Genomic DNA, 50,674 nt, shown 5'->3' with positions numbered 1-50,674 from the left:
GCTATTTGAAGACTCTTGGGTTGAATTGGTGCTAAAAACGCCAGCCGATGATTTATATGGTAAAAACGAAATTTTGCATTTAACGGTGAATTACGGGTATGAGGTGACCGTGACCGGAACGCCGAGAATTCCGCTAGTCATCGGCACGGGCAGTGCGACCGAGGTTGTTTATGCCTCTTATTCGGGAGCACAGGGTGTAGCGTTAACCGAGCTTTCCTTTGCTTACGAAATTCCGGAAGGGCTTGAGGACGAGGACGGCATTGCCATTAACCCGCGGTTGGATCTCCAAGGCGGTGCGAGCATCAGGCGCGCGAGCGGTTCGGCAGCTTCGGTTGCGTTCGCGGAGCAAAACACGAGCGGACTTCGGATCGTGTCGATTCCGCCGGTTGTTGCTCTTGTCGCTGGAGCAAATAACGGTTCAGCGGCGGAAGTGACAGTGAATGCAACCGTAAAAGGGACTTCGGCGGGTAACACGCTAGCGAAGCTAGCCTGGCTGTCGGGAAGCCATAACATTGCTGATTATGCGGGCGGTGCCGGTACCGATATTTTGGCAGCGCAGAAATTCAGCGTCACCGCAAACGGCATCTACACTGTCTATGCCAGGGATGCGGCAGGCAATGAATCGGTGAAGGAGATTGTTATCACCGGGATCGGTGCCATATCTCCGGGGCCAGGAGGTAACGGCTCAGGAAATCCGGACACGGCTCCTGCAAACACGGCGAGCATTATGCTTGGCGGGGTTCGCACAGAGGTACGCATGACGACGGAAATAGCCGCTGATGGACAGCCTGTGAAGAGGCTGCACCTGACACCCGAGCAAGTGGCGAAGTCGGCTGCCGCTGGTCAAGCGGATTTGCTTATTACGGTGGAGGGGCTAGGTTCCGCGGTTAAGGTGAGTTTACCGGCTGCATCTATCCTCATGCTGCGTGAAACTCATCCGAACGCCATCGCAAGGATAAATGTGAACGGGAACAGCCTGCAGATTCCGCTCAGCGGAGCCAAAGAGATTAAAGGAGAAGGGATAGTGACGGCCACGATTGCGCAAGCTTCGGATACATCAGGGAACGCCATAAAGCAAGCAATCGCCAAGCAAGGCGCCGTTTCGTTACTTGAGCATCCGATCATGATCACGCTGGATGTTGATGGTAAGCCGATTAACGCTCAGCGCACAATCACCTTGCCTGCGGCGGTTGCCCAAGGCATAGCGACGGCAGTATGGATGGATGCGAATAACAAGCTGCATTTTGCGCCTTCTTTAATTGCTAGCAATGGGACTGTAACGATCCAATCGCCGCATGACGGCGTGTATGCGGTCATTCAATTGAATCGAACGTTTGCGGATTTACAAGGGCACTGGGCGCAAGGGGATATTGAGCTGCTGGCAAGCAAGCTGATTGTTGACGGTCAGCCAGATGGAAGCTTCGCTCCGAATCATACGATTACTAGAGCGGAATTTGCCGCGCTGCTCGTACGAGCGCTTGGGCTGCAAGAGGCAAACGCGGGCGAATTTTTTACGGACGTGAAGGAGTCGAGCTGGTACGCCGGAGCGGTAGGAGCGGCAGAGCAAGCGGGCTTGATCGGCGGCTTTGAGGACGGCTCCTTCCGGCCCAATGCGAGCATCACACGCGAGCAGATGGCTGTAATGATCGCAAGAGCATTGTCATTCGCCGGCAAAGCGCAGCAAGCTGAGAGTGCAGGCGCGTTGCAGCTATTCGCTGACGGAGCAGATATCTCAGACTGGGCCATCGTTGCGACGGAGCAGTTGGTCGAAATGGAGATCATCCAGGGGTTGACCGACACGACGTTTGTACCCAAAGCGAATGCCTCCCGGGCGCAAAGCGCTGTAATACTGAAACGCATGCTTCAATATTTGCAATATATCAATTTGTAACGAAAAACAACCTTCGCCATCCATAGGATAACGAAGGTTGTTTTTGATTATCTTCTGAAGCTGACGTTTACTGTTGCTGTGCTCTCATCAATGCCCGATCTTTTTCTTTCAATCGCGGGCATTCGTAACAGTAGCCAAATTCGCTATCCAAACTATAAGCGAGGCAGCAGGCTGTTTTCACTAGCACTTTATGTGATGGGTTGTTAGGGTGCTGAGTGAAGTTCAGTTTAATATCAAAAGGGTTTTTGCGAAGTCCGAACGCTTGGCCCTTAACGCCATGAGTAAGCATTTTAAAATGATAAATGATGCTTGTTCGGCGATCTTCATCCGGCGCTGCGGCTAGGTCTTCTTCCATTTGAGCGTACAGTGCATTAACGATCTGTCCCCATAGCGGAATGGCGTTCAACTGAGCAAGCCTGGACAAAATTTGAATGAAGGGCGTTACATTATCCGCATAAAAGGTATCGAGCGTTTTCTTGCACCAACGATCACGGTCTATTATCGGAATGCTGCTAAACCGAGCTTCGTTGATTTGAAAGGAAAAGAGGGGATAGTGCTCCCCTGCATATAATTGAACGGATAAATTAGATAATGACAAATCCAAGAGCTGTTCATCGCCGCAAGAGAGCATATGCTGCATTGCGCCGCATACTCCCGCATACCAACTCATAAAAAAAGCTGCCGCAGCCGAGCGTTCTCTAGCTTTGATAAGCGGGCCGTAGGTGTGGATTAAGAGCCCCATATTATCTGCTATTAATAGATCGGAAGCCGGGAGGGTGAGCACAGTGTTTTCGAGCTTAGCCAACGTAAGGGCAAATCTCTCTTCCAATTGCCGAAAATCAACCGTGCCCACTGCATGCCCTCCCATTATTTTTATTTGTTTTCAAAAGCGTGAATGACGTCGTCAATGGCATGAATATCTGCAAGGGGAGACATGCCCAGACTAAACCATTCCTTGCCGCCCATCATATAAACCTGGTTTTTCTTTACGGCCGTCATGTTTTTCCACAACGAGCTGCTCATCATTTCCTCGTATCTGCTCTTTACTTCTTCGCTGGACTCATCATCTAGCTGCAGAATGATATGGTCAGGATTATATTCCGGTATTTTTTCAAGTGAAATCGAAAGGCTTAGCTCGCTCTGCGGAAATTCTTTAACCGGAGTTAAGCCTAACGTCTTATGAATGAATTTGCCCCGATCGATATTTTCTCCATAAATAACGATTTCCTTCGCCATAATCATCAAATACATGACGGTCTCGTCGCCAACAAGCGAATCAAGCTTCGTTTTGGCTTCGCCTTCTTTGGTTTGCAAATCTTGAATGACCTTTTCAGCCTGATCTACCTTGCCAAAAACCCCGCCAATATCGAGCAGCTCATCACGCCAATTGTCCCGCTGTGGAAGAAGCACAGTTGGCGCGATTTTGGAAAGCTGATCATAATCCTTATCGGACCACCATGTAGGGGCAATTATTAAATCCGGCTCGGAGGCCAGAATAGCTTCGAAATTAGGCGTTTGGGCAATTCCCATCTTCAGCGTATCCTGAAAAGGTTCCTTCAGATAGGCTGGGAAATCCTGATGATAGTTTTGTACGGCAATAGGCGTAACGCCAAGCGCGTACAATAACTCCGGGTAGACGACAGAAAGTCCGATGACCCTCTTGGGATCAGTGGGGATACTGATGTCTCCCTTCAAAGTTGTAATTACACGCTGTGTATCGGTTGCTTCTGTGTTTGTGTTACCAGCATTACCAGCTGTAGTTCCCGCCGTATTCGGCTCGGTTTTATCAGCTCCACAGGCAGTACTTAACATAACTAACAATGCGAAAGCGATTCCTGCAATCCAACGTCCACGCTGCTTCATTCTCCGGTGACCCTCCTGAAAATCTAATTTATCAATGACAATCCTCTATTAAAATTGATTATCATTATCACATATCAGGAGTATAGATGAATTTGCAGCTTTGGAATAGTGACGATAACGACAAATTTTTATGCACGATCCCGCCAAAGCTTCAATGCTTCATCGAGCATAAGCTCATGGATGAAAGCTGAATATTCTACCCAAGGATACGAAGGGAGGAAATCTACACGGCTGTTCCGGACGGCCTTCAGGCTGCGCCATAGCTCAGAGTTCATGAGTGTGCGCCAGCTCGCTTGAGATAGGCTATCCTCGTCCACGATGAGCAATAGACGATCCGCATCAAAATCCGCTAACTGAGCCGGGGTCAACTGCTGATCCTCCTTCAATCGATCGACGCCGCGCGGCGGGGTCAGCTGCAGGTCGTCATAAAACACGGTGCCCAAGCTCCTGCTGCCCAACGCATGGTATCGTTCTCCGGTAATTCTCAGTATGAGGAGACTGTCATTCTTGAATGCAGGTTTCACCTGTTCGCTTACAAAGAGAGCTTTTCGATCATAGGCCTCAAGCCACGCTTCCGCAGCGGCTGTCTTGTCCAGAAACTGCGCAACTAAGCGCAAATGGATACGCCAATCGTTATCCTTCCATGGCACAAAATACGCGGGTGCGATTTCCTTGAGCATGGCCTGTTCATCCACAGGTACAAGATTATCGACGCCAATGATGAAATCAGGGATAGCAAGCCGAATCTCTTCCCGCTTTATTAACGCTTTCGAGCTTAGCGGCAGGAGTGCGTTCATATGGTACTTTCGTGTGTAATAATCGGTCCAAGGGTGATCGGCTGGTGCGGCGGAAGGATTAACTTGAAGCGCAATCAGTTGTCCGATGTTGGAGGCATTGTAAGCAACTATTTTTTGCCTGCTGTTCTTCATAAATGCCGCTGGAGGAACGCCCGATATTTGTTTGAATTTGCGTCGAAAATAAATATCGTCATGATAACCTACATGACGCGCAATATCCCGTAGACGATTTTGCCCGCCTATCCTCATAAGCTGCTGTGCCTGCTTAATTCGGAAAATTGCCAAATAGTCGATCGCGCCGCAGCCATGCCTCTTTTTAAATAACCGCATAAAATGACGAGTGCTCATTCCAGCTACTTTGGCCAAATGATCGATTGTCAGCTCTTGCTGATAATGCTGCTCCATATAACCTTTTACGTATTCAAGCGCCGCTTCGGAATCGTTTTCTTGTGCATGAAGAGCATTTTGCAAAATGGTATGCAGCATCTCTTGAAAGAGAATTTGGCCTCGAAACCGATTTAAATGATTATCGTCCAGCTGGCATTGGCAAATGCTTTCGCACAAAGCATTAATGGAAACCGGAGATGTAACGACTACTTCCCCTTTTACCGGAAACGGACTATTCCGATTGATGATCTGCATCGTACGGACTGACGATCCGTCATCCTCCATCACATCGAATCGCATATGATAAAACCCGCGTTCATCAAAGGAATGCGCAGCTGCTTCCACGAGTTGTCCGGGCAAACAAACGTACGCGCTGCCTTGTCGGAGCTCGGTGAATTTCCCGTCGATGGTCAGCCAGCCTTGACCGCTTGCTGCAACAAGAATCATGTGGGACTCCATAAATTGAAGGCGCAGCTCCCATTGATTTCGTTGGTTCTGGATATGTTCCATTTTCCGAAGCTTGAAGCACATGCCTTCGAGTGAAGCGTATTCGGTATTTTTAATGTTCTTCTCTCTATCAGACAAGCAAGCTCACCGCCCTTATGACTAGCTAAGGAACATTTTAGCCCACAATGATTCTCGCTGCAATCGATGTCGGGCGCACACCATTGGTGCACAGCATTTTATCTATACGTGAGTTATATGCCGTGCTATAGTCAGCTTTAATGCATACAAATATTATCCAATAACATTTCGATAGAAAACCAAAACGTTAGATGAATCCACAGCAAAGGAAGAAAAAAATGGAACTCATAGCCTTTGTTTCAGGATATAACGCTGATTCGAAAAAACTAATTTGTTTTAACTGGAATGGGAAACATAGCAGTGACTTTGAGGATTACAATCAATCGTTCAGAAGAACAATATTGAACTATATTTTTGAAATAGATCCGACAGATATCCCAATGGAGCTGTTAAGGGATTTATTTTTAGCGGAAGCATTTTGGGCGAGAGAGGCGTGGTGCGTCTATCAGAACTTTTATGTAATCGGAGAAAAGCTGATTAGGTATGGGGGCATACCATATATTGATGATTTTTTAGAAGGTGCTTTCACTAGCTTTGACACGTATTGCTCGAGTAGAATGATGGAATTGTTCGATTATGATTTTTCCCATTTAATTAATGAACTAAAAACACGAAAAAAGAAAGCAAAAGATTCGGAGTCTAGACAGCGTTACAAAAATGCAATTGAACTATTTAAGACTTATATGAAAGGTAATCCGAAGGAAGGCATTATTAGTCTAACGGGAAGCGTAGAAGTTAAGGACGTTAAGGAAATTAAACATAACCTATTTTTCAGGCTGTTAAATAGGTTTAAGTAAGGACATATCGACAGTTGTACACGGCAGAGCATGGAAGGGGATGACCCTTTGTGCTCTGTTTTATGCGTTTGTCGTAGAGAGCATTGGGTTGCATAGAAAAAACTATAATTTTCAATTTGATACCTTGAATCACACAGTACTGTGTGATAACATAAACGCAGAAGGGGCGGCGATTTAATGGATATGTCGGAATGGACGACTCAGGCACGCCGGGGAATATTGGAGTATTGCGTACTCCTGTTGATTGGCGGGAAGCCTTGCTATGGTTATGAATTGGTCACGCTGCTAAACCAATGGGAGCCGCTTGCCATAACAGAAGGAACGCTTTATCCGCTTTTGCGGCGGCTAGTTAAAGACAAACATCTGGAATCGTTCTGGCAGGAGTCTGAATCGGGACCGCCGCGCAAGTATTACAGCTTGACCACAAGCGGGCAGCAATTACTGCATACGATGTCATATGAATGGAATAAGATTGCTGGGGCCGTAAATCAAATCGAATTGTCTAGGGGTGAGGAGCATTGATAAGTGCACAAGGAAAAGCTTACTTGGATCAGTTATACAACAACCTTCGGAAATTGCCGGAAGAGGATAGGCTCGATGCTGTTCGTGAAATTGAAAGCCATATCACGGATGGCATTCGGAGCGGTGAAGCGGAAGGCGCGATTTTGGCTAAGCTTGGTGCCCCCCGGCAGCTCGCGAAAGCATACCGCAGCGAATTTATCGTGCAGATGAAACCAAGATCCATCAAAGATATTTTGGCCATGATAAGTTTTTACTGTACAACTGGATTGCTTAGTGTTTTTGTCGTGCCGATCTTAGCAACGATTGCTTATGGCTTCGGCTTTTGCACGGTGCTTACGTTATTAGGTGGCATTATTCGTACTTTCGGTGTCACATGGATCAGCATGGACCTGGGGCCCAACTACTCTGTTCCAACTGCATGGAGCATGCTCTATGCGCTTGTCGTTGGTGGAATAATCGGCAGCATCGCATACGTTAGCTGGAAATATTTAAAAATTTACCTTGCCTATCTTTCCAGCCGTTATCACAGTATGCTGGAGACAAGAATTCGATAACGGAATGCCGTTAGCTTCCATCTTGACCTATATTCATTACGGGGTGATTTTATGGAATGGCCAGAAACGATCAGAGTATGGAACCAAACGCCGATCAAAGTACTGGACATTCGACATTTTGTGATGAAGCCGGGAGAGGTGCTGCAGTCCTATCGTTTTCCTTCCAGCGCTTTTCTGTTCACTAACCAAGGAGAGGCTGGGGTGATGCTTGATGGGGTTGAGGTTTCGTCAGCTCAGTTTCAAGTACTCCACGGGGGAAAGGGCGCAAATGTTAATATTCGCTGTTTAAATCGCAGGTTGGACTATTATTTGGTCTTATACAAGCCAATTGATAGCTCAATCAGTCCATCCGCGCATAGGCGAGGGGAGCGGCATTTGCCATTTGGGAGACGGTATGCTTTTGAAGCAAAAAATCCATTGGCTTTGCTTTCTCTTCTTGAGCGTATGCACCAGCATTGGACCTGCGGCGATGAACTGGACAAGCTTCAAGCAACAGGGCTGTTCTATCGATTTGTACATGAGCAGTTTCGTCAGCTGCAAATAGCAGAGACCGAGGACTCAGCACCAGATTTGGCAGCACAGATCGCGCAATATATGCACGAAAATTATTCCAAGACGATTTCCATGGAGACGATGGCTAGTCTCTTTCATTATAGTACGCATTATCTCTCCAGGGTATTTAAGCGCAAGTATGGATGCAGTCCGATCGAATATCTCATTCAGACTCGCATGAAACGAGCTCAATTTTTGCTGTCGGAGACGGATGCCTCTATTCGCGACATTGCCGAGAGTGTAGGGTATAAGGATATTTATTACTTTAGCCGGCTTTTTAAGAAATTGACCGGGGCAACTCCAGCGCAATTTAAAATGCATAGACCTGGGCTAAAAGGTTCAATTCGTACGAATATTATGCCCGAATCGTTCATTGCTCCCCAAGCAGGAGAAGGCTATATTGTTAATAAAGATAATCATTATCAACAAGAAGCTTGGAGAGTGAATGAAATGAATATTAGTTTTAAACCTGCTTTTGCAGTGGCGCTCTTGTTTAGCCTTTCTCTGCTGCTTGCTGCTTGCGGCGGTGCGGGTACGGAAACAAAGGAAGCTGCCCAAGGCAATAATCAGCCAAAGAATGAGACTGTCACTGATGTAAAAGCAGAGACAAGAACGTATAAGGATGACCTAGGGCGACAGGTGGAAATTCCGGCGCAACCAAAGAAGGCTGTCATTATTACATACGGAGGGTATTTGCTTCCACTCGGCATAAAACCGCTTGGCGTTGATCAGGCTGTACGCGATCATTATCCGGATGAAATGGCCGAAGTCGAAAGCATTGGCGAAGGGGTAGGCAACGTTGAGGCGATCTCCGCTTTGGAGCCGGACATCATCATACTGCCCGACTATTTTGATACAGAGGTCTATGCGACCTATGAGAAAATTGCCCCAACGGTAGCCGTGGCATGGGGCGGGGATCCCGATGTAATCAATACGCTGCGTACGATTGGCGATATTATGGACCGTAAGCAGGAAGCGGAAGCTTGGATTGCCAAGTTCGAGGAGAAGCTGCAGCGAATTCGCGATCAAATCGATATTCATATCGATCCAGGGGCTACCGCAATCACCTTTATTCTTTATAAGGGAGAAGTGCTTTTGGGAGGCGTAGGCGGTACGTTGGGGAAACTGATCTACAAGGATTATGGCTTCCAAATGCCGGAGCAATTCAAAAAATATGCGGATGGCGGCGGCGTTTTATCGATGGAAGAGCTCGCAAATCGGCCAGCCGACTATTTTTTCACTCAAATGACGGATGAGGAAATGGTTCATATGACGGAGCTGTTCAAGGAACCCCTCTATCAAGCTATTCCTGCTGTGAAAAACAATCGTATCATTAACGTTTCCCGTGACAAATGGAATTATGGTCCAATTCTGGCGGAGGAAGCTGTAGATGCGTTGATCGAACAGGTAGCCCTTTCGCAGAAATAAGAAGTTAGAGGTTGCTGGCGAGGCACGCAAAGTAAAAATAAAAAATGGACAACCAAAAGCTAAACTAGCAGATGGTTGTCCATTTTTTTAATGTAACTACTTCGCAGCCGTTACGCGAACCTGCTCATTTTTTTGGAGCAATAAGGAAAAAGAAAGCGGGCTTTTTTTGTCAGATTTTAATCTAGGTATCATTGGAACCATTGTGATAGGCCTCCTTTACTACTTTTATAGTAACAATAGCATATGGAAGAAAGTAGGGTCAATTGTAATATTTATCTTTTTTTGCAGATAGAAGAAAGATACGTTTTTACCTCTTGGAAATTTCCTCTATACCGGTATTCCCGTTCATGTGCGCCTTCTTGTTCGCTAACTTTAGTTGCAAATTTGGCGTACAGCCGATTAAGGTAGCTATGGCTTGCCAATACGTTGAATTCCATCCAAAGCACCTGCGGATTATCGTTTGCGATATGCTGGGCAAGGTGGTAAAAGCCATCTAGAAACAACCTGCTGCTGCGATATTTTTCGTCGACGATAACGGAGTCAACAAAAGCGATTTCCCCGTTAGGATCATGCTCGTAACCTGTCGTTACATAGCGAAAATTCACCCAGCCTATGGGCTTATTGCTAGAATCGAGGGTTAGCATAATGCTTGATTCCGGCAGTGTGTGCAAAATATTTATAAGCGCATCAGGCAGTGTAATATGATTGCGAAAATCATGCCGGTTTTTGATGAAAAACAGGGCATATCGGGCAAAATCGGCATCTGTCCTGCATATCAAGTGCTGTGCAAGCATGTAGCTAACTCCTTTGTAATTAATAATAGCGTTCATGCGGATAGGCCATGGCGAAGGCGTAGAAGCTTTTGAAATCGGCTTGATATTGTGTGTTTATTCCGTAGTCGGTATGCGTTGCTGACATTTTCATCGCAAATCGGGCACTTATTTTCTCTAATCCGGTGCGATCCGTTGCCCAAAACCGGAGCTCGAGCGGGGGCTCTTTTAATTGCGCAAGATGTTGCGCCAGAAACTGAAGCACCTGCAAAAATAGCCGGCTACGGCGATATTTTTCTAATAGAAACAGAACTTGAATCTGCACGATATGAATATCCTCGTAATGCTGCTCTCCCGTTCCGTGTATGTATCCGACTGCCCCAATCACATTTTGTTCATCATCTAACACTAAAATCGCTTCCCGTTCCATAAAGATAGGGCTTGAGAGATAGCTGAGAGACACGGGAAAGGAGTAACCCAGCTTCAAAAGCTCGTAATTTTGCAGAAGAAACTCGATATATTTCTCTTGATAGTTAGCCGTTGCGCAGACCGAGAAATGATAGTTCATTTTGCAGTGACCATCCCTTATTTTGGTTGTATCGTGAGTATACCATTAACTGGGCGATGTGTGACCTTGTAAAACCGATTTGATAATCATCTATTGTTTTTAGAGTAAAATCTATATTTCCATAGGTATTTAATTCCTTGTCGTCTTGCTAGAATACATTTGTAAGCGTTGTCATTTTATAAGATTTAAGGAGGATGGATATGCGTAGTAAGTTAAGCCTAATGTTAGCTTTTATACTTTTGTTCGGATTGTTATTGCCGCTTGGAAGGTACGGGAACACCGCGCAGGCGGCATCAGCTGCCGTGCTTCAGAACGGATTTGAGGATGGCCTTGTTGGGAGCTGGAAGCCTTTTAACTGCAGCGGGGGGACAGCGCAAGCGGCGGTTTCTTCAGACCAAGCGGCAACAGGCAGCAAGTCCTTGCAGTTATCCGCTCGAAGCAGCGTAAGCTGCAGCCCGAGCATTGAGCTGAACGCTTTGCTTAAGGAAGGGCACAGCTATGATATTTCGTTTAAGGCAAGGCTGGGTGCAGGCTCCGACCAAGCGCATGTCACGATGCGGATGACGGGTCAAAGCAACAACTATGCTTGGATTATTAGTAACCAAGCGATTAACGATCAAGAGTGGACCACCTTTTCGAATACCTCGTATACAAGGCCGGCGGGCACTGCCTCGCTGACGATGTATTTGGAGACGGCAGCGTCAACTGCCGACGTCTTCATCGACGATGTGCTGATCGTTGATAATACGCCTTCGGGTGGAACGGATGAACCGGGAACGCCTCCGGTAGGGCCATCGGAATTTGGCTACAAATTTGATGGCGGCACAGCAGAAGGCTGGGGACCTAGGGGAGACGGCGTTGTTGTAGCGGTATCCGGCGAACAGAAAAGATCAGGCGAGTATAGCTTGAAAACGACAGGACGATCGAGTGATTGGCATGGGCCAACGGTAAGCGTGTTTAATAAGCTGACGAAAAACGCGAAGTACGAGGTTAGCGCTTTTGTCAAACTTGTGGATGCGCCAACATCGTCCCATTCCTTTAAAATTTCAGCGGAGCTGGACGCAAGCGGCTCCAAAAGCTGGGTGAGCGTTGCTTCGGCGGCGGTATCGACGGCAGATTGGGTAGAGCTCAAGGGTACGTTTAGCTTCAACTCGAATCTTACGGATTTAAGCTTTTATATTGAAAGCGCGAACGTAATGGATTCCTACTATATTGACGATGTGCTCGTGAAAATGACGGAGCTTCCGGTAACGATCCCGCCGGTTCAAACGGATCTTGCAAAGCTGCGGGAGGTTTACGATAGTTATTTCAAAATCGGGGCGGCCTTGGAGCCGAACCAGCTGGAAGGAAAGAGCAGAGAGCTTCTGGATCTGCACTTTAACTCCGTCGTGGCAGAGAATGCGATGAAACCAGGCTCGATTAATTCGGTAAAAGGAACCTATAACTTTGAGAGCGCGGACAGGCTTGCTAAGTTCGCCCGAGATTATAAAGTGAACATGCGCTTCCATACGCTCGTGTGGCATTCGCAAGCGGCAGACTGGATGTTCTTGGCTGATGATGGCTCAGCGTTAACGCCTAGCGCGGAGAATAAAGAGCTCGTCCTTCAGCGGCTTAAGGATTATCTAGGGGTAGTCGTACCCAGATATGCAGACATTGCGACGGATTGGGACGTTGTAAATGAGGTCATTGACGAAGGCAGACCAAATGGGATGCGCGACAGCCTATGGTATCAGCTAACGGGCGAGGACTTTATTAAAGTGGCATTTACCGAAACGCGCAGATTGCTCGATGAGATGTATGCGCAGGACCCGGTGAAATATGCAATTGCCAAAGATTCTAAGCTAATTATCAATGACTACGGGACACATAATCCGCAAAAAGCGAAGTTTCTTCTTAATCTGGTTACAAGATTAAAGGAACAAGGCGTGCCGATTGATGGCATTGGCCACCAGACTCACATTAATATTAGCGGGCCTTCCATACAGCAGATTTCGGACTCCATCAAAATGTTCGGCGAGGCTGGCTTCGATAACCAATTAACGGAGTTTGACGTTTCTGCTTATACGAATAACACGGATGCCTACCAAACTGTGCCTCAGGAACTGCTTGCGAAGCAAGGCTACCGTTATAAAGAATTGTTCGATGAATTGAAGAGATTGGATGATATGGGCAGGACGGCTGGCAATCCAGAGGGTTGGATAAGCAATGTCACCTTTTGGGGAATTGCCGATGACCATACATGGCTTCATAATCGCCCAGTTACCCGTCAAGATGCTCCATTTGCTTTTGATAATAATTTTCAAGCCAAGCCCGCTTATTGGGGGATGGTTGACCCATCGAAGCTAACGGCGATTAATAAAACAGCAAATGCTGTTCATGGAAGCCCGAGCCTAAGCGGCTTGAATGATCTCCTTTGGAACACAGTGCCGGTCATTCCACTGGAGAAAAGCGGCGTCTTGGAAGCTGGAATGAAGGTTTTATGGGATGAGGAGCAGTTGTACGTGAGAGTCGACGTGTCCGACAAATCAAAGCTAGCCGGTGATAAGGTTGATTTGTTCGTGAAGGAAGGCGGCCAAATAAAAGCGGTACAAATATCGCGGGGAGCAGCCGGCTCCGTGGAAACGGAGAAAGGCTATACCATCGTTGCGGCAATTCCGCTTGGCGGCAGCACGGCTGGCGGCAAGGTTTCTTTCGATATCCGCGTGACGGATTCCGGAGCGGATGACGGTACGGAGCATGGCAAAAATGGCAGCATCATTTCTTGGAGCGATCTGGGCAACAGCCAAGATACGAATAGCAATAACTATGGCGAGCTGACGCTTATTCCGGGAACGCTCATAGCCAGCGCGAATTATGGAACACCTATTCTTGATGGGGAGATGGACGCCATATGGGCTAGTGCGAATAAGCTTGCTACTGCCGTTAAAGTAGAAGGCGGCGAGGGCTCCAAGGCTGAATTTTACACGATGTGGGATGATACTCATCTTTACGTATATGCATGGGTAACGGATAAGAAGCTGTCCGCAGCCAGTCCAAACCCTTGGGAGCATGATTCCATTGAAGTATTCGTGGATCAAAATAACGGAAAAACGAGCTCTTATGAAGCAGATGACGGCCAATATCGGATTAATTACGAAAATGTCCGTACAGTTGGAGGCCATGCCTCGCATGACAACTATCATTCTGTAACCAAAAACGTATATGGATCGGATGATCTCGCTACGGGATACATTGTCGAGGCTGCCATACAGCTGGATATGATTACGCCTGGTAACGGAACCGTGATCGGATTCGACCTCCAAGTCAATAATGATGATAACGGGGCGGGCAAAAGAGACAGCGTATGGATGTGGAATGATCCGACGGGCAAGTCATATGAGAACACCTCAAGGCTAGGCGTGGTTGTATTGGCAGGCAAGCCTGGCAGCGGAGCTGTTGAAAGCGGCAGCTCAGGAAATGTTTCGCCGGCTCCGTTGAAGCCCGGCGAGCTCAATGTGACTGTAGATGCGAATGGATATGCGAAAGCCTCCATTACGGATGCCGACTTGAACAAGGCGTTTGCGGAGTCCAAATTCGGTTTGCTGAAATTGCATGCGAACGGTACGGATAAGGCGAAGCAAATCTCGGTTGCGCTTTCGGCTGCTCAAGTTCAAGCTGCAAAACAAGCAGGCATCAAGACGATCGAAATTAATGCGGGACTTGCAGTCGCTCAAATGCCGGTTGCGCTGCTTGAAGGTGCTGGCAGTTCGGATAACGTTGTACTTAACATCAGTAAGGTTGCTGCGGAGACATTGTCTGATGAGGTTCGTGCGCAAGTAGGCGCGAGTTCCGTATACGACTTCAAGCTAACGATTGGCGGTAAAGCAATCAGCCAGTTTGGCGATGGTTTGTCCGCAGCTCTATCGCTACCTTACACGTTGCAAAACGGCGAAAATACGAATCAAATTGTAGTTTTGTACCTTGCGGATGATGGGAAACATGAGGTTATTAAAAATGGGAATTATAACTCATTAACAGGTAGGGTTGAGTTTAAAACGACGCACTTCAGCCAATACGCTGCCGTTTCCGTTGATGTGAGGTTTAACGACGTGGCATCCATCGCTTGGGCTAATGACAGCATTCTCGGCCTTGCGGCACGCGGCATCGTTAAAGGTGTATCGGAAGATGCTTTTGCACCGAGTCGTGCGGTAACGAGAGCAGAGTTTGTTCAAATGCTGATGCAAACGCTTGATCTTGGGCAAGCAAACGCGAGCAGTTCGTTCCTGGATGCAAAGGAAGGCGCTTGGTATTACGATGCCGTTGCTTCCGCTCAGCAATTAGGCATTGTAACGGGATTGGCAGATGGCTCATTCGGAATAAATGACAAAATCAGCCGTCAGGATATGGCGGCAATGGCGTATAGAGCTATTCAGAAAATCGGCATTTCTTTAGAAGGTGTGAATGATGAAGCTGCGTTTAATGACCATGCGGCAATTGCGGATTATGCCAAAGAGGCTGTGACATCACTGCAGAAAGCAGGCATCGTAAGTGGCATGGGCAACGGAAGCTTTGCTCCAAATGATTCAGCAAGCAGAGCCCAAGCGGCGGTTATTATGTATCAGCTTTTGCAAAAGTTCATGAATTAATTGCAGCTTTATCGGTTGTATGGGGGCACTCTTACCCATGCTTCATGCTCTGCCTGTTTAATCTCGTCTGCATGAAGGGTAATAGTTGTTAGCTTGCTGCAGGCGGCTCTATGGACTAGAAGCTTGCGATTCATTCCGAGAGGAGGGCAACATGATGCCATGGACAAAAGAGGATTACCCGGAATCGCTCAAAAACTTTATGGCTCCCGTTCGCAACAAAGCGATTGAAATTGCGAATGCTTTGCTGGAGGATGGCTATGAAGAGGGTAGAGCGATAGCGATTGCAACGTCCCAGGCGAAGGAGTGGGGCGAGAACCGAGACAAGCAAATCCGCAAGAAGAACGCGTAGGCTAGCTAAGCTGCGTCAAAAATCGTCTTCAATCTGTCGATTCTTACGAGTCGTCTGGAGTGAAGGCGATTTTTTGTTGCTTTTACAGGCAAATGGAGCGAATTCCAAAATGAAAGCGGTGCTATTAAATAGAAGGGGAAGATAGAAAAACATTCATTTTATGTCAGGTATGTGTGATGTGTACGGTGAAATGCAGATATATATTCCGAGTTAATCGCTTTCATTTCCGAGATAAAATAATATAACGATAAATGATGTCATTGATATTGACACCGTTACGTTGAGCGTTTATCATTAATACCAGCAGTGGAGAAACTAAATTGGTAAATCGATGAAACGACGGTTTTCAACGGTATTTAATGTGATTAATACGTCTTATCAGTGGAAAATATATGTATTTAATTCAGTGGAGAAAATAATGGGAGAGACGTCCGTGAAAAAGCATGATCAGGATTTTATGAAGAGGCAAAATCGCCTTACCGTCTTTGAGATCATTAAAAACCAACATCCCATATCCCGCGCTTCTATTGCCAAACAGACGGGAATGAGCCCGACTACAGTCAGTAGAATTGTCGGTGAATTGACGGAGCAGGGTTATCTTTTGAACTCCGATCAAGTATCGGCGGGCCTAGGCAGGAAGTCCACGCTCCTCGGCATGGTTAATGCTTCGGTGTTATCGGTTGGCGTTGATCTGGATCGCAGCTTAATGAGCATTGGTATCGTGGATTTGCAAGGCAAGCTTGTTTGCGGCAGCAAGTACCCGCGTGTGCCGGACGAGAGCCCGGAAACGACGCTTTTGCGCATAAGTGAAGCGATCGAACAATTGCTGCAAGAGCAGGAGCTTGACCGTACGCGCATCGTTGGCATCGGTATCGGGCTTCCCGGCATCGTGAACAATGAAGAGGGCATCGTCGTATTCTCCGTTCAGCTTGGCTGGAAAAATGTGAAGCTGGCCGAGAGACTGAAGGAGCTGACCGGCTTTGAAATTGCGGTTGACAATGAGCTCAAGGTGCGGGCGCTTGCCGAGCATTTGAAAGGGGCTGCGCTCGGTTCTAGACGTACCGCGCTGCTCGGCTTTGGTCATGGCGTTGGCTCCGCGATTATTCTCGAAGGCGAGATTTATCGAGGGGTTATGAATAGTGCCGGTGAAATTGGCCATACGACAGTAGATCCAAGCGGGATGATGTGCGAATGCGGCAAAGCAGGCTGCCTGCAGACCTACATCAACATTAGTTCGTTGTTATCGGAAGCCAATCGCATTCGCCCAGTAGGCACGATCGAAGAATTATTTGAAGCAAAGCGTGCGGGGGAGCACTGGGCCGTTCATCTGATCGATCGCGCGCTTATGTATATGGCCATCACGATCAACAACGTCGTATGCATGTACAATCCTGACAGCGTGATTTTAAGCGGCGAGCTGGTTGATAAGTTCCCTGATATTCACGATGAGGTCGAGAAGATCTATCTCTCGCGTTTCTTATGGGAACCGCTCCGCGATTCATTCGCATTCCATCGTTCGATGCTGAACGAGCGGGGCGTCATGATCGGATCGGGACTGTTGTCACAAAATCGTTTTTTCGCATTGGAATAACTTTATTCGAACGGGGAGGTCGCAAGGATGGGCTTTACAACACTAGTAGAAGAATATCGCGGCGGCGTACTTGAAAATGTACATTACGGTGCCGTTAGCGTGGTCGATGAGAAAGGAAACATCCTGTATAAAGCAGGCAATCCGGAGCATATGACGTATCTCCGCTCTGCCGCGAAGCCGTTCCAGGCGCTGCCGGTGATGAAGCGAAGAATCGATGAGGTATACGGATTGACGAGCAAGGAGGCTTCGCTTTTCACCGCTTCGCACCGGGGAGAGGCTTTCCACATCGAAGCGCTGGAATCCATGTTTCAGAAAATGGGGCTAAAGGAAGAAGGTCTTCATTGCTGCGCTACGTATCCGCTTAACGAGGATGCGAAAGCAGACCGTCACCGGGCTAACGAGCCGAAGCGCAAAATTTTCCACAACTGCTCAGGCAAGCATGCGGGATTGTTGGGCCTCAGCAAGCATATGGGCTGGGATGAACAAACCTATTACGATCCCAATCACCCTGTGCAGCAAGAGATTATGGAGATGACGGCTTACATTGCCGAGGTGCCAAAAGAGTCCATTCCGCAAGGCATTGACGGCTGCGGATTGCCGATCTTCGCGCTTCCGCTTCACAAGATTGCTTATTCCTACCTGAAGCTTGCCTGTCCCGACTTGATCGAGGATATCGATATACGAAATGCTGCTGCCGCCACCGCAAAGCTGATGAATGATAATCCCGATATGATCGCCGATACGAAGTTTGTCTGTTCGGCATTGCTGAAGGATGACAACCTGACGGCTAAAGGCGGGGCTAAAGGCGTATACGGCATTGGACTCCGCAAGGAGAGAATCGGCATCTCGCTGAAAGTATCCGACGGTTCCGAGCAGGTTTGGCCTTGCATTATCGCATCGATACTAGAGCGTATCGGCTACAGCAATCAAGATACGATTGACCGTCTGTATGCGCTTGTGCCTAATGAGATTGTGAATGACGGCGGAACGCCGGTTGGCGAACGTCGAGCTGTTTTCCAGTGGCAAGTCTGATTTAAAGGCAAGAATAATCTCCAAGTCGAGTACTACCGGTTTAGGAGCTGTTCTAATACATCATTTCTATAGGGGAGTGTAGAAGATGAAAGCAAAAGGAAAAGTAAGTTCGATGTTCATGCTGTTGCTCATCCTAGCTGTAGTTGCTGCAGGCTGCGGCAAAGCGAACAATAACGGAGGCACAGGCAACACTGGCGGCGACGCGACGAGCAAGCCGGAAGCAACGAATACGGCAACGAAGAACGATAAGGATATCGTTATTGCCATTAATGCTAACTTTATTACGCTTGACCCGCACAATGCGAGTGACACCCATTCGATCAGCGGCGGCAGAACAATGTATGAAGGCTTGATGGGCTTTGATGAAAATATGCAGCTCATTCCTGTGCTTGCTACAAGCCACGAAATAAGCGCAGACGGACTCGTGTACACGTTCCACTTGAAGGAAAATGTTAAATTCCATGATGGCACTGACTTCAACGCAGAGGCTGTTAAGGTGAATATCGCCCGTATTCAAGATGAGAAAAACAACCTAAGATTGCGCAAAAGCTTCGCTAAAGTTGCTAAAGTAGAGACTCCCGATGCGAAGACAGTAGTCATTACACTTAGCGAGCCTTATAACGCATTTCTAAATAAAGTAGCTATGGCGGGAATCATTAGCCCGAAAGCGCTCGAGGAGAGCGGGGCTGATATTGCGAAGAAGCCAGTAGGTACAGGTCCTTTCAAATTCAAAGAGTGGGTTCAAGGCGATCGTTTGGTCGTGGAGAAAAATGCTGAGTACTGGCAGCAAGGGCTGCCGAAAGTGGACAGCATCACATTCAGACCGGTACCAGAGAACGGTTCGCGAATTGCGATGTTGAAAACAGGCGAGGCTGATTTCATCTATCCGATGCCAACGGAGCAAGTGAAAGAAGTTGAAGGACAAGAAGGCATGACGATCGATACGATTGATTCGACCATCGTTCGTTATGTGACACTGAACACGATGAAGAAGCCTTACGATGATGTGAAAGTGCGTCAAGCGATCAACTATGCAATCAACAAAGAAGCTTACATTAAAGTTGTAAAATCGGGCCTTGGTGCAAAGCTTGATTCCACCATGTCTTCGAAGACACAGTACTATTCACAGCAATCGGGCTACGACTACGATTTAGACAAAGCAAAGCAGCTGCTTGCTGAAGCAGGCTACCCGGATGGTTTCGAAGCTGAAATCTGGGGCGAGAATGAATCCGAAACGATCAAAGGGATGCAATTCATTCAACAACAGCTAGCGCTTGTAGGCATTAAGCTGGAAGTGAAGTCGATGGAGGGCGGTACGCTTTCCGATCAAATCAACTCCGCTAAAACGCCTGAAGAAGCAAAAATCCAAATGTGGTATGTAAGCTGGTCCCCATCTTCAGGTGATGCAGATGGTGCGACAAGAGGTTTGTTCAGCAGCGAGATGTTCCCGCCTGCAGGCTCCAATACGGCTTATTACAAAAATGACAATGTAGACAAATGGATCGCGGAAGCGAATAAATCAACTGATCCAGAAGAAGCAAAAGGCATTTACGCTAATATCCAAAAAACAATTTGGGAAGAAGCGCCATGGGCATTCATGGGCGTTGACCAAATTATCTCAGGCAAAAGATCATACCTCGAAGGCGTTAAAGTTTATCCGGACGGTTCCATCAATGTCCTGAATGCAGAAGTGAAATAATAAGCTTGCATGACAAACGTTAGGCTTAGTACCACATGAAATGAACGGGGCCGCTTCTATAGATTAACGGGAAGCGGCCCTATTATATCATCTGTCGAAACTGAAGGAGGCTTATAAGTTGGGTAGATATGCTTTGCAAAGACTCCTCGGGGTTATTCCGTTGCTGTTTGTTGTATCCGTGCTTGTCTTTATGTTTATTCACTTAATTCCCGGAGATCCGGCGAGGCTTATTGCGGGCAAGGACGCTACGCTTGAAGAAATTCAAGGCATTCAGGAGCAGCTTGGCCTTAATCTTCCGCTATGGAAGCAATACATTAACTATATGGGTGATCTGCTTAGCGGCAATCTGGGCAATTCGATTCGTTCGGGCATGCCGGTTACCGATATGCTGGAGAGCAGAATTATGCCTACCTTATGGCTGACATTCCTCAGTATGGCGTGGGCGCTTGTTATCGGTCTTCTGATTGGCGTTGTATCTGCGGTATACCGCAACAAATGGCCGGATTACGCAGGTACATTGACAGCCATTTCGGGTATGTCCATTCCCGGCTTCTGGCTTGGGCTCGTTCTTATTCAAATTTTCTCGGTAGAGCTTGGTTGGTTTCCAACGGGCGGCGTTGATTCTTGGAAATCTTATATTTTACCTTCCATTACCCTTGGGGCCGGTATTATGTCTATGCTAGCCAGGTATTCGCGATCCTCGATGCTGGAGACGATGCGAGAGGATTATATCCGTACGGGCCGTGCCAAAGGCTTGCGTGAGTCCGTCGTTATCGGCAGACATGCGCTTCGGAATTCACTAATTCAGGTTGTAACTGTAGCAGGTCTTCAATTCGGTTTTCTGCTTGGCGGTTCGGTTATGGTCGAGACGGTGTTCAGTATTCCGGGACTCGGCAGGTTGCTGGTTGATTCTATTCTTTTCCGTGATTATACGGTCATTCAAGCCTTGCTGCTGCTTTTCGCCACGCAATTTATTCTAATCAACTTAATTGTAGATTTGCTGTATGGCGTACTCAATCCAAAAATTAGGTATTCATCGTAGTTTGAACGATGAAGACATGTAAGGATACGTTTGGTTATTCATGCGACAGATGATGTTGCTTACAGTGTTTATTTAGCGTTAGGAGGAATATCATGAGCAACAATTCGGCGGTAATGGGAAGCGGCTCACCGTTATCGGATGAGGTGCAGGCCCCGGCTAAAACGAAGGGGCGATTTGGAGAGTTTATTCGCAAGTTTTGCAAACAACGGATGGCTGTCGTGGCTGCCTGCTTTATTATATTGCTATTTATCGTCGGCATCTTTGGGCCGTTCCTGGCGCCTTACAATCCTGATGAACCTAACTATGATGCCTTGATGACGGGGCCTTCCGCTGCTCACTGGGCGGGTACGGATGAATATGGACGTGACATTTTGAGCCGGCTCATCGATGGAACGCGGTTGACGTTAGCCGTCAGCCTTAGTGCCGTAACGATTGCGGCGGTGCTCGGTACCATCCTTGGCCTGCTAAGCGGATTTTTCGGCGGTTGGTGGGACCGGATTATTATGCGGGGCAGCGACGTTTTGTTCTCATTCCCTGATCTGCTGCTTGCTATTGGTATCGTCGCTATTCTCGGCCCTGGACTATCGAACGTCGTAATCGCGGTTGCCGTATTCGGCACGCCTTCGTTTGCGCGAATTATTCGAAGCGTGACGTTGTCCGCGAAGGAGACGTTGTTCGTTGAGGCTGCTCGCTCGATGGGAGCGAAAAATAACCGGATTATTTGGCGGCATATTTTTCCCGAAACGATTTCCAGCATTATCGTAAATGTATCGATGAAAATCGGCGGCGCTATTTTGGCGGCCGCATCACTCAGCTTCCTCGGAATGGGCGCAAAGACAACGGAGCCCGATTGGGGCGCCATGTTAAGTATGGGGCGCGATTATTTGAGTATTGCACCGCATATCGTTTATTTTCCGGGCATAGCTATCTTTTTGACTGTGCTTGCTTTTAACCTGGTCGGGGACGGACTGCGCGATGCTCTTGATCCCAAGATGAAAAACTAAGGAGGGACAAGACATGACTCAACATTTGCTGGAAGTACAAGGGTTGAAAACGGAGTTCAAACGGGGCGGCGGCAGCATAACGGCGGTCGCAGGCGTTGATTTTCATATAAAGAAAGGCGAAGTGCTTGGTCTTGTCGGCGAATCCGGCTGTGGGAAAAGCGTAACTTCCTTGTCGATTATGCGCCTGCTTAAGGACACGCCGGGCAAAATCGCCGGAGGGGCTGTCCGTTTCGAAGGAACGGATTTAACGGGCCTTTCAGAGAAGGACATGCGCCGTATTCGGGGAAACGAGATGGCGATGATTTTCCAAGAGCCGATGACATCGCTTAATCCTGTGCTGCGGATCGGCTTGCAGCTGGCAGAACCGATTATGCTGCATTTGGGCTACAATCGCAAGAAGGCACGCGAGCATGCGATTCATATGCTGAAGCTGGTTGGCATTCCTCGCGCGGAGGAGCTGGTAGATGACTATCCGCATCAGCTGTCAGGCGGAATGAGGCAGCGGGTGATGATTGCCATGGCTATGTCCTGCAATCCGAAGCTGCTTATCGCAGATGAACCGACGACGGCGCTCGATGTGACGATACAAGCGCAAATTCTTGATCTAATGAAACGGCTGAAGGAAGAACAGGATATGGGCATGCTGCTCATAACGCATGATCTCGGCGTTGTAGCTGAGCTATGCGACCGGGTTGTCGTTATGTACGCGGGCCGCGTGGTGGAGGAAGCTTCCGTCCATGAGCTGTTCGCAAATCCCCAGCACCCTTATACGAAGGGCTTGATCCAATCGGTTCCGAAGCTGAGGCAAAATGTACGCCGCCTTGATTCCATTAAAGGCAATGTTCCCGACCTTTCGCAAATGCCGCAAGGCTGTAAGTTCGCGCCGCGCTGCTCCTTCGTCATGGAGAGCTGCAAGGTGAGTGAACCGGAATTACTTCCGGTAGAGGGGCTTGCGGATCGCAAGAGCCGCTGCCTGCTTACGCAGCAGGAGAATACGGAAGGAGTGGGACGCGCATGAAAGAGACGCCGTTAATTGAAGTAAAAGGTTTGAAGAAGTCTTTTGCGGTAAAAAAGGGCTTTCTCGGAACGACTAAATATTTGCGGGCGGTTGATGGCATTTCATTCGCTATACGCAAAGGCGAAACGTTCAGCCTCGTTGGCGAGAGCGGCTGCGGCAAGTCGACTACAGGCAGGCTGGTGACACGGTTGCTTACGCCAAACGATGGCGAAGTGTGGTTTAAGGGCCAGAACATCAGCCATATTTCCGACAACCAAATGCGTCCGCTTCGCAAGGATATGCAGATGGTATTCCAAGACCCTTACGCTTCGCTTAACCCGCGGATGAAGGTGAAAGATTTGGTTGCCGAGCCGTTGCTTATTCATACGAAGCTCTCACCCAAGGAGCGGGATAAGCTGGCAAACGAGCTGCTTGAAACGGTTGGGCTTAGCAGCTTTCATGCGGAGCGTTACGCGCATGAATTCAGCGGCGGGCAGCGGCAGCGGATCGGCATTGCCCGGGCGTTGTCCGTTCGTCCGAGCTTAATTGTGGCGGATGAGCCGGTGTCGGCGCTGGACGTGTCCATTCAGTCCCAAGTGCTGAATTTGCTTCAGGATTTGCAAGAGGAGTATGGGCTGACGTATTTGTTCATCTCGCATGACCTTAGCGTTGTTGAGCATATCAGCGACCGCATAGGCGTTATGTATCTAGGTTCGCTGGTGGAGACGGCGGATAAGGACACGCTGTATGACAAGCCTCTGCATCCTTATACGCAAGCGCTGCTCTCTTCGGTTCCTGTGCCGGATCCAAGCCTTAAGAAGGAGCGCATTATTTTGAAGGGGGATCTTCCAAGCCCCGTTGATCCGCCATCCGGCTGTCGGTTTCATACGAGATGTCCTTCCTGCATGGAAATCTGCAAGCAGCATGTGCCGGTATTCCGGGAGGTTGAGCCCGGCCATGAGGTTGCATGCCATTTATTCGATGAAGAGATGTTGAAATTGGAGCGTTAATTGAACTTGTGTATACACTTTAAGGCAAAGAAGGGACAGCGATGAATATTGTAATCGATTCCGCCGATTCGGCGGATATTCTCGTCTATCTGGCTTTTGAAGAGGAGGCTTTTCCGCTCAAGCTGGGGGAAGCGCATAAACGGAGCGGCAGTGCGACATGGTTGTACAGCCGAACGGAAGAAGAGCTTGACGTGCTTGCAGTAGGAATGGGCAAGCGACGTGATTTGACGCTGGAGAAGATCCGCCGGGCAGGCGGGTCTGCGGCCCGTATGGCGCAGCGTGAAGGGAAAAGCCGTGCTTTGCTTGTCCGTATAGCCAATGAAGAAGGCAGTGCGGCCGATGGCGATAGGGAAGTGGCTGCCGCCGATTGGCTGCAAGCGTGGGCAGAAGGCTGGCTGCTCGGTTTATACCGTTTCCAAACCTACAGGGAAGCGACGAAAATTAACGATTCTGTTGAGTTATTGCTTTCTTCGTCAGATTGGGCGGAGCTGAAAGCGGTAGAAATGGACGCTGTGCTTGTTAATGCGCGAATCCGTGCAGATGGCGCTATGCTTGCTCGGGACCGGGTGAATGAATCGCCGGATACGCTGAATCCAGATACATTTGCAAAGTGGATGGAAGGGTATTTCGACCGCGATGATAGCCCGGTAAAGGTTCGTGTTTACCGCGGACAGGAGCTTGTTGACCTTCAGATGAACGGTCTCCTGGCGGTAGGCGCAGGAAGCAAGCATGCGCCGGCGCTTGTTGAAATCCGCTATGAAGGAAATCCGAGGCTGCCGATGCTGGCTTTGGTCGGCAAGGGCGTTACGTTCGATATGGGCGGCATGAACGTGAAGACGGCCAGCGATATTAGCGATGCCCGCATGGATATGGGCGGTGCCGCTGCTGTCGTTGGCGCGATGGACATCTTGCTCCGCAAGAAGGCTAATGTGAATGTGACCGCACTAATACCGGTCGTTGACAACGTGCCGGACGCGGAGGCGATCTTGCCATCGTCGGTTGTTCGCTTCCCGAACGGGTTGACTGTGCAAGTGGCTAATACCGATGGCGAAGGCAGGCTCATTCTCGCGGATGCACTCATTCATGCTGCGAATATCGGAGCAGCGGAAGCGATTGATATTGCAACATTGACTGGGAATGTCGGGGCTGCGCTAGGTCTTGGCATCGCCGGCATTTGGGGCGATGCAGACATGACGCAAAGCCTCGTCGAGATTGGCGAGCGCAACGGGGAGAGGCTCTGGCCGATGCCGCTTATGGATGAATACGAAGCGGACCTCAAGAGCCATTACGCTGATCTTCGTAATGTCAGCACCTCTCCGTTTGCAGGTGCCATTACGGCGGCGCTCTTTATTCGCCGCTTCGTAGCTGAATCCATGAAATGGATTCATATCGATATGGCGGGTACGGTTCAATACAAGCAAGACATGAGTTACTCGGAAGCGGGAGCGACCGGATACGGGGCGCGGCTTCTTGCCGATTATGCGATGAAGAAGGAACAGCAATAAAAGAATGGATGGAGAGGGGGCTTCGTTATGATTTTGGAAGTCATCGCGACGTGTATTGATGATGCGCTAACCGCAGAAGCGAATGGCGCTGACCGCCTCGAGCTGATTACCGCAATTACAGAAGGCGGCTTGACGCCGGGAATCGGATTAATTCAGCAGGTTGCAAAAGCGGTGAGCATACCTGTTTTTGTTATGGTTCGTCCGCATAGCCGCACATTTGTCTATTCGGAAAACGACATTTTAACGATGGCGGCGGAGACGAGAGCTATTGCAGAAAGTGGTGCGGCAGGCATTGTTGTTGGAGCGCTAACGCCGGAAGGACGCATCGATGAGCGGGCGCTGGAAACCTTGCTGCCATTAACGAATGGGCTGCAAGTAACATTCCACCGCGCGTTTGACGAGTTGGAAGACCAAATTGCCGGTTTGCGTACGCTAAGCCATTACCCGCAAATTAAACGGGTGCTCACCTCTGCTGGACCGGGTCCAGCGATCGATGCTGTTCCGGCCATGCGCAGTCTTGTCGAGGCATCGCAAAGCGGGTCTTTAAAAATATTAGCTGGAAGCGGTTTAAAACCGCAAGGCATCAAAACGTTTATCGAGCAGACCGGAGTGACGGAAGTGCATTTTGGCTCAGCTGTCCGCTGCGGCAATGACTCTCTGTCTCCAATTGATCCAGTGGTCTTGCGGGCGCTTGCTGACAGTCTGCACGGCGTCGACTGATACTAGAAAGTGAAAAGGTGATTGGCCATGCATAAGTCTCAAAGCTATGTAGTCGGAATCGACTTGGGTGGAACGAAGATTGCGGCAGCGCTGTTTGACTCGAACGGTACGCTGCTGGGACGGGAGCAGATGGAGACAGCCGGTGCCCGAACTGCCGAAGAGGTGGTTCAGCGGATGATCGGAATGATTCGCTCCGTCTCCGAAGGACGGCCATTAATCGGCGTCGGATTAGCATCTCCCGGAGCGGTGAACAGCCGGGACGGTATCGTAATTAATGGCACTAACCTTCCCGAGTGGGACAACGTCCCGTTAAAGAAGTGGATGGAAGCGGAGCTTGGCATTCAGGTGCAGGTAGTTAATGATGCTAATGCTGCAGCCTGGGGCGAATATGTTCGAGGCGCGGGCAAAGGTGCAGAAAATATGGTTTACGTTACGTTCAGCACCGGCATTGGAGCGGGAATCGTCTTAGACGGCAAGCTGCTGCTAGGATCACATTCCTTCGCGGGTGAGCTGGGCCACAATATGATTGACCCGAGCGGACCGATATGCAGCTGCGGAAGATACGGCTGCTGGGAAGTGTTCGCGTCAGGCACAGCAATCCGCGATACGGCGTTGAGATATATGGAGGATAGAGCGTCGCTCATTACCGAGCTGGCAAGCGCTAGCGAAGGTAGGGTGACGTCTCAGCATGTTTTTCAAGCAATGAAATTAAACGATCCGGTAGCTGTTGAAGTTATTGACCGGACGATTCATTATATGGCGCAAGGATTGGCAAATGCCGTTCATACGTTCAATCCCGATCGTATCGTGATCGGCGGCGGCGTAAGCAAAGCGGGGGATCTATTGTTTCCTGCGCTGCGGAAAAAGACAGATGAGCTTGTGATGGCGCCGTACAGAGGAACGTACAGCCTCATATCTGCCGGCCTAAAAGACGATGTCGGCCTCATCGGCGCTGCGGCATTATTTCATACATTCGAAGCAGAATAGCGAATTTATGATCCATTTTATAAACGGAGGGATTCAGGAATGGGAACGAGGGAACAAAGAACGGAATGGTTTTTGCAGGACAGATTCGGTTTGTTTATTCATTGGGGACTTTATTCGATTCCAGCCAGAGGCGAATGGATACGCGGCAACGAACGGATGAGCAAAGAGCATTATATGACCTATTTCGATGAGTTTGACGCTTCCCGTTATGATCCGAAGGCATGGGCGAAAGCGGCTAAGGCTGCCGGACAGAAGTACGCTGTGCTGACGACCAAGCATCATGACGGTTTTTGCTTGTTCGACAGTAACCTAACAGACTTCAAAGCGACGAACACGCCAGCCGGGCGCGACCTCGTTCGTGAGTATGTGGATGCGTTCCGCGCTGAGGGAATCGCCGTCGGTTTATACTACTCCATTATCGATTGGGATCATGACGATTATCCGGGCTACGGGGATAAGGCGCATCCCGACCGCAGCAATGAAGCGGCGAAGGATAAGCCGATTGACTTTGATCGATACCTCTCGTATATGCACGGACAAGTGAAGGAGCTGCTTACCAATTACGGCAAAATCGACATCATGTGGTTCGACTTCTCCTATGACAACATGACCGGCGAGAAATGGAAAGCGACAGAGCTTGTTCGGATGATTCGCTCCATTCAGCCGGATATTATTATCGACAATCGCTTGGGCGGCAACATCCGGGCGGCTGAGCCGGAAGAATACGCGGGTGACTTCTTCTCGCCGGAACAAATTATACCGCCTGGCGGCATCGTTGACGTGAACGGCCAATCAATCCCTTGGGAAGCATGCATTACGCTTAACGACAACTGGGGTTATTGCTCCGAAGATAAAAATTACAAATCAACGAAGCAGGTTATCCGCACCATGGTGGAATGCATCAGTAAAAATGGCAACCTGCTGCTTAATGTGGGACCGGATGCGAAAGGTGAAATGACAAGGGAGTCGCTTGTTGTATTAAGCGAGGTCGGCGAATGGATGCGTTTGAATGGAGACAGCATTTACGGCTGCGGCCATTCGACACTGCCGAAGCCGGAGTGGGGCCGTTACACGCAAAAGGGCAACAAGCTATATGCCCATGTCTATGACAGAGGCATCGGCCCTATCTTTTTCCAAGGCTTGAAGGGAAAAATCAAGAAGGCCAGATTGCTGCGGGACGGCACCGAGCTCAAAATCGAGGTACCGTGGATGGCGGAGGAATATTCGGATATTGAAGGCGGAGCATTTATTACGCTAAAGGGCGCCGTGCTGCCTGATGAGATGGATACCGTTATTGAACTCGAATTATTCTAATCATGTGCGCAATTAGCAGGGCTGTAACAGGAGGCATTGGCCTTCCGTTACAGCCTTTTTGTCATCTTGTGGACGGTGCAGCTGTTGACGCAGAAATAACAACCCGGCTTATCCATTCGTAATCTAGTAAAATATACACACCTAAATCTATCAATCTCCATATAATAATAGCAATTCTTAATATAAGGGAGATGGTAGGTATGACTAAGCGAGGAGGATGCAAAAGCTCTGGGAAGAGAAGTCATGGGAAGCCAGTAAACCAGAGTCATGGAAACAAACAAACAGAGAACCATAGTCAGGGCAATAACGGATCAAAGGAAAAAAGCTGCGGCAAAAATGAACGTGTGCTTAGCATGCTGCTCAAGCTTGGCGTAGGTTCTACGAATATTCGAATTTTTTTTGGCGGTAAAGTACGTTCCGGCATTTATCTAGGCATTGTCGATGATTGTGTGGTTATCAATATCAAAGGCTCCGTAAACTATATTAGTGTTTCTTCTATCATTGCCGTTGAGGTTGGGTTCACCAAGAAGAAGAAAAAGAAAAAAAGATCAAGCTGCAGAAAGTCTATTTGTTTTTAATGAGCAAAGGAGGACACGCCTCCTTTGCTTTTTTTTATGGCATAAATGATCATTCAGGCAGATGTCGTAACACGGGGCAGAGCATCCGCTTTCTCCTGCTCGGTTTTCGTCTTTCTTCTCTTATAGAACGATAAGACGGCTGATGTAACGGCTATCGAAATCGCAGAATACAACCCGCTCGTAAGCGAAAATATGGACAAGCTGGTAAGCACGACTAGAAGATCAAATCCGAAGTTAGTAATCCCGGGATTGATGCCGTGCTCCCTGTGCAAATAAACCGCCAGTATCGTCGCGCCTCCGAGTGAAGCGCCGTTACGGAACAAGGCGGTGATGCCTGCCCCGATAAATACGCCTCCAACGATTGCCCCGATGAGCGATGGAATCGCAAAGGCAGGCAATAAGCCATTTAAGGCGCTAAACAAGGAAAGAAGCGCGATCGCCAGCACGGTTTTGAAAGTAAAGGATTTACCCATGTAAAAGTAGGAGAAAATAAAAAATGGAAGGTTGAGCAGCACGAACAAATAGTGGAATGGGACTTGCAGCAAGGGCGATAAGCTTAGTGAGAGTCCTGCTGTGCCTCCGGTAACGATACCCGAATGCTTCAGAATGACCAATCCGCCGGTAGTAACGAAGCAGCCTATTGCAAAATGGAGCCATTTGCGCATATTTTCCTTCACTTTGTTGTCTGATTTCCTTATCATCCCGCATGCACCGCCTGCTTAAGTTTGTTAATATAAGGATACAAAACAGCGTGATTCGTATATATGATAAACGGAATGAAATTGATGTGAAATTATGTAACATTGAATCAAATGAACGCGTTTTTGCTGCAAAATGAAGGGGGGCCTGCGAGGATGGATCAATTGGATCGAGCGCTTCTCCGATTGCTGCAGGAGGATGGGCGAATGACCGTAAGCGAGCTGTCCAAACGACTGGCTTTGAGCCGTCCCAGCATATCCGAGCGTCTGCTGCGTCTCCAAGAGAGAGGTATTATTACTGGCTTCGGCGCCCGAGTATCGGCGGCAGCGGTAGGAAGAAACATTCAGCTGATTATCCAAATGAGCGAATTAAAAGTATTTCCGATGGAGTTTGAAAAGCGGATTATGAATGATGAGGATATTATAGAATGCCACCGGGTAACGGGAACGGTCAGTTATATTTTGAAGGCGGCAGTAACGGGGATGGATGCGCTTAGCGAGCTCGTGGAGCGGCTCATGCCATTCGGCAATGTCAACACGTCGGTCATTCTCTCTTCTCCGGTAATGAACCGGACCATATTGCCAAAAGAATGAACGTAAAAGGGGACATATAGGATGGAACAAACGAAATCATTAATCGAAGCATATAATCAAGCCAGCTATCCGTTGATCGGCCATGGCAGGCGGAACGTGAAGGTGCTGAAAGAAGCGCTCGAGCAATGGGAGGATGAGCAGGATAGCGATATGTACGGCAAGGGAGAGCTGATCGAGGATTTTGAAATGCGAATGGCACGCCTGCTTGGCAAGGAGTCGGCAGTTTTCTTCCCTAGCGGCACGATGGCACAGCAAATTGCGCTCCGAATATGGTGCGATGAGAAAGGAAATAAGAAAGTAGGCTATCATCCCTTAAGCCATTTGGAAATCCATGAGAAAGACGGGATGAAAGAGCTGCATCATCTTGAGCCCCTATTGCTGGCGGATAAAGAAAGGCCAGTCCTTCTGAAGGATCTGCTTGGCATGAGGGAAGACATCGCCTGCTTGCTGCTGGAATTGCCTCAGAGGGAAATTGGCGGACAATTGCCTGCATACGCGGAGCTTGAAGCCATGTCGGCATTTTGCCGAGAAAGAGGCATTAGGCTTCATCTTGACGGCGCTAGGCTGTTCGAGATCCTTCCCTATTATGAAAAGTCAGTGGAGGAGGTCTGCGCGCTCTTTGACAGCGTGTATATCTCATTTTATAAAGGAATTGGCGGCATTGCCGGAGCCATTTTGGCCGGAGATCGCGATTTTACGGAACAATCGAAGATTTGGAAAAGACGTCACGGCGGCGATCTGATCAGCCTTTATCCTTATATTATCTCCGCAGACTACTATATGGAGCGGCGGCTGCCGCATATGGAGAAGTACTATAGGGAAGCGCAGGAGCTTGCTGAATTATACAATGGATGCCAAACGATGAAAACGATCCCGGAGACGCCCGTTTCCAATATGTTTCATGTACACTCGGAAGCGAGCAAGGAACAGCTTGAACCGATTTTCATCGCTATTGCTTTAGAAACAGGTGTCGGCTTGGCACAATCGGTACGCGATAGAGAGGATGGCGGCTCCTACTTTGAGGTTAATACTGGCGATAGGTATGGTTTGGCTCCCAAAGGAGCGGTGTTAGAGGCCTTTAGATTACTGGACATTAAACTGCATAAGTAGGGCTGGGATTCGGGGCATTGCTTGCCAGAGGATGACATTGGAGAGAGAGGACCTACATATGAAAATTACTCAAATAAATAATAGGATCAATGATTTATCTGAACGGGAAGCCCAATCATTAATCATGCACATCATGCTCATGATAGACGGAGTGGAGAATGAGCATTATCCAAAAGAGAAGCTTTACGAGGATTTATTAGAGATGTATAAAGCCGTTTTAACGCCAAAAAAGCAGCAGCAATGGGAGCCTAGCGATAGCTGCAATCAAGTGCATATGGCGTTTGGCGATTCTTTTGCGGGCAGCTTGAAATTGGCTATTAAGAAGCTTGGGAGGGCGGATAGCGATAAAGTGATCACTTTTCGCGACCGCTACTCCATTGGACCGATATGGCAGCTGCACGAAGCGACAGGACGGATGAAGAGACAGCAATGGTTTTTTGACCATATTAACAATAATGATGAAGAGGAGGACTTCGAAGAAGAGCATCAGAGCTTGATGCGGCAAATCTCGCTCATTCCGCCTGGGGCTTCCGTAACGATATGGAGCAGCATGAATGCAGGTGAGCAGGTAGGATTGCGTTATGCCGCGTACTTATTGAGAAATATGTTGAATCCCATAGCCACCATCCCTGTTTCGGATGTAAGCAGTCGGTTGTTTAACCGCCCAGACCTGAGCGTTCCGTATAATCACTCTGGGGAAATACCATCAGACAAGCTGCAGGTTATCCTCGGCGATGACAGTGTGAGCATACGATTGAACGGCGATTCGAGAAAGGTTTTAGAGAACGAATGGCTGGAGCTTGCCCAGCAGCCTGAGGTGCTTCGCATATGCATAGACGGAAATGTTCTTCCTGTAGGCGAGGATTATTTTGATGCGTATTTGATGGAGACAGTGGAGAAGCTGCATAGTGGAAGAGGCGACCGGGATTTCATAAAATCAGCTAGGGTCGTTGGCGAAGCGTTAGGCTATTGCGAGCAGTACGTGGGAGATGAATATTTTGAATACCGGGTTCGTGAATTGATCTATAGCGGCCGTCTCAAAATCAAGGGAGTTCCGCGTGCTATGCGCTATTACAGCGTAAAGAGCAACGTTGACTGAGAAGAGGTGACATATGGCAAGCGAAAATAGTTGCGCTCAATAAAAAAATCCCCTTTAGTCAGCAGCGGGTCGTTCACTGCCTGTCTAAAGGGGATTTATTATTTCTAAAGCTTAGTCACAATAATTCCAGCTATAACCAAACCGAGGCCTACGAACGTTTTCCAGCTTGGAACTTCTGAGAAGAAGAAGAAGGAAACGACAAGCAGGGCGGCAATATCAAGGAATTTGGAGCTGGAAACGACCAGTGTATTGCTGCCTAAATATTTATAACCATATTTGAAACCTAGTCCAAGCAATACGTTGGCGAGAAACAAAATGGGAATCATATAGACTTGGAACTTTAACGTGTCTCCTATTGAAGCGCCGATAAATTTTGTTTGAAAGGCGAAGACTCCGTTAATAAGGAGAAATCCCAGAAACAAAATGATAATCGCATAAAACATTTGCTTATCTCCTTCTTAGCCTACTCGGTTACGATACCGTAGACGAGTACAGGAGGGGTTACCTCACTGCCAATGCGAATATTGTCGTAAATGATGCTCAGCACATCATCCACATTTTCGCGATTCGAGTGAATCGTAACGAGCGATTCGCCTGCTTTTACTGCATCCCCGATTTTTTTGTTCAGCATGAGTCCTACAGCCAAATCAATTTCGGATTCCTTAGTCGCGCGTCCAGCTCCAAGCAGCATAGCTGCCGTGCCGATCTCATCCGCTACAATCTCAGTTACAACGCCGTCTGCTTTAGCAGGCACTTCGATGAGATAAGCGGCTTGCGGCAATTTCTCTGGGTGATCTACGACAGACGGATCGCCGCCTTGATTGGCAATGAAGGCTTTGAATTTTTCCAGCGCTTTGCCGTTGCGGATAACTTCCTTCAACAGCTCTTCGGCTTCTTCTAGCGAGCTGGCTTTATTCGCCAAAAACACCATTTGGCTGCCTAGCGCAAGACAAAGCTCCTCCAAATCCTTAGGTCCTTTTCCTTGCAGCGTGTCGATTGCTTCTTTTACTTCCAGCGCGTTGCCGATTGCAAGGCCGAGCGGCTGGCTCATATCCGAGATAACCGCCATCGTCTTGCGGCCGACGTTGTTGCCGATGCTAACCATAGCGTGTGCAAGCTCTTTGGCATCCTCTACCGTTTTCATGAATGCGCCGGCGCCAGTCTTCACGTCCAGCACGATTGCATCCGAGCCGGCTGCAATTTTTTTACTCATAATGGAGCTTGCGATGAGCGGGATCGAGTTAACCGTTGCCGTAACATCGCGCAGGGCATAGAGCTTCTTATCGGCTGGCGTCAGGTTGCCGGATTGGCCGATGACCGCAATTTTATCCTTATTCACCAATTGTACGAATTCATCCTTATCGATCTCTACATGGAATCCAGCGATGGCTTCCAGCTTATCGATTGTACCGCCGGTATGTCCAAGGCCGCGGCCGGACATTTTGGCAACCGGAATATCGAGCGCCGCCACAAGAGGAGCAAGCACTAATGTAGTCGTATCGCCAACACCGCCTGTGGAGTGTTTATCAACCTTTACGCCTTCAATCGCGGAGAGGTCAATCGTATCGCCGGAATTCATGATTGCCATCGTCAAATCAGCGCGCTCGCGTTCTGTCATATCCTTGAAGAAGATCGCCATAGCCAAAGCGCTAACTTGATAGTCCGGAATTTCATCCTTCGTATAACCATCGATAATAAAGTTGATTTCCTCTGTTGTTAGCTCTTCACCGTCACGTTTTTTCTCAATCAGATCAACCATTCTCATATGTTTCTCTCCTCGCCTAATATCTATTTATGATTCCGTATTTATATGGAAATAACCGTTTCGAGTGCAACTTCCATCATATCGTTAAAGGTGCTTTGACGCTCTGCGGAGGTTGTTTCTTCACCTGTCAGCAGATGATCGCTCACCGTTAAAATAGTTAAAGCATTAGCGCCGTATTTCGCAGCAAGCGTATAAAGGGCAGTCGTTTCCATTTCCACGCCTAGAACGCCATGATCCATCAGCTTTTGCACAATGGCTTTATCATCCCGATAGAAGGAGTCGGAGCAGAAAATATTGCCCACATGCAGCTTTAAGCCTTTTTCGATACCGCGCTCGTAAGCAGCCTTTAGCAAAGAGAAGCTGCCGATTGGCGAGAAATCATAGCCGCCAAAAACATGGCGGTTAACGCTGGAATCCGTACAAGCTGCTTGTGCCAAAATAACTTCGCGAACGTGCACGCTTTCTTGCATAGCGCCGCAAGTGCCAACGCGAACCAAGTTTTTTACGCCGTAATCACGAATCAATTCATTCACATAAATACTGATAGAAGGGACGCCCATTCCTGTTCCCTGCACGGATATGCGCTGACCTTTATAAGTACCTGTAAAGCCCAGCATGCCTCTGACCTCGTTGTAGCAGATGACATCCTCCAAATACGTTTCAGCGATATACTTGGCTCTCAGCGGATCTCCTGGCAATAAAATCGTTTCTGCAATCTGGCCTTGCTCGGCTCCAATATGAATGCTCATAGTCATGCTCCTTCAACTTTGTTATTTTAGTTCTCCCAAAAAGCTAGTGCCGTGCGCCGGCATCGCCACTCCGAAGTTGTCTGCGATCGTCGCTCCAATGTCCGCGAAGGTCTCCCTCAATGGAAGGGCATGTCCGCCATGCTTAAAACGCGGGGAATAAACCAATAAAGGCACGTATTCGCGCGTGTGATCCGTTCCGTGATAGGTCGGGTCATTACCGTGATCCGCAGTGATTATAAGCAAATCCTGCTCGGTCATTTTCGCAAAAACCTCCGGCAGACGGGTGTCGTACTCCTCCAACGCTTGTCCGTACCCTTTAGGATCGCGGCGATGCCCATAGAGCGCATCAAAGTCGACAAGGTTCAAGAAGCTAATACCCGTAAACGATTCATCCAGCACTGAAATGAATTGATCCATGCCATCCGAATTGGATACGGTGCGCACGGCCTTTGTAACGCCTTCTCCATCATATATATCGGATATTTTACCGAGTGCGATTACGTCGAAGCTGGCATTTTTTAGTTCATTCATCACAGTAGACCCAAATGGTTTCAGCGCGTAGTCATGACGATTGGATGTCCGCTTAAAATGTCCCGGCTCTCCGACGAAGGGACGAGCGATGATTCTCCCCAGCATGTAGGGATCCTCCAGCGTAATTTCACGGCAGAACTCGCAGATTTCATAGAGTTCCTTCAATGGTACCACATCTTCATGGGCAGCGATCTGCAATACGGAATCCGCAGAGGTATAGACGATCAATGCGCCTGTCCGCATATGCTCTTCGCCAAGCTCGTCAATAATTTCCGTGCCGCTGGCTGGTTTGTTGCCAATTACCTTACGGCCTGTTTTCTCTTCAATCCGGTTAATTAGCTCCGGCGGAAAACCATCCGCGAACACGCGGAAAGGTACGGCGATATGAAGCCCCATGATCTCCCAGTGACCGGTCATTGTATCCTTGCCGTTCGACGCTTCCTGCATCTTCGTATAATAGGCAAGAGGCTTGTCTGCAACCGGAATCCCTTTAATTTCCTTGATGTTGGATAATCCGAGGACGCCCATGTGAGGCATCTTCAAGCCTCCAAGCTCACTCGCAATATGGCCAAGCGTATCAACATCGACGTCTCCGAAGCTTGCCGCATCAGGCGATTCGCCAATGCCGACCGAGTCCAGAACGATCAGGTGAATTCTTTGAAATTTGTTCATTGTATTAGGCTCCTTCCGTTATTTAATAAACAGTCCTGCGATGATGGCAGACAAGACGCTAACCAAAGTGGCCCCGTAAAGCAATTTTAATCCGAAACGTGCAACGGCGTTGCCTTGTTTCTCGTGCAGTCCTTTTACGGCGCCGGCGATAATGCCGATTGACGAGAAGTTGGCAAATGAAACGAGGAACACGGATACGATACCGACAGCGCGAGCGGACAAATCAGGATATTTTGCAAGCTCAAGCATCGCTACAAACTCGTTGGACACCATTTTTGTCGCCATGATGCTTCCTGCATCGACAGCGTCTTTCCATGGAATACCCATTATAAAAGCGATCGGGGCAAAAATATAGCCTAATATTTGTTGGAACGAAATGCCGATAATGCCGCTGAATAGCCCGTTGACCAAAGCGATCATCGCGATAAAACCGATCAGCATCGCAGCGACTATGATAGCGACCTTGAAGCCGTCTAAAATATATTCGCCGAGCACTTCGAAAAACGTTTGTTTCTCTTCTTCCTGAACCTCCAGAATATCGTCCTCAGGCTCAACCTTATAAGGATTGAGGATGGAAGCAATGATAAATCCGCCAAACAAATTAAGGACGAGCGCGGTTACCACGTATTTAGGGTCGAGTATTTGCATGTATGAGCCAACGATCGACATCGAAACGGTGGACATCGCCGAGGCGCAAAGCGTATATAAACGCTGCTTAGGCAGCAATCCGATTTGTTTTTTGACCGAAATGAACACTTCGGATTGTCCCAATATAGCGGACGCAACCGCATTATAGGATTCCAGTTTTCCCATTCCGTTTATTTTGCTCAAGACAAGACCGATATATTTGATGATAAACGGCAGCACCTTGATATATTGCAAAATACCGATGAGCGCCGAGATAAACACGATTGGCAGCAGCGCGCTAAAGAAGAACGAGAATTGTCCTTCGTTAAGAAGACCGCCAAACACAAAATCGATTCCCTCATGCGCAAAGCCTAGCAATTTCTCGAACATGCCGGAGAAGCCTTTAATCAGAATTTCTCCTATGGCTGTATTTAATAATGCATAGGCCAAAACCACCTGAAGGAGGACCATGATGATTAGCGGTTTGTACTTGATGTTCTTTTTGTTATTGCTGGCAACGTAAGAAAGCCCAAGAACAACAAGCAAGCCCAATATAGCGATTAAAAATTTCATTGTTCATTCTCCTAGTAAGTTAGTATAGTACGTCATGCTGCATTACTATAAAGCGCTTACAACTGAGCCGCCGCTTACTTTTTCATGTCAGTCGCTTGAAAAGCACCCGGAAGGAGTTGTGCCATCGTCCACTCTTCGGTATTGCCATGGAGATTCGTCAAATAAATCTTTGTATTCTCATCGCAAAATTCTGCTAATACCTGCCGGCATGCTCCGCACGGAGAGACAGGACCCTCGGTGTCTGCTACTACGGCGATTGCTTCAATAACGTGATCGCCTTCCGATACCGCTTTGAAAATAGCTGTCCGCTCTGCGCAATTCGTTAATCCGAACGAAGCATTCTCAATGTTGCAGCCCTTGTAAATACGCTTGTTGCTAGTCAATAACGCAGCGCCGACAGCAAAATGCGAGTAGGGAATATGAGCATGCTTACGCGCGTCAATCGCTTCTTGAATCAATTGCTCCTTCATCTTTCTTTCCCCCTGGAAAGCTGCTCCGTTAAGGAGCAGCACAATTTATTTTAGTAAGAAGAGGTCGATTGCTCGCCTTCCATAATCTTCACGCCTGAGCTGGCACCGATTCTGGAAGCGCCTGCTGCGATCATTTTTTCCATATCCTCAAGGCTGCGAATGCCGCCGGAAGCTTTAACGCCAAGCTTGTCCCCAACCGTTTTTCTCATAAGCGCAACGTCCTCGGCAGTTGCTCCGCCAGTGGAGAAGCCCGTTGATGTTTTCACGAAATCCGCTCCAGCTTTAGCTGACAACTGGGAAGCGCGGACCTTCTCTTCATCCGTAAGAAGCGATGCTTCGATAATAACTTTCACAAGCGCTTTGCCGGCTGCTGTATCAACAACGGCTTTAATATCTTTTTCCACCAATGCATCATTGCCATCTTTTAAGGCGCTTATGTTAATAACCATATCAACCTCAGTCGCTCCGTTTGCAATGGCATTCGCAGCTTCAAAAGCTTTAGTCTCAGTAGTTGACGCTCCAAGCGGAAATCCGATTACGGTACAAACCTTAACCGTGCTGCCTGCCAACTGCTCAGCAGAATAAGCTACCCAAGTTGGGTTCACGCAAACGGAAGCAAAACTATATTTTTTCGCTTCTTCCGTTAATTTTGTAATTTCAGCTTTTGTTGCATCAGCGCGCAAAAGCGTATGATCGATCATTCCGGACAAATTTAACATAGCCAGTTCACCTTCCCCTTATACGATTCCTCAAATGCAAGATTATAATATCATGGTCATGAACATATGTAAACCAATTGATGAACAAATGTTCAAACCTATTTTTGGCTCGCGTAGCTAATAAAGTCTTTCGTTAAAGTGATGACAAAGTTTTGAAGCAGGGAATTGCTGAGAGGTCTTAATATACCCCAAAGGTTAGCGGATCTTGCATGCAAGTTTGGCATATATGCTCTTCGTTGGAAGGAAATCGGGGTTGCTGGCGGATGAGGGGTTGACCATGCATGAGTTGAGTTTGTGCAAATTTCCCGTTTTGTTTGTCCATTGCTCTTGCGTGTGTTCCAATTCTACAATGAGTAGTGAGAATGAATCTCAAATACTTGTGCAGGAGGATATACTGTTGACGGAACAACTGCAACTCTATGATGTAACGATTATTGGCGGCGGCCCTGCGGGGATGTATGCTGCTTTCTATAGCGGAATGAGGGATTTGAAAACAAAGCTGATCGATGCGAACGAGAAGCTTGGCGGGCGGATGTTAATCTATCCCGAGAAGATGATTTGGGATGTTGGAGGCGTTACGCCGGTATTATGCGAGAAGCTGATCACTCAGCTGGAACAGCAGGCACAAACCTTTGAACCGACTATTTTTCTGGGCCAGCAAATACGCGATTTGGAGAAACAGGATGACGGCACCTATCTATTAGAGACGGTTACAGGAGAGAAGCATTGGACGCGTACCGTTATTTTGGCGATAGGCCGGGGCATTTTGAAGATGGCTAAGCTGGAGCTTGAGGGAGCGGAACGGTATGAGGTATCTAATTTACACTATACCGTACAGGAGCTTGAGCCGTTTCGAGGAAAGCGGGTGCTTATATCCGGAGGAGGGAATTCGGCTGTTGATTGGGCGAATGAGCTGGAGCCGATTGCGGAGCACGTTACGGTCGTGCATCGGCGCGACCAATTTGGCGGACACGAGAAAAACATTGCCAAGATGAACGATTCCTCCGTTGACGTGCGGACGCCTTACGAAGTTAGCCAGCTTTACAGCAGCAATGGCGAGATGATCGATCGCGTAACGCTGACTCATCTGGAAACAGGCGTATCCGAGCAGCTCGCGGTGGATGCGGTCATTGTTAACCATGGGCTGAAATCCGATTTCAGCGGGATTAAGGATTGGGGGCTGAGCATGGACGATTGGAACGTGTACGTAAATGCTAAGCTGGAGTCCAATCTGCCGGGCGTCTTCGCTGCGGGGGATTTTGCATATTACGACAGTAAGCTCAATCTCATAGCCGGTGCGTTCACCGATGCTGCACTTGCCGTTAACAGCGCGAAGCTGTACATGGACCCAGAAGCACCGAGAATGGCGTACGTGTCCTCGCACAACGAGCGTTTTAAGGAGAAGAACAAGGCGCTTGGCGTTGTTGAGGAGTAGTTGGATAGTTGAATAGAGGGATAGCTGGCCGCGCGTATGCTTGGGGCATCGGCATAGCCGCAACTGGTCGCCTAACCATGCTTCTACGCGAAAATTGCACACGCAGCGTCTATCGTCGGCAGCTGACTTTCCGCGCAGTAGACTTAACGGGAAAAACTCCCGTTATTTGTGGCGATTTTGAATTAAATCTTGAATTAGAGGGATTTTGTCCCGTTAATTTACTGTTTTTTATCAATATGGAGTAAAAGTGTTCCTATTAACGGGAGATTTTCCTGCTAAATGGTCTGTTGCCTATTTTTTGAACAATTAGATGGAGGTTTTCCTGTTATTTCTGTTCAATAGCTTGCAGGCGGGGAACGTATATCCGGTAATGTAGCAGCTGCGTGGCCTAAGTTACGGGAGATTAAAAGCTGATGGAGTATGGTATTAATCTATCTCTATTACGAAAACAGAGCATAGTGAGGGATAACCTCAAATGCTCTGTTTTTTGCATGATTTCAACTCGCATGTAAGCGGATAAAATAGATGTGGTAATTTTGGGTAAAATAGGATATTGTAATTGTGTAATAAAAATTACAGAAAAACAATGGGAGAAAATTGATGTCCAACAAGAAACAGAGCGTCGTTATTTCGATCCGGTTAGATGATATTTCGTTGAAAGCAGTAGACTTGCTTGTTGATTCAGGACTGGAATCGAACCGTTCAAGGGCAGTCACACACTTGATAAGCATGGGGATACAAGCCTCAGAGGAGCTGCTCCAGAAGGCCAAATCGCTTGCGGATAACGTGCAGCAGCTGCGAAATGAAATGATTGATGCGGTGAAGCTGAACAATCTGGATAAGGTGGCAGAGTTAATCAACAAGGACTCGTCGCTTGTTAATGCAAGCAACAATAACGGAGAAACGGCTGTATTGATGGCTGCCTATTACCGATCGAAAGAGATTAAAGACTTGCTGCTGAACAATGGCGCGGAGCTTACTATTTTTGAGGCGGCAGCTGTTGGCAATACAAAGCGGATAAAAGATTTGCTTGCAGAATCTCCTGAACGGTTAAGCAGCTACAGCGGCGACGGCTTTACCCCGCTGGGCTTAGCGGCTCATTTTGGCAACGAGGAAACGGTGAAGTTTCTACTGGACCAAGGCGCAGACATAAACGCGAGAAGCAAGGACGGGAATCTGAACAATATGGCGATCCATGCTGCGATAGCAGGCAATTTTGAGCATATTGTGAAGCTGCTGCTTGAGCATGGCGCCGATGTGAACGTGAAGTGTGAAGGAATATGGAGGCTAGGCTATACCCCTCTGCATGTAGCGGGACATTTTGGGAGAGAAACGATAATCACGATGTTATTGCTTGCAGGAGCAGATCAATCAGTTGTCAATGACGCTGGAGCAACGCCCTACGAATTAGCGAGGTCAAAGGGTCATCAAGCGTCCGCTGCTCTTTTACAATAAAAAACAGTTGAAGGAGATATTTTAATGGAGAACAAACCATCGATCCAGCCTGAATTAGTAAGAGAGTTTGTCGGCAATGCACACGGTGACTTGGAGCGGGTAAAAGACCTTCTGAAGCAGGAGCCGGGGCTCGTAAACGCTGCTTGGGATTGGGGCGGCGGGGATTGGGAGACAGGTATCGGCGCAGCGGCGCATATGGGAAGAAGAGACATCGCTCAATTTCTTATCGATAACGGGGCGCGCATTGATCTATTTGCGGCGGCAATGCTAGGGAAGATTGATATTGTGCGGGCTATGCTTGCGGATAATCCCGGCCTTGTTAATGCAAAGGGTGCCCATGGGATTCCATTGATCGTTCATGCGCAGCAGGGCGGGGAAGAAGCGGCACAAGTTCTTGAATTGTTGAGCCAGTTTAAATGATCTATGCAATAGCGGTAATGGTCTCTAAACCAACGGTTTAATGAAACAAAAAGGATGCCTTGCGAATTGATCCCGCAAGGCATTTCTGTTTATAGCCTTGCATGCTGGCGCGGCTGCGGCATACGGCTTTTAGGCTTCTTTTTGTTGAAGAGAAGCTCTACGAACAATAGATTCGGCACCCAGCAAAGCCACGCAATAACGATGAAGGTATCGTTCGTATCGGTAAGGCCGAACAGTACCGCTGCAAGCGCAGTATAAATGCGGAGCGTGATTGCGGCGCAGGTGAGCGCATAATTTCGAATCATCCACCGTCCATGCTCGGCAGGATCACGGTTAACGATGATGCTTTTTAGGCTGCGGAACAAGCTGTATAACCAAGCAAGAGAAAGCGCGCCGAAGCCAAGCTTTGCGATCCAGACGCCTTCTGCATAAAAGGCTAAGTACAGGCCGGTAATTCCGCCGATAACGATCATCATGGAATAGACGTAGCCGATCAAGCGGTGAACGTTCGGCGATCTATGGCGAAGCCGCTTAATGAGCTGGAGCCAGCCGATAGCAAGACCGATCCCGGCAGAGACGGCATGCGCCCATAGGACAGTGAGCCACAAATCAGGCAGGCTTCCTTTTTCAGAAACGAACGGCTGATCCTCGATGCCATCAGGGGATCCGTAAAACACCAAGGCGTATGCCCCGACGGCTAAAGCCAAAAAAGCTAATACTGCTAATGCCCACGTACGACCTGCTTTTCCTCGTGCACTCATTTATCCAGCCCCCATGATTAACGGTCATTTATTACTAAAAGTAATTTACCATTATGGAGTTTGACCCTCAACTGGCTTCCGGCTGAGCCTACTCTCCGTCGGAGGTCGGATGAAGAACATTATTTTGGCTGTTATTGCATTCCTTTAAGCGCCGGTAAGAGCTTCGGGCAGCTCTCGCTCATAGTTTTTATACATGATATACCTCTGTATGCCCTTGCAGCTGTCTAAGGATTGCCTTGCCAGTGCAGCCGCTTTGTGCCGGTTCCCGGCACGCATTTCAAGCTCATAGAGCAATGCGTCTCTCATCCATGGCTTTGCTGCTTTAGCCGCAGTTGCTCGAGCAAGCTCCAAATTGCCTTCCTCAAGATGAACAAAGGCTTCATAATAGTTGCGGTATTTCTCAGAATGGATATGAGGAAGCTGCTTCTTCATGGAAGCGGCATCCTTGTGGTATAAATCATACATCACTTTGTATAGCGCTTGGCGTTGCGGCTGCTTATATTTGCTAAGCATATGCTGAAATAGATGTTCAATTTCTTCATCTCTTCTGTTGGCAATAGCATAATAAAGATACATATGTGATTTTTTTCTTTGTTTGCTCAAATATTTTTCCAGCCGCGCTATATTGGTTTCAAACAAGAACATATGCAAGACAGGAAGGCTGAGGAATAGGCCTGCAATGAGTATAGCGGCAGCGAGGATGTAGATGAGCTTAATGTCAATCGATGCTAGGACTAAGCTAACCATAAAAATGAGCACATAAATACTAGTGGTACGGACTGGCGAATGAATAATGAAACACTCCTTTTTTTGATGCTTCTAAAGTTATTTTCCATTTTTTATTATATCATGTCATTTATATGTGGTCTTCTAGTCTCATTATAATCTTTACAGATTAAGGAGCCTGTACAAGGAATTATACTTGCAAATGACGAATGAATAACCGAGCTGCGGATGCAGCAAGCAACTTGGCGAAAATAATAAAACTTTTATAGCGCGTAATGTCGATTTCTATTGTTACGATTCGTCGTTCAAGTAGGAGCGGGATTAACGGCAAGCTTAGAGCGAATAATCTGGGTCTCCATAATGAACGCAGGAGGGAAATGTATATGCGATTTATGATGATTGTAAAAGGTACGAACGATTCCGAGGCAGGTGTTATGCCAAGCCAAGAGCTTCTTGAAGCGATGCTGCGGTACAACGAAGAACTGGCTAAGGCAGGTGTGCTGCTTGCTGCCGATGGTCTGCATGCAAGCTCGAATGGCATACGGATATCTTATCCTGAGCCTGGCGGCAAACCGAAAGTCATTGACGGTCCATTTACCGAGGCTAAAGAAATAATTGCCGGCTATACGCTAATTGAGGTCAAATCAAAAGAAGAAGCGATTGAATGGGCGATGCGCATGCCGGATCCGCACGGAAATGGCGAAGGGCAAATCGAGCTCCGCCAGATTATTGATGCGCCGGAATTGACGCAGCACCCGGAAACGCTGGCGATGCTTCGCGATCAGATGGACCGGCTTAAAAACTCGTGAACGGTTCCTCGGTCCAGCGTACAATTGATGCCATCTGGCGGATCGAATCGGCCAAGCTAATCGCCGGGCTGGCGAGGATGGTGCGCGATGTTGGTCTCGCGGAAGACCTTGCGCAGGATGCGCTGGTCATTGCATTGGAGCGGTGGCCGAGTACCGGCATTCCCGATAATCCCGGCGCATGGCTCATGACTGCGGCGAAGCGCCGTGCAATCGATATGATGCGCAGGAGCAAGCTGCGTGACCAGAAATATGAAGAGTTTGGTCGCGGCAATGACTTGTACGCCGAAGACGACGTGGACCTTGCAATGGATGGAGAGGTTGGCGATGATCTCCTTCGGCTGATTTTTACAACCTGCCATCCGGTTTTGTCGAAGGAGGCGCGGGTCGCTTTGACGCTGCGCCTGCTTGGGGGTCTTACGACCGATGAGATTGCACATGCTTTCCTTATTGGTGAATCAACGATCGCGCAGCGGATCGTTCGGGCGAAACGTACGCTTAGCGCGTCTCGGGTTGCCTTTGAGGTTCCCGTAGGCGAGGAACTTAAAGAACGTCTGTCAACCGTTCTCGAAGTGATCTATTTAATGTTTAATGAGGGTTATACCGCGACTTCTGGAGGCAGCTGGATACGTCCGCTGCTTTGCCAGGAGGCGCTTAGATTAGGACGCATTCTAGCGGAAATCGCAGCTGGAGAGCCGGAGGTTCAAGGCTTGGTTGCCTTGATGGAAATCCAATCGTCACGGTTCAAAACGCGGGTAAGCGCCGCCGGAGAGCCCATTCTTCTGATGGATCAAAACCGTGCGTTATGGGATCAGCTGCTGATCCGCCGCGGCTTGGCCGCTCTAGAGCGTGCAAGGAAGCTCGGGCGTCCGCTCGGCCCTTATGCGCTTCAAGCTGCGATTTCCGCATGCCATGCTCAGGCTCGTACGGCATCCGAGACCGATTGGGCCCGGATTGCTGCCCTTTACGAAGCTTTATCGCGCGTAATGCCATCGCCTGTCGTCGAATTAAACCGGGCTGTGGCGATCGCCATGGCTTTTGGTCCTGCTTTTGGCCTTCAAATTGTTGATGAATTGACCGCTGAACCATCGATGAAGGAGTACCATCTGTTGCCGAGCGTACGCGGTGATCTTCTGGCCAAATTAGGCCGTATCGACGAAGCCCGTTTCGAATTCGAACGCGCGGCATCGCTGACACGCAACACGCGAGAGCAAGAGCTTCTGCTGAAGCGCGCTGCGGAATGCATTTCAACGGATTCGGATCTCAAAAAATAGTTAGCACGGCCTTGTCGATTATGATTCCTCCCGTTCGTCGTTTAAGTAGAGGCGGGCTCAAGGCGGCCCGGACTAATCAAGCTGCCGGGAGGGAACATGAATGCGATATATGTTGATTGTCAAAGCGACCAAGCATTCTGAAGCGGGCGTGAAGCCAAGCCGAGAGCACATTGAGGCGATGGCTGCTTATCATGAATCGCTGGCAAGAGCGGGCGTGCTCATCGCGTCCGAGGGTCTGCAGCCAAGCTCGAGCGGGCTGCGGTTCACGTATTCGTTGCACGGCGAGATGCCGGTTGTAACGGTCGGACCTTTTGCTAGGGAGAAGGAACTTGTTGCGGGGTTTACGCTGATTGACGTGAAGTCGGAGGATGAAGCGATCAAATGGGCGAAGCGAATGCCGAATCCAAGCGGCTCGGGCCAAGGCGAGGTTGAGCTTCGCGGACTTTTGGACGATGAAAATCTGCTAAATGCTTCAGCAACTACGGCTTTGGAGTCGGATCTGCGCGATCAAATCGATATGCTCAAAAAAATGATACCTTGATTTCAATCGAAGAGGAGAGAGAAAACATGAACCAAGAAGTAACGGATTTTATCGAGGCGGTAAAAGAGCCATGGCAGGGTGAGCTGTGCTCCCGCCTGCGCGAGGTTGTCCACGGAGCCATTCCTGACGTTCAGGAGCGCATTCAGTACAAAAAACCTCATTTTTTGAAAAATGGAAAATACGCTGCTGTTATTTCAACGTCCAAAGACGCAGTAAGCTTTACGATCTTTAATGCGAGCGACCTCACGCTGCCGGAAGGGCTGTTCGATGGTCCTCCGGAAAGAAAAACGATCAAGCTGCGCCAAGGGAACACGGTTGATTCCGATCAGCTTTCTTCGCTCGTAAGCCAAGCCTCCGCAGCTTTATAAGAACGGTTATTGAGCATGCTGCAATAAGCGAATATGGCAATCGACAAGCGTTCGGAGAGGGCGCAATCGGCGCGACGCTTATGATCAGCATTTTGCCGATACTGGTCGCGTTCCTATTCCTGAGTGACCGCATCGTAGAAGGCATTGCTGCGGGCTCCGTTAAAGGGTAACGCAAAGAACCTCCAATCACTTTTTAAGTGCTGCCGGAGGTTCTTTCCTGTTCGTAAGCGGTAGAAAATAAGAAAGTCCTCCGGAGAGCCGAACCCTTCCAAGAGGACTTTCTTCATTCATTAATGGTTTTCATAGATGAAATAATCGAAGTCTGCATGGTAGCCGCGGCCGGACGTATCCTGGCACTGCATGCCGACGAACGCGCCTGTAAAGAAGCCGCCGCCCTGAATGTAATCATCCGAGAGCTTATATGACTCGAAGTTTACAGGAAGGCGGGTCCAGCTATTTCCATCGAGCGAATACGAGTAATAATACAACGTATTCTCCGTATCTACACGCAGATAAACGTAAGCGGCATCATCCGGCAGAGCAATTTCATTGCCGCGAAGAGGCTCCGAGAAAGAGAAATTATCGCAAGCGACAAGCTGCAACATTCTGCCCTTTTCTTCATTCCACGATATCTGGCATGATGTCCAGTTTTGCGTATTGTAGTAGTTGACTAGCCCGGCCGATTGCTGGAAGGTCGTTGGATGGAAAGCAACCTTCGTCTCTGCCGTAAAGTTAAAATGCTGCCAGCGCCTTGCGATAAACGCTTGCGTGAATTTGGAGGTCAGCGATTCTTTGCCGTATAGACGCAGATGACCAGGGTTGTCGCTCAGCGATACGATCTGATTTCCGAGCGGGATACGCAGGCTTTGGAAATGCGGATTTAAAGTGCCGCTGTCAAAGTCATCTTTGACCGGATAATCAGGCTCCCATTGCACCTCTGGAAGGTTTGGCCCTTCAATAACCAGCGAAGGCTGATTGCCGCCAACAACGTATGGCCATTCATCTCGCCATTCAACCCGCTGAATTGCTGTCTCCCTGCCGAGCGGGCAGTAGCCGCGTGGATCCAGCAGAGGTGCACCTTCTATAGAAAGCGGCCGTCCAACCAAATGCACCAAAAACCACTCATCGGTATGCGTCTGGACGATAGAGGCATGACCGGATTTCTGAAGCGGGATGCGCGGTGCATGGAATGAGGTGATCAACGGATTTTCGGGATGAACTTCATAGGGGCCACGCAGCTGCTTGGACCTTGCGATCGTGGCTTGATGTTCATATTTGGTGCCGCCCTCAGCCGTAAGCAAGTAGTAGTAGCCATTGATTTTGTACAGGTGAGGCGCTTCGGTAAGTCTAACATCCGTTCCTTTGAAAATAATTTCCGGTTGGCCGACCAGCTTCTGCTCGCTGACGCTGTATTCTTGGAGCAGGATGCCGTTGAAATTGTGATGTCCGGCGCGGTGATCCCACATCATGTTTACAAAATATTTCCTGCCGTCCTCATCATGGAACAAGGAGGGGTCAAAACCCGAGCTGTTGACATGAATCGGCTCCGACCACTCGCCATCGATCGTGTCGCAGGTGACCAAATAGTTATGGCAGTCCTTCCATTGTCCTTCGGTTACTTTAACATCGGTATAGATGAGCCAAAATTTATTGTCGCTGTATGATAGCGCAGGAGCCCAAATGCCGCCGGAATCCGGATTGCCCATCATATTGAGCTGGCTGAGCCTGTTTAGAGGCCGTGATGCGAGCCTCCAGTTTTTCAAGTCTTTGGAGTGGTAGATCCCAACGCCGGGAAACCATTCGAAGGTCGAAACCGCAATGTAATAGTCCTCGCCTGCACGGCAAATACACGGATCGGGATTAAAGCCTGTCAAAATCGGATTTTGAATAGCGGTCATATGTTTTCTCCTTTGTGAAAAATGATGTAAGGCATTCTGGAAGACGAATGTACGTTATTATAAAAATATGATAGCAATGATAATGATCGGTTCCCATATCCATAGCATGTTGATATTTACCCAAATCAATCATCTTATATAAGCTCGCAAATGAAGAAGGAGGCTGCTTGTTTATGCCGGCAAAACTAGAACCCGTAAGAAAGGAATTTATGCTGCCAGATATGGATTCCACCTTTCGCGTATTCGCGGCGCATTGGCGAACCGTTGACCCTGACTGGAAGTATCCGCTCCATAAGCATCCGCTCTTCGAGGTGAATCTTGTGTTGTCAGGCGTACAGGAAATGACGGTCAATGGAGTGGCTTACGTGCAAAATTCCGGGGATCTTATGCTGCTCAACCCGGGGGATAATCACGGGAGCAAAGTGGTCGGCGGCGAAGAAATGACGTATTATTGCTTGCATTTTGATGTGGATGAACGGTCCTTCCGCGAGCTTCTGGTCCGTAACAGCCGCTGCTTTCATGAGTCTGGAAGCGAACTGGCTGTCGCGATAAAGCCCGCGCTGGATAAAATTATGGCGTTAACTTCTAAAGAGGCGGCGGGGCGGGTTGAATCTCGCATGAGTATTTTGTCCGCATTGTTTGAGCTGTTCGCCGGCTTAAGCGGTACCTTATCGGAGCTGAACCGTGATGCTGCCGGAGCGCGCAAGTCAGCAGCAGCCTCGCAGATTGCAGTTAAGCTGGAGCAGGCGGTAGAGAGCGCGGCAAACGGCGGGGAGAAGGATAGCGAGATGGACACCATTAGGTCGATTGCGGCGTCGGTGGGCTACAGCATGTCGTCGGTCAATCGGATGTTTACCCATGTCTATGGCGTATCCCCGCGGCAATATTTATCCCAATTAATACTTAAAAAAGCCAAGCTGCTGCTGATGGACCCGGACGCAAGCGTCGAATCGATATCAGCAAAGCTTGGCTATCATAATATGGCTCACTTCAGCAGGCAGTTCAAGCGCTGGACCGGGGAGTCGCCGAGCAGTTTCCGCGGTCGGCTTCATGAATAGAAGGGGAAGACTAGCGCCCTGCCAGCTTCTTCATTATTTTCTTCCCAATGATGGATGAGAAGTAGAAGGCAGGGGCAGGGTCGCTGATGCTCCAAATCGCCGGTGCTTTTTTGGTGAAATGGGTTTTTACGATCTGCATGATGCCTAGCTGGCCCGCTTTCACATAATCGCGAGAGGAGATAAGATCCTCGAACAGAAAGCAAAAGGCGATGCCGAAGTCCTCTCTAACCGCATGGCTTCCAATCGGCGTTCCGGTAAGCTCCTTATAAGCGAGCAATGGGAAATCAACGCCGCATTTTCGGAGAAGAGGATCCAGCGTAGTCGTTCTAGCATTTATTTCGAGTAAGTAGTACTTCCCCGTCACGGCATCCTTCTTAAATTCAATTTCTGCGAAGCCTTTGTAGCCGATCGCCTCTAGGAAGGGTGCTCCAATGTGATAAAGCTCCTCTACGTATTTTTGCTTCGTAAAGGATGAAGCGCCAAAGTTGATCGGGAACTGCCTTAGCTTTTGGCAGGTGACCCAGTGGGTTACTTTGGAGCTTTGATCCAAGTATGCGTCAAACGTATAAACATGATCGTCGAAGCCGGGAATGATCCGCTGGACAATAACCTCAAGCTTGGCCTGAGCCGACTTCTCGATAGCGCTCCTCATTTCCTCCAAGTTGTTGCATGTAAATATTTTAGCGCGGAATAAGGATACAAAGGACGGAGAGTCCGTTGGCTTCACGATGCATGGAAATCCAATTTCGGCGACGACACGTTCCTCGAACCGCTCCTCGGTTGGACTAATCGATTCTGGTACTATTACACCGTGCTTCGTTGCGAGCATATGAAGAGATTCTTTATTCATGATGCTGCTCCAAAAGCCCTGCTCGGTCATATTGATATGATAGTAGTTTTTGAGCTCATCGAGATTGGCATCAATAAATTCGACATAAGGATCGACGCTTGGGAACAGGACGGGCTTCACTTCCTGTTGTTTGGCGTAGTTGATTAAATAAAGCAATAGCTCTTCCTTCTGCTTCTTGTAATGAGGGACAATGAGTTGCTCGCTTAAATATTTAGACTGAGCGCCGTATGTATTTTCTTTGGAATGATCCATGGCGACCGTATAGATGCCATTCGAGCCTAGACCTCTAATAATGCTCAGCCCTGTAT

48 protein-coding genes and 1 pseudogene (1 of these 49 only partly in view) are annotated in these 50,674 nt (G+C 48.5%); 32 read left to right on the top strand and 17 right to left on the bottom strand.

The features are described from left to right. A partial coding sequence (locus tag ADU23_RS05840) for an S-layer homology domain-containing protein (RefSeq protein ID WP_197286043.1) occupies window positions 1-1,891 on the top strand: 1,891 nt, incomplete at its 5' end. A 67-nt stretch (window positions 1,892-1,958) separates the two neighbouring features. Here ADU23_RS05840 and ADU23_RS05835 read toward each other — a convergent pair. From ADU23_RS05835 to ADU23_RS05825, 3 genes are all read right to left on the bottom strand, one after another. Continuing rightward, window positions 1,959-2,744, bottom strand: coding sequence for a hypothetical protein (locus tag ADU23_RS05835; protein WP_053372888.1), 786 nt, complete (start codon window positions 2,742-2,744; stop codon window positions 1,959-1,961). A 20-nt stretch (window positions 2,745-2,764) separates the two neighbouring features. After that, a complete protein-coding gene (locus tag ADU23_RS05830; protein ID WP_053372887.1) occupies window positions 2,765-3,754 on the bottom strand; it encodes an ABC transporter substrate-binding protein in 990 nt (329 codons plus the stop codon). A gap of 128 nt (window positions 3,755-3,882) precedes the next feature. Then, window positions 3,883-5,523 (bottom strand): AraC family transcriptional regulator, encoded by a 1,641-nt coding sequence (locus ADU23_RS05825; RefSeq protein WP_053372886.1) that lies wholly within the window; start codon window positions 5,521-5,523, stop codon window positions 3,883-3,885. Window positions 5,524-5,741: 218 nt separating this feature from the next. Here ADU23_RS05825 and ADU23_RS05820 point away from each other — a divergent pair, with 218 nt between their 5' ends. The 4 genes from ADU23_RS05820 (at window position 5,742) to ADU23_RS05805 (ending at window position 9,376) form a co-directional block, all read left to right on the top strand. Continuing rightward, window positions 5,742-6,320, top strand: a complete 579-nt coding sequence (locus ADU23_RS05820) for a hypothetical protein (RefSeq protein ID WP_053372885.1) — start codon at window positions 5,742-5,744, stop codon at window positions 6,318-6,320. 177 nt (window positions 6,321-6,497) lie between these two features. After that, window positions 6,498-6,842, top strand: a complete 345-nt coding sequence (locus tag ADU23_RS05815; protein ID WP_053372884.1) for a PadR family transcriptional regulator — start codon at window positions 6,498-6,500, stop codon at window positions 6,840-6,842. Continuing rightward, window positions 6,839-7,396 carry a DUF1700 domain-containing protein gene (locus tag ADU23_RS31740; RefSeq protein ID WP_231637323.1) on the top strand — a complete coding sequence of 186 codons (558 nt, stop codon included), beginning with the start codon at window positions 6,839-6,841 and terminating at the stop codon, window positions 7,394-7,396. Before ADU23_RS05815 ends, ADU23_RS31740 begins: the two co-directional genes overlap by 4 nt. Before the next feature lie 51 nt (window positions 7,397-7,447). Next, window positions 7,448-9,376 (top strand): AraC family transcriptional regulator, encoded by a 1,929-nt coding sequence (locus ADU23_RS05805; RefSeq protein ID WP_053372883.1) that lies wholly within the window; start codon window positions 7,448-7,450, stop codon window positions 9,374-9,376. A gap of 272 nt (window positions 9,377-9,648) precedes the next feature. Here the strand turns inward: ADU23_RS05805 and ADU23_RS05800 are convergent, their stop codons facing one another. Together ADU23_RS05800 and ADU23_RS05795 are read right to left on the bottom strand one after the other, a co-directional pair. After that, a complete protein-coding gene (locus tag ADU23_RS05800; RefSeq protein WP_053372882.1) occupies window positions 9,649-10,170 on the bottom strand; it encodes a hypothetical protein in 522 nt (173 codons plus the stop codon). Window positions 10,171-10,189: 19 nt separating this feature from the next. Then, window positions 10,190-10,714 (bottom strand): hypothetical protein, encoded by a 525-nt coding sequence (locus tag ADU23_RS05795; protein ID WP_053372881.1) that lies wholly within the window; start codon window positions 10,712-10,714, stop codon window positions 10,190-10,192. Between the two features lie 200 nt (window positions 10,715-10,914). On the opposite strand from ADU23_RS05795, the gene ADU23_RS05790 reads away from it, so the two are divergent. The 14 genes from ADU23_RS05790 (at window position 10,915) to ADU23_RS05725 (ending at window position 29,167) form a co-directional block, all read left to right on the top strand. After that, a complete protein-coding gene (locus ADU23_RS05790; protein ID WP_197286042.1) occupies window positions 10,915-15,339 on the top strand; it encodes an endo-1,4-beta-xylanase in 4,425 nt (1,474 codons plus the stop codon). 151 nt (window positions 15,340-15,490) lie between these two features. After that, window positions 15,491-15,688, top strand: coding sequence for a DUF2188 domain-containing protein (locus ADU23_RS05785; RefSeq protein WP_231637322.1), 198 nt, complete (start codon window positions 15,491-15,493; stop codon window positions 15,686-15,688). A 433-nt stretch (window positions 15,689-16,121) separates the two neighbouring features. Then, window positions 16,122-17,279, top strand: a complete 1,158-nt coding sequence (locus ADU23_RS05780; protein ID WP_053377484.1) for an ROK family transcriptional regulator — start codon at window positions 16,122-16,124, stop codon at window positions 17,277-17,279. A gap of 27 nt (window positions 17,280-17,306) precedes the next feature. Further along, entirely contained in the window at window positions 17,307-18,311 is a 1,005-nt protein-coding gene (locus ADU23_RS05775) for an asparaginase (protein WP_053372878.1), read from the top strand. An 85-nt stretch (window positions 18,312-18,396) separates the two neighbouring features. Further along, window positions 18,397-20,010, top strand: a complete 1,614-nt coding sequence (locus ADU23_RS05770; protein ID WP_053372877.1) for a glutathione ABC transporter substrate-binding protein — start codon at window positions 18,397-18,399, stop codon at window positions 20,008-20,010. 118 nt (window positions 20,011-20,128) lie between these two features. Further along, window positions 20,129-21,052 carry an ABC transporter permease subunit gene (locus tag ADU23_RS05765; protein ID WP_053372876.1) on the top strand — a complete coding sequence of 308 codons (924 nt, stop codon included), beginning with the start codon at window positions 20,129-20,131 and terminating at the stop codon, window positions 21,050-21,052. A 92-nt stretch (window positions 21,053-21,144) separates the two neighbouring features. Beyond that, a complete protein-coding gene (locus ADU23_RS05760) occupies window positions 21,145-22,056 on the top strand; it encodes an ABC transporter permease (RefSeq protein WP_053372875.1) in 912 nt (303 codons plus the stop codon). A 13-nt stretch (window positions 22,057-22,069) separates the two neighbouring features. Then, on the top strand, window positions 22,070-23,074 hold the full coding sequence (locus ADU23_RS05755; RefSeq protein WP_053372874.1) for an ABC transporter ATP-binding protein: 1,005 nt from the start codon (window positions 22,070-22,072) through the stop codon (window positions 23,072-23,074). Further along, window positions 23,071-24,063 carry an ABC transporter ATP-binding protein gene (locus ADU23_RS05750; RefSeq protein ID WP_053372873.1) on the top strand — a complete coding sequence of 331 codons (993 nt, stop codon included), beginning with the start codon at window positions 23,071-23,073 and terminating at the stop codon, window positions 24,061-24,063. The genes ADU23_RS05755 and ADU23_RS05750 overlap by 4 nt, the downstream gene beginning before the upstream one ends. 41 nt (window positions 24,064-24,104) lie before the next feature. Beyond that, window positions 24,105-25,568 carry a leucyl aminopeptidase family protein gene (locus ADU23_RS05745; protein WP_053372872.1) on the top strand — a complete coding sequence of 488 codons (1,464 nt, stop codon included), beginning with the start codon at window positions 24,105-24,107 and terminating at the stop codon, window positions 25,566-25,568. A 27-nt stretch (window positions 25,569-25,595) separates the two neighbouring features. After that, the gene (locus ADU23_RS05740) at window positions 25,596-26,288 is read left to right on the top strand and encodes a copper homeostasis protein CutC (protein ID WP_053372871.1); all 693 of its coding nucleotides are present in this window, start codon (window positions 25,596-25,598) and stop codon (window positions 26,286-26,288) included. Window positions 26,289-26,315: 27 nt separating this feature from the next. Then, entirely contained in the window at window positions 26,316-27,275 is a 960-nt protein-coding gene (locus ADU23_RS05735; protein ID WP_053372870.1) for an ROK family protein, read from the top strand. Window positions 27,276-27,314: 39 nt separating this feature from the next. After that, window positions 27,315-28,589, top strand: a complete 1,275-nt coding sequence (locus ADU23_RS05730; RefSeq protein WP_053372869.1) for an alpha-L-fucosidase — start codon at window positions 27,315-27,317, stop codon at window positions 28,587-28,589. A gap of 200 nt (window positions 28,590-28,789) precedes the next feature. Beyond that, the gene (locus ADU23_RS05725) at window positions 28,790-29,167 is read left to right on the top strand and encodes a hypothetical protein (protein WP_053372868.1); all 378 of its coding nucleotides are present in this window, start codon (window positions 28,790-28,792) and stop codon (window positions 29,165-29,167) included. Between the two features lie 53 nt (window positions 29,168-29,220). Here the strand turns inward: ADU23_RS05725 and ADU23_RS05720 are convergent, their stop codons facing one another. After that, complete coding sequence (locus tag ADU23_RS05720) at window positions 29,221-29,868, bottom strand: YitT family protein (RefSeq protein ID WP_053372867.1); 648 nt, start codon at window positions 29,866-29,868, stop codon at window positions 29,221-29,223. Between the two features lie 153 nt (window positions 29,869-30,021). On the opposite strand from ADU23_RS05720, the gene ADU23_RS05715 reads away from it, so the two are divergent. From ADU23_RS05715 to ADU23_RS05705, 3 genes are read left to right on the top strand one after another with little or no spacing between them, the layout of a single operon-like run. Beyond that, window positions 30,022-30,459 (top strand): Lrp/AsnC family transcriptional regulator, encoded by a 438-nt coding sequence (locus ADU23_RS05715; protein WP_053372866.1) that lies wholly within the window; start codon window positions 30,022-30,024, stop codon window positions 30,457-30,459. Window positions 30,460-30,480: 21 nt separating this feature from the next. After that, window positions 30,481-31,569 (top strand): threonine aldolase family protein, encoded by a 1,089-nt coding sequence (locus ADU23_RS05710; protein ID WP_053372865.1) that lies wholly within the window; start codon window positions 30,481-30,483, stop codon window positions 31,567-31,569. 58 nt (window positions 31,570-31,627) lie between these two features. Further along, window positions 31,628-32,668, top strand: coding sequence for a DUF1835 domain-containing protein (locus ADU23_RS05705; protein ID WP_053372864.1), 1,041 nt, complete (start codon window positions 31,628-31,630; stop codon window positions 32,666-32,668). A 104-nt stretch (window positions 32,669-32,772) separates the two neighbouring features. On the opposite strand, the gene ADU23_RS05700 is transcribed toward ADU23_RS05705, so the two are convergent. From ADU23_RS05700 to deoC, 7 genes are all read right to left on the bottom strand, one after another. After that, window positions 32,773-33,111 (bottom strand): hypothetical protein, encoded by a 339-nt coding sequence (locus tag ADU23_RS05700; protein ID WP_053372863.1) that lies wholly within the window; start codon window positions 33,109-33,111, stop codon window positions 32,773-32,775. Window positions 33,112-33,131: 20 nt separating this feature from the next. Continuing rightward, window positions 33,132-34,433, bottom strand: a complete 1,302-nt coding sequence (locus ADU23_RS05695; RefSeq protein WP_053372862.1) for a pyrimidine-nucleoside phosphorylase — start codon at window positions 34,431-34,433, stop codon at window positions 33,132-33,134. Between the two features lie 41 nt (window positions 34,434-34,474). Further along, a complete protein-coding gene (gene deoD, locus ADU23_RS05690) occupies window positions 34,475-35,182 on the bottom strand; it encodes a purine-nucleoside phosphorylase (protein WP_053372861.1) in 708 nt (235 codons plus the stop codon). Between the two features lie 21 nt (window positions 35,183-35,203). Further along, the gene (deoB, locus tag ADU23_RS05685) at window positions 35,204-36,385 is read right to left on the bottom strand and encodes a phosphopentomutase (protein WP_053372860.1); all 1,182 of its coding nucleotides are present in this window, start codon (window positions 36,383-36,385) and stop codon (window positions 35,204-35,206) included. An 18-nt stretch (window positions 36,386-36,403) separates the two neighbouring features. After that, complete coding sequence (locus ADU23_RS05680) at window positions 36,404-37,585, bottom strand: NupC/NupG family nucleoside CNT transporter (RefSeq protein ID WP_053372859.1); 1,182 nt, start codon at window positions 37,583-37,585, stop codon at window positions 36,404-36,406. A 74-nt stretch (window positions 37,586-37,659) separates the two neighbouring features. Next, entirely contained in the window at window positions 37,660-38,055 is a 396-nt protein-coding gene (locus ADU23_RS05675; protein WP_053372858.1) for a cytidine deaminase, read from the bottom strand. A gap of 50 nt (window positions 38,056-38,105) precedes the next feature. Then, window positions 38,106-38,774 carry a deoxyribose-phosphate aldolase gene (gene deoC, locus ADU23_RS05670; protein ID WP_053372857.1) on the bottom strand — a complete coding sequence of 223 codons (669 nt, stop codon included), beginning with the start codon at window positions 38,772-38,774 and terminating at the stop codon, window positions 38,106-38,108. A gap of 397 nt (window positions 38,775-39,171) precedes the next feature. On the opposite strand from deoC, the gene ADU23_RS05665 reads away from it, so the two are divergent. The 4 genes from ADU23_RS05665 to ADU23_RS05650 all read left to right on the top strand — a co-directional run bounded on the left by ADU23_RS05665 (window position 39,172) and on the right by ADU23_RS05650 (window position 42,084). Next, window positions 39,172-40,209: an NAD(P)/FAD-dependent oxidoreductase gene (locus ADU23_RS05665; protein ID WP_053372856.1), complete on the top strand. Its 1,038-nt coding sequence runs from the start codon at window positions 39,172-39,174 to the stop codon at window positions 40,207-40,209. 8 nt (window positions 40,210-40,217) lie between these two features. Continuing rightward, on the top strand, window positions 40,218-40,454 hold the full coding sequence (locus ADU23_RS05660) for a hypothetical protein (RefSeq protein WP_053372855.1): 237 nt from the start codon (window positions 40,218-40,220) through the stop codon (window positions 40,452-40,454). 355 nt (window positions 40,455-40,809) lie between these two features. Continuing rightward, a complete protein-coding gene (locus ADU23_RS05655) occupies window positions 40,810-41,664 on the top strand; it encodes an ankyrin repeat domain-containing protein (RefSeq protein WP_053372854.1) in 855 nt (284 codons plus the stop codon). A gap of 24 nt (window positions 41,665-41,688) precedes the next feature. Next, entirely contained in the window at window positions 41,689-42,084 is a 396-nt protein-coding gene (locus ADU23_RS05650) for an ankyrin repeat domain-containing protein (RefSeq protein ID WP_053372853.1), read from the top strand. Between the two features lie 89 nt (window positions 42,085-42,173). Here ADU23_RS05650 and ADU23_RS05645 read toward each other — a convergent pair whose 3' ends face one another. Together ADU23_RS05645 and ADU23_RS05640 are read right to left on the bottom strand one after the other, a co-directional pair. Then, the gene (locus tag ADU23_RS05645) at window positions 42,174-42,845 is read right to left on the bottom strand and encodes a DUF2306 domain-containing protein (RefSeq protein WP_053372852.1); all 672 of its coding nucleotides are present in this window, start codon (window positions 42,843-42,845) and stop codon (window positions 42,174-42,176) included. 144 nt (window positions 42,846-42,989) lie between these two features. Beyond that, window positions 42,990-43,592 carry a hypothetical protein gene (locus ADU23_RS05640; RefSeq protein ID WP_053372851.1) on the bottom strand — a complete coding sequence of 201 codons (603 nt, stop codon included), beginning with the start codon at window positions 43,590-43,592 and terminating at the stop codon, window positions 42,990-42,992. Between the two features lie 362 nt (window positions 43,593-43,954). On the opposite strand from ADU23_RS05640, the gene ADU23_RS05635 reads away from it, so the two are divergent. The 5 genes and pseudogenes from ADU23_RS05635 to ADU23_RS32670 all read left to right on the top strand — a co-directional run. Then, window positions 43,955-44,380: a YciI family protein gene (locus ADU23_RS05635; RefSeq protein WP_053372850.1), complete on the top strand. Its 426-nt coding sequence runs from the start codon at window positions 43,955-43,957 to the stop codon at window positions 44,378-44,380. Then, window positions 44,377-45,651: an RNA polymerase sigma factor gene (locus ADU23_RS05630; protein WP_053372849.1), complete on the top strand. Its 1,275-nt coding sequence runs from the start codon at window positions 44,377-44,379 to the stop codon at window positions 45,649-45,651. Before ADU23_RS05635 ends, ADU23_RS05630 begins: the two co-directional genes overlap by 4 nt. Before the next feature lie 100 nt (window positions 45,652-45,751). Next, a complete protein-coding gene (locus tag ADU23_RS05625) occupies window positions 45,752-46,192 on the top strand; it encodes a YciI family protein (protein ID WP_053372848.1) in 441 nt (146 codons plus the stop codon). A 26-nt stretch (window positions 46,193-46,218) separates the two neighbouring features. Continuing rightward, window positions 46,219-46,560 (top strand): DUF1801 domain-containing protein, encoded by a 342-nt coding sequence (locus ADU23_RS05620; protein WP_053372847.1) that lies wholly within the window; start codon window positions 46,219-46,221, stop codon window positions 46,558-46,560. 59 nt (window positions 46,561-46,619) lie between these two features. After that, window positions 46,620-46,730 (top strand): annotated as a pseudogene (locus ADU23_RS32670) (carbohydrate ABC transporter permease); the annotation flags it as partial. Between the two features lie 120 nt (window positions 46,731-46,850). Here the strand turns inward: ADU23_RS32670 and ADU23_RS05615 are convergent. Beyond that, window positions 46,851-48,458 (bottom strand): glycoside hydrolase family 43 protein, encoded by a 1,608-nt coding sequence (locus tag ADU23_RS05615; protein WP_053372846.1) that lies wholly within the window; start codon window positions 48,456-48,458, stop codon window positions 46,851-46,853. A gap of 173 nt (window positions 48,459-48,631) precedes the next feature. Between ADU23_RS05615 and ADU23_RS05610 the strand changes: the two genes are divergently transcribed. Continuing rightward, window positions 48,632-49,516: an AraC family transcriptional regulator gene (locus ADU23_RS05610; RefSeq protein WP_053372845.1), complete on the top strand. Its 885-nt coding sequence runs from the start codon at window positions 48,632-48,634 to the stop codon at window positions 49,514-49,516. 10 nt (window positions 49,517-49,526) lie between these two features. Here the strand turns inward: ADU23_RS05610 and ADU23_RS05605 are convergent, their stop codons facing one another. Further along, on the bottom strand, window positions 49,527-50,674 hold the 3' portion of the coding sequence (locus ADU23_RS05605) for a carboxylate--amine ligase (protein ID WP_053372844.1). It continues 37 nt past the right edge of the window; only the last 1,148 of its 1,185 coding nucleotides appear in the window; the start codon falls outside the window, past its right edge — the gene reads right to left on this strand; its stop codon occupies window positions 49,527-49,529.

Origin of the sequence: Paenibacillus sp. FJAT-27812, assembly GCF_001273905.1 — a bacterium.
GTDB lineage: Bacteria > Bacillota > Bacilli > Paenibacillales > Paenibacillaceae > Pristimantibacillus.
Note: the sequence above shows the minus strand (reverse complement) of the source record. Positions and strands in the feature narration are given on the sequence as shown.

Excerpts from the sequence above, each read along its gene's own strand:
- ADU23_RS05830 (WP_053372887.1), bottom strand. The coding sequence starts at position 3,754 with ATGAAGCAGCGTGGACGTTGGATTGCAGGAATCGCTTTCGCATTGTTA.
- ADU23_RS05820 (WP_053372885.1), top strand. The coding sequence starts at position 5,742 with ATGGAACTCATAGCCTTTGTTTCAGGATATAACGCTGATTCGAAAAAA.
- ADU23_RS05815 (WP_053372884.1), top strand. The coding sequence starts at position 6,498 with ATGGATATGTCGGAATGGACGACTCAGGCACGCCGGGGAATATTGGAG.
- ADU23_RS05805 (WP_053372883.1), top strand. The coding sequence starts at position 7,448 with ATGGAATGGCCAGAAACGATCAGAGTATGGAACCAAACGCCGATCAAA.
- ADU23_RS05800 (WP_053372882.1), bottom strand. The coding sequence starts at position 10,170 with ATGCTTGCACAGCACTTGATATGCAGGACAGATGCCGATTTTGCCCGA.
- ADU23_RS05795 (WP_053372881.1), bottom strand. The coding sequence starts at position 10,714 with ATGAACTATCATTTCTCGGTCTGCGCAACGGCTAACTATCAAGAGAAA.
- ADU23_RS05790 (WP_197286042.1), top strand. The coding sequence starts at position 10,915 with ATGCGTAGTAAGTTAAGCCTAATGTTAGCTTTTATACTTTTGTTCGGA.
- ADU23_RS05785 (WP_231637322.1), top strand. The coding sequence starts at position 15,491 with ATGATGCCATGGACAAAAGAGGATTACCCGGAATCGCTCAAAAACTTT.
- ADU23_RS05775 (WP_053372878.1), top strand. The coding sequence starts at position 17,307 with ATGGGCTTTACAACACTAGTAGAAGAATATCGCGGCGGCGTACTTGAA.
- ADU23_RS05770 (WP_053372877.1), top strand. The coding sequence starts at position 18,397 with ATGAAAGCAAAAGGAAAAGTAAGTTCGATGTTCATGCTGTTGCTCATC.
- ADU23_RS05760 (WP_053372875.1), top strand. The coding sequence starts at position 21,145 with ATGAGCAACAATTCGGCGGTAATGGGAAGCGGCTCACCGTTATCGGAT.
- ADU23_RS05755 (WP_053372874.1), top strand. The coding sequence starts at position 22,070 with ATGACTCAACATTTGCTGGAAGTACAAGGGTTGAAAACGGAGTTCAAA.
- ADU23_RS05750 (WP_053372873.1), top strand. The coding sequence starts at position 23,071 with ATGAAAGAGACGCCGTTAATTGAAGTAAAAGGTTTGAAGAAGTCTTTT.
- ADU23_RS05745 (WP_053372872.1), top strand. The coding sequence starts at position 24,105 with ATGAATATTGTAATCGATTCCGCCGATTCGGCGGATATTCTCGTCTAT.
- ADU23_RS05740 (WP_053372871.1), top strand. The coding sequence starts at position 25,596 with ATGATTTTGGAAGTCATCGCGACGTGTATTGATGATGCGCTAACCGCA.
- ADU23_RS05735 (WP_053372870.1), top strand. The coding sequence starts at position 26,316 with ATGCATAAGTCTCAAAGCTATGTAGTCGGAATCGACTTGGGTGGAACG.
- ADU23_RS05730 (WP_053372869.1), top strand. The coding sequence starts at position 27,315 with ATGGGAACGAGGGAACAAAGAACGGAATGGTTTTTGCAGGACAGATTC.
- ADU23_RS05725 (WP_053372868.1), top strand. The coding sequence starts at position 28,790 with ATGACTAAGCGAGGAGGATGCAAAAGCTCTGGGAAGAGAAGTCATGGG.
- ADU23_RS05720 (WP_053372867.1), bottom strand. The coding sequence starts at position 29,868 with ATGATAAGGAAATCAGACAACAAAGTGAAGGAAAATATGCGCAAATGG.
- ADU23_RS05715 (WP_053372866.1), top strand. The coding sequence starts at position 30,022 with ATGGATCAATTGGATCGAGCGCTTCTCCGATTGCTGCAGGAGGATGGG.
- ADU23_RS05710 (WP_053372865.1), top strand. The coding sequence starts at position 30,481 with ATGGAACAAACGAAATCATTAATCGAAGCATATAATCAAGCCAGCTAT.
- ADU23_RS05705 (WP_053372864.1), top strand. The coding sequence starts at position 31,628 with ATGAAAATTACTCAAATAAATAATAGGATCAATGATTTATCTGAACGG.
- ADU23_RS05700 (WP_053372863.1), bottom strand. The coding sequence starts at position 33,111 with ATGTTTTATGCGATTATCATTTTGTTTCTGGGATTTCTCCTTATTAAC.
- ADU23_RS05695 (WP_053372862.1), bottom strand. The coding sequence starts at position 34,433 with ATGAGAATGGTTGATCTGATTGAGAAAAAACGTGACGGTGAAGAGCTA.
- deoD (WP_053372861.1), bottom strand. The coding sequence starts at position 35,182 with ATGAGCATTCATATTGGAGCCGAGCAAGGCCAGATTGCAGAAACGATT.
- deoB (WP_053372860.1), bottom strand. The coding sequence starts at position 36,385 with ATGAACAAATTTCAAAGAATTCACCTGATCGTTCTGGACTCGGTCGGC.
- ADU23_RS05680 (WP_053372859.1), bottom strand. The coding sequence starts at position 37,585 with ATGAAATTTTTAATCGCTATATTGGGCTTGCTTGTTGTTCTTGGGCTT.
- ADU23_RS05675 (WP_053372858.1), bottom strand. The coding sequence starts at position 38,055 with ATGAAGGAGCAATTGATTCAAGAAGCGATTGACGCGCGTAAGCATGCT.
- deoC (WP_053372857.1), bottom strand. The coding sequence starts at position 38,774 with ATGTTAAATTTGTCCGGAATGATCGATCATACGCTTTTGCGCGCTGAT.
- ADU23_RS05655 (WP_053372854.1), top strand. The coding sequence starts at position 40,810 with ATGTCCAACAAGAAACAGAGCGTCGTTATTTCGATCCGGTTAGATGAT.
- ADU23_RS05650 (WP_053372853.1), top strand. The coding sequence starts at position 41,689 with ATGGAGAACAAACCATCGATCCAGCCTGAATTAGTAAGAGAGTTTGTC.
- ADU23_RS05645 (WP_053372852.1), bottom strand. The coding sequence starts at position 42,845 with ATGAGTGCACGAGGAAAAGCAGGTCGTACGTGGGCATTAGCAGTATTA.
- ADU23_RS05640 (WP_053372851.1), bottom strand. The coding sequence starts at position 43,592 with ATGGTTAGCTTAGTCCTAGCATCGATTGACATTAAGCTCATCTACATC.
- ADU23_RS05635 (WP_053372850.1), top strand. The coding sequence starts at position 43,955 with ATGCGATTTATGATGATTGTAAAAGGTACGAACGATTCCGAGGCAGGT.
- ADU23_RS05625 (WP_053372848.1), top strand. The coding sequence starts at position 45,752 with ATGCGATATATGTTGATTGTCAAAGCGACCAAGCATTCTGAAGCGGGC.
- ADU23_RS05620 (WP_053372847.1), top strand. The coding sequence starts at position 46,219 with ATGAACCAAGAAGTAACGGATTTTATCGAGGCGGTAAAAGAGCCATGG.
- ADU23_RS05615 (WP_053372846.1), bottom strand. The coding sequence starts at position 48,458 with ATGACCGCTATTCAAAATCCGATTTTGACAGGCTTTAATCCCGATCCG.
- ADU23_RS05610 (WP_053372845.1), top strand. The coding sequence starts at position 48,632 with ATGCCGGCAAAACTAGAACCCGTAAGAAAGGAATTTATGCTGCCAGAT.